General features: G+C 53.7%; 59 protein-coding genes and 1 tRNA gene (2 of these 60 cut by a window edge). 33 read left to right on the top strand and 27 right to left on the bottom strand.

The features are described from left to right. The 19 genes from AC2IBB_RS31265 to AC2IBB_RS31175 all read left to right on the top strand — a co-directional run. A protein-coding gene (locus AC2IBB_RS31265) for a DUF2586 domain-containing protein (RefSeq protein ID WP_486330544.1) crosses the window boundary here: on the top strand, positions 1–550 show its end. 554 nt of this gene lie to the left of the window's left edge; 550 of the gene's 1104 nt are visible here — the last part of the coding sequence; its start codon lies beyond the left edge, outside the window; the stop codon is at positions 548–550. Between the two features lie 18 nt (positions 551–568). Next, positions 569–1024, top strand: coding sequence for a DUF2597 family protein (locus AC2IBB_RS31260; RefSeq protein ID WP_486330543.1), 456 nt, complete (start codon positions 569–571; stop codon positions 1022–1024). Between the two features lie 3 nt (positions 1025–1027). After that, positions 1028–1264: a TraR/DksA C4-type zinc finger protein gene (locus AC2IBB_RS31255; protein ID WP_486330542.1), complete on the top strand. Its 237-nt coding sequence runs from the start codon at positions 1028–1030 to the stop codon at positions 1262–1264. Then, on the top strand, positions 1261–1848 hold the full coding sequence (locus tag AC2IBB_RS31250) for a hypothetical protein (protein WP_486330541.1): 588 nt from the start codon (positions 1261–1263) through the stop codon (positions 1846–1848). The genes AC2IBB_RS31255 and AC2IBB_RS31250 overlap by 4 nt, the downstream gene beginning before the upstream one ends. Beyond that, entirely contained in the window at positions 1845–2324 is a 480-nt protein-coding gene (locus tag AC2IBB_RS31245; protein ID WP_486330540.1) for a hypothetical protein, read from the top strand. Before AC2IBB_RS31250 ends, AC2IBB_RS31245 begins: the two co-directional genes overlap by 4 nt. 1 nt (position 2325) lies before the next feature. Continuing rightward, a complete protein-coding gene (locus tag AC2IBB_RS31240; RefSeq protein WP_486330539.1) occupies positions 2326–2532 on the top strand; it encodes a phage holin in 207 nt (68 codons plus the stop codon). Further along, positions 2522–2800 (top strand): putative phage tail assembly chaperone, encoded by a 279-nt coding sequence (locus tag AC2IBB_RS31235; RefSeq protein WP_486330538.1) that lies wholly within the window; start codon positions 2522–2524, stop codon positions 2798–2800. Before AC2IBB_RS31240 ends, AC2IBB_RS31235 begins: the two co-directional genes overlap by 11 nt. Before the next feature lie 83 nt (positions 2801–2883). Next, the gene (locus AC2IBB_RS31230) at positions 2884–2976 is read left to right on the top strand and encodes a DUF6890 family protein (RefSeq protein WP_486330537.1); all 93 of its coding nucleotides are present in this window, start codon (positions 2884–2886) and stop codon (positions 2974–2976) included. Between the two features lie 7 nt (positions 2977–2983). Continuing rightward, a complete protein-coding gene (locus AC2IBB_RS31225; protein ID WP_486330536.1) occupies positions 2984–5008 on the top strand; it encodes a phage tail tape measure protein in 2025 nt (674 codons plus the stop codon). A 3-nt stretch (positions 5009–5011) separates the two neighbouring features. Continuing rightward, positions 5012–5329 carry a DUF2590 family protein gene (locus AC2IBB_RS31220; protein ID WP_486330535.1) on the top strand — a complete coding sequence of 106 codons (318 nt, stop codon included), beginning with the start codon at positions 5012–5014 and terminating at the stop codon, positions 5327–5329. Beyond that, positions 5326–6495: a baseplate J/gp47 family protein gene (locus AC2IBB_RS31215; RefSeq protein WP_486330534.1), complete on the top strand. Its 1170-nt coding sequence runs from the start codon at positions 5326–5328 to the stop codon at positions 6493–6495. Before AC2IBB_RS31220 ends, AC2IBB_RS31215 begins: the two co-directional genes overlap by 4 nt. Then, positions 6492–7016, top strand: a complete 525-nt coding sequence (locus tag AC2IBB_RS31210; RefSeq protein WP_486330533.1) for a phage tail protein — start codon at positions 6492–6494, stop codon at positions 7014–7016. The genes AC2IBB_RS31215 and AC2IBB_RS31210 overlap by 4 nt, the downstream gene beginning before the upstream one ends. A 9-nt stretch (positions 7017–7025) precedes the next feature. Further along, positions 7026–8723 (top strand): phage tail-collar fiber domain-containing protein, encoded by a 1698-nt coding sequence (locus tag AC2IBB_RS31205; RefSeq protein WP_486330532.1) that lies wholly within the window; start codon positions 7026–7028, stop codon positions 8721–8723. Between the two features lie 14 nt (positions 8724–8737). After that, positions 8738–9334: a hypothetical protein gene (locus AC2IBB_RS31200; RefSeq protein WP_486330531.1), complete on the top strand. Its 597-nt coding sequence runs from the start codon at positions 8738–8740 to the stop codon at positions 9332–9334. After that, positions 9331–10230: a hypothetical protein gene (locus AC2IBB_RS31195; RefSeq protein WP_486330530.1), complete on the top strand. Its 900-nt coding sequence runs from the start codon at positions 9331–9333 to the stop codon at positions 10228–10230. The genes AC2IBB_RS31200 and AC2IBB_RS31195 overlap by 4 nt, the downstream gene beginning before the upstream one ends. Continuing rightward, positions 10227–10748, top strand: coding sequence for a baseplate complex protein (locus AC2IBB_RS31190; protein ID WP_486330529.1), 522 nt, complete (start codon positions 10227–10229; stop codon positions 10746–10748). The genes AC2IBB_RS31195 and AC2IBB_RS31190 overlap by 4 nt, the downstream gene beginning before the upstream one ends. Further along, the gene (locus tag AC2IBB_RS31185; RefSeq protein ID WP_486330528.1) at positions 10745–11458 is read left to right on the top strand and encodes a hypothetical protein; all 714 of its coding nucleotides are present in this window, start codon (positions 10745–10747) and stop codon (positions 11456–11458) included. Before AC2IBB_RS31190 ends, AC2IBB_RS31185 begins: the two co-directional genes overlap by 4 nt. Then, positions 11434–12525, top strand: a complete 1092-nt coding sequence (locus AC2IBB_RS31180; protein WP_486330527.1) for a hypothetical protein — start codon at positions 11434–11436, stop codon at positions 12523–12525. The genes AC2IBB_RS31185 and AC2IBB_RS31180 overlap by 25 nt, the downstream gene beginning before the upstream one ends. A gap of 242 nt (positions 12526–12767) precedes the next feature. Further along, complete coding sequence (locus AC2IBB_RS31175) at positions 12768–13613, top strand: hypothetical protein (RefSeq protein ID WP_486330526.1); 846 nt, start codon at positions 12768–12770, stop codon at positions 13611–13613. Between the two features lie 101 nt (positions 13614–13714). On the opposite strand, the gene AC2IBB_RS31170 is transcribed toward AC2IBB_RS31175, so the two are convergent. Both AC2IBB_RS31170 and AC2IBB_RS31165 read right to left on the bottom strand, forming a co-directional pair. Then, entirely contained in the window at positions 13715–14548 is an 834-nt protein-coding gene (locus AC2IBB_RS31170; protein ID WP_486330525.1) for a reverse transcriptase family protein, read from the bottom strand. An 85-nt stretch (positions 14549–14633) separates the two neighbouring features. After that, positions 14634–14945: a helix-turn-helix domain-containing protein gene (locus tag AC2IBB_RS31165; protein WP_486330524.1), complete on the bottom strand. Its 312-nt coding sequence runs from the start codon at positions 14943–14945 to the stop codon at positions 14634–14636. Between the two features lie 905 nt (positions 14946–15850). Here AC2IBB_RS31165 and AC2IBB_RS31160 point away from each other — a divergent pair. Together AC2IBB_RS31160 and AC2IBB_RS31155 are read left to right on the top strand one after the other, a co-directional pair. Beyond that, positions 15851–16138 carry a hypothetical protein gene (locus AC2IBB_RS31160; RefSeq protein ID WP_486330523.1) on the top strand — a complete coding sequence of 96 codons (288 nt, stop codon included), beginning with the start codon at positions 15851–15853 and terminating at the stop codon, positions 16136–16138. A gap of 61 nt (positions 16139–16199) precedes the next feature. After that, the gene (locus AC2IBB_RS31155) at positions 16200–16622 is read left to right on the top strand and encodes a hypothetical protein (protein ID WP_486330522.1); all 423 of its coding nucleotides are present in this window, start codon (positions 16200–16202) and stop codon (positions 16620–16622) included. Positions 16623–17008: 386 nt separating this feature from the next. On the opposite strand, the gene AC2IBB_RS31150 is transcribed toward AC2IBB_RS31155, so the two are convergent. From AC2IBB_RS31150 to rpsU, 5 genes are all read right to left on the bottom strand, one after another. Continuing rightward, positions 17009–17085: transfer RNA gene (locus AC2IBB_RS31150), tRNA-Ile, on the bottom strand. 110 nt (positions 17086–17195) lie between these two features. Continuing rightward, complete coding sequence (gene rpoD / locus AC2IBB_RS31145) at positions 17196–19127, bottom strand: RNA polymerase sigma factor RpoD (protein ID WP_486330521.1); 1932 nt, start codon at positions 19125–19127, stop codon at positions 17196–17198. Positions 19128–19250: 123 nt separating this feature from the next. Continuing rightward, entirely contained in the window at positions 19251–21053 is a 1803-nt protein-coding gene (gene dnaG, locus AC2IBB_RS31140) for a DNA primase (RefSeq protein ID WP_486330520.1), read from the bottom strand. 132 nt (positions 21054–21185) lie between these two features. Next, positions 21186–21629 (bottom strand): GatB/YqeY domain-containing protein, encoded by a 444-nt coding sequence (locus AC2IBB_RS31135; RefSeq protein WP_486330519.1) that lies wholly within the window; start codon positions 21627–21629, stop codon positions 21186–21188. 136 nt (positions 21630–21765) lie between these two features. Next, complete coding sequence (gene rpsU, locus AC2IBB_RS31130) at positions 21766–21981, bottom strand: 30S ribosomal protein S21 (RefSeq protein WP_011399974.1); 216 nt, start codon at positions 21979–21981, stop codon at positions 21766–21768. A gap of 291 nt (positions 21982–22272) precedes the next feature. Here rpsU and tsaD point away from each other — a divergent pair, with 291 nt between their 5' ends. Next, positions 22273–23310: a tRNA (adenosine(37)-N6)-threonylcarbamoyltransferase complex transferase subunit TsaD gene (gene tsaD, locus AC2IBB_RS31125; RefSeq protein WP_486330518.1), complete on the top strand. Its 1038-nt coding sequence runs from the start codon at positions 22273–22275 to the stop codon at positions 23308–23310. A 5-nt stretch (positions 23311–23315) separates the two neighbouring features. Here tsaD and plsY read toward each other — a convergent pair whose 3' ends face one another. Next, a complete protein-coding gene (gene plsY / locus AC2IBB_RS31120; RefSeq protein ID WP_486330517.1) occupies positions 23316–23900 on the bottom strand; it encodes a glycerol-3-phosphate 1-O-acyltransferase PlsY in 585 nt (194 codons plus the stop codon). Positions 23901–24031: 131 nt separating this feature from the next. Between plsY and folB the strand changes: the two genes are divergently transcribed. Both folB and folK (AC2IBB_RS31110) read left to right on the top strand, forming a co-directional pair. Next, positions 24032–24394: a dihydroneopterin aldolase gene (folB, locus tag AC2IBB_RS31115; RefSeq protein ID WP_486330516.1), complete on the top strand. Its 363-nt coding sequence runs from the start codon at positions 24032–24034 to the stop codon at positions 24392–24394. Further along, positions 24387–24887 carry a 2-amino-4-hydroxy-6-hydroxymethyldihydropteridine diphosphokinase gene (gene folK / locus AC2IBB_RS31110; RefSeq protein WP_486330515.1) on the top strand — a complete coding sequence of 167 codons (501 nt, stop codon included), beginning with the start codon at positions 24387–24389 and terminating at the stop codon, positions 24885–24887. Before folB ends, folK (AC2IBB_RS31110) begins: the two co-directional genes overlap by 8 nt. A gap of 15 nt (positions 24888–24902) precedes the next feature. Here folK (AC2IBB_RS31110) and pgi read toward each other — a convergent pair whose 3' ends face one another. The 10 genes from pgi to dksA all read right to left on the bottom strand — a co-directional run bounded on the left by pgi (position 24903) and on the right by dksA (position 37229). Continuing rightward, positions 24903–26576 (bottom strand): glucose-6-phosphate isomerase, encoded by a 1674-nt coding sequence (pgi, locus tag AC2IBB_RS31105; RefSeq protein WP_486330514.1) that lies wholly within the window; start codon positions 26574–26576, stop codon positions 24903–24905. 33 nt (positions 26577–26609) lie between these two features. Further along, positions 26610–27461 carry a pantoate--beta-alanine ligase gene (panC, locus tag AC2IBB_RS31100; protein WP_486330513.1) on the bottom strand — a complete coding sequence of 284 codons (852 nt, stop codon included), beginning with the start codon at positions 27459–27461 and terminating at the stop codon, positions 26610–26612. After that, entirely contained in the window at positions 27458–28252 is a 795-nt protein-coding gene (gene panB, locus AC2IBB_RS31095) for a 3-methyl-2-oxobutanoate hydroxymethyltransferase (protein ID WP_486330512.1), read from the bottom strand. Before panB ends, panC begins: the two co-directional genes overlap by 4 nt. A gap of 87 nt (positions 28253–28339) precedes the next feature. Then, positions 28340–28822, bottom strand: coding sequence for a 2-amino-4-hydroxy-6-hydroxymethyldihydropteridine diphosphokinase (gene folK, locus AC2IBB_RS31090; RefSeq protein ID WP_486330511.1), 483 nt, complete (start codon positions 28820–28822; stop codon positions 28340–28342). After that, positions 28819–30192 (bottom strand): polynucleotide adenylyltransferase PcnB, encoded by a 1374-nt coding sequence (pcnB, locus tag AC2IBB_RS31085; RefSeq protein ID WP_486330510.1) that lies wholly within the window; start codon positions 30190–30192, stop codon positions 28819–28821. Before pcnB ends, folK (AC2IBB_RS31090) begins: the two co-directional genes overlap by 4 nt. Positions 30193–31180: 988 nt before the next feature. Beyond that, entirely contained in the window at positions 31181–32569 is a 1389-nt protein-coding gene (locus tag AC2IBB_RS31080) for a sigma-54-dependent transcriptional regulator (protein WP_486330509.1), read from the bottom strand. Between the two features lie 3 nt (positions 32570–32572). Further along, entirely contained in the window at positions 32573–35539 is a 2967-nt protein-coding gene (locus tag AC2IBB_RS31075) for an ATP-binding protein (protein WP_486330508.1), read from the bottom strand. After that, positions 35529–35705 (bottom strand): hypothetical protein, encoded by a 177-nt coding sequence (locus AC2IBB_RS31070; RefSeq protein WP_486330507.1) that lies wholly within the window; start codon positions 35703–35705, stop codon positions 35529–35531. Before AC2IBB_RS31070 ends, AC2IBB_RS31075 begins: the two co-directional genes overlap by 11 nt. Before the next feature lie 155 nt (positions 35706–35860). Next, the gene (gene gluQRS, locus AC2IBB_RS31065) at positions 35861–36766 is read right to left on the bottom strand and encodes a tRNA glutamyl-Q(34) synthetase GluQRS (protein WP_486330506.1); all 906 of its coding nucleotides are present in this window, start codon (positions 36764–36766) and stop codon (positions 35861–35863) included. Between the two features lie 22 nt (positions 36767–36788). Then, positions 36789–37229 carry an RNA polymerase-binding protein DksA gene (gene dksA, locus AC2IBB_RS31060; protein ID WP_486330505.1) on the bottom strand — a complete coding sequence of 147 codons (441 nt, stop codon included), beginning with the start codon at positions 37227–37229 and terminating at the stop codon, positions 36789–36791. 217 nt (positions 37230–37446) lie between these two features. Between dksA and sfsA the strand changes: the two genes are divergently transcribed. Further along, positions 37447–38172, top strand: a complete 726-nt coding sequence (sfsA, locus tag AC2IBB_RS31055) for a DNA/RNA nuclease SfsA (RefSeq protein ID WP_486330504.1) — start codon at positions 37447–37449, stop codon at positions 38170–38172. 8 nt (positions 38173–38180) lie between these two features. Here sfsA and AC2IBB_RS31050 read toward each other — a convergent pair whose 3' ends face one another. From AC2IBB_RS31050 to AC2IBB_RS31035, 4 genes are all read right to left on the bottom strand, one after another. Beyond that, positions 38181–38528, bottom strand: coding sequence for a Rieske (2Fe-2S) protein (locus tag AC2IBB_RS31050; protein WP_486330503.1), 348 nt, complete (start codon positions 38526–38528; stop codon positions 38181–38183). A gap of 8 nt (positions 38529–38536) precedes the next feature. Continuing rightward, positions 38537–39151, bottom strand: a complete 615-nt coding sequence (locus AC2IBB_RS31045; protein ID WP_486330502.1) for a Crp/Fnr family transcriptional regulator — start codon at positions 39149–39151, stop codon at positions 38537–38539. 192 nt (positions 39152–39343) lie between these two features. Then, on the bottom strand, positions 39344–39685 hold the full coding sequence (locus AC2IBB_RS31040; protein ID WP_486330501.1) for a pentapeptide repeat-containing protein: 342 nt from the start codon (positions 39683–39685) through the stop codon (positions 39344–39346). A 198-nt stretch (positions 39686–39883) separates the two neighbouring features. Continuing rightward, positions 39884–41458, bottom strand: a complete 1575-nt coding sequence (locus tag AC2IBB_RS31035) for a bifunctional aminoglycoside phosphotransferase/ATP-binding protein (RefSeq protein WP_486330500.1) — start codon at positions 41456–41458, stop codon at positions 39884–39886. 312 nt (positions 41459–41770) lie between these two features. On the opposite strand from AC2IBB_RS31035, the gene mrcB reads away from it, so the two are divergent. Beyond that, positions 41771–43975, top strand: a complete 2205-nt coding sequence (mrcB, locus tag AC2IBB_RS31030) for a penicillin-binding protein 1B (protein ID WP_486330499.1) — start codon at positions 41771–41773, stop codon at positions 43973–43975. Between the two features lie 18 nt (positions 43976–43993). Next, entirely contained in the window at positions 43994–44479 is a 486-nt protein-coding gene (locus AC2IBB_RS31025) for a tetratricopeptide repeat protein (protein WP_486330498.1), read from the top strand. 103 nt (positions 44480–44582) lie between these two features. Here AC2IBB_RS31025 and hemL read toward each other — a convergent pair whose 3' ends face one another. The 3 genes from hemL to AC2IBB_RS31010 all read right to left on the bottom strand — a co-directional run bounded on the left by hemL (position 44583) and on the right by AC2IBB_RS31010 (position 48224). Then, entirely contained in the window at positions 44583–45863 is a 1281-nt protein-coding gene (gene hemL, locus AC2IBB_RS31020) for a glutamate-1-semialdehyde 2,1-aminomutase (RefSeq protein WP_486330497.1), read from the bottom strand. 93 nt (positions 45864–45956) lie between these two features. Next, a complete protein-coding gene (hemJ, locus tag AC2IBB_RS31015; protein WP_486330496.1) occupies positions 45957–46379 on the bottom strand; it encodes a protoporphyrinogen oxidase HemJ in 423 nt (140 codons plus the stop codon). A 39-nt stretch (positions 46380–46418) separates the two neighbouring features. Next, positions 46419–48224, bottom strand: a complete 1806-nt coding sequence (locus tag AC2IBB_RS31010) for a chloride channel protein (RefSeq protein WP_486330495.1) — start codon at positions 48222–48224, stop codon at positions 46419–46421. Between the two features lie 225 nt (positions 48225–48449). Between AC2IBB_RS31010 and argC the strand changes: the two genes are divergently transcribed. The 5 genes from argC to AC2IBB_RS30985 all read left to right on the top strand — a co-directional run bounded on the left by argC (position 48450) and on the right by AC2IBB_RS30985 (position 51809). Then, on the top strand, positions 48450–49481 hold the full coding sequence (gene argC / locus AC2IBB_RS31005) for an N-acetyl-gamma-glutamyl-phosphate reductase (RefSeq protein WP_486330494.1): 1032 nt from the start codon (positions 48450–48452) through the stop codon (positions 49479–49481). Between the two features lie 157 nt (positions 49482–49638). Next, positions 49639–50364 carry a DUF6776 family protein gene (locus tag AC2IBB_RS31000; protein ID WP_486330493.1) on the top strand — a complete coding sequence of 242 codons (726 nt, stop codon included), beginning with the start codon at positions 49639–49641 and terminating at the stop codon, positions 50362–50364. A 2-nt stretch (positions 50365–50366) separates the two neighbouring features. Continuing rightward, positions 50367–50876, top strand: coding sequence for a bactofilin family protein (locus tag AC2IBB_RS30995; protein WP_486330492.1), 510 nt, complete (start codon positions 50367–50369; stop codon positions 50874–50876). 106 nt (positions 50877–50982) lie between these two features. Next, positions 50983–51336 (top strand): iron-sulfur cluster insertion protein ErpA, encoded by a 354-nt coding sequence (erpA, locus tag AC2IBB_RS30990; protein WP_486330491.1) that lies wholly within the window; start codon positions 50983–50985, stop codon positions 51334–51336. Positions 51337–51347: 11 nt separating this feature from the next. Beyond that, positions 51348–51809: a DsrE family protein gene (locus tag AC2IBB_RS30985; RefSeq protein ID WP_486330490.1), complete on the top strand. Its 462-nt coding sequence runs from the start codon at positions 51348–51350 to the stop codon at positions 51807–51809. A 23-nt stretch (positions 51810–51832) separates the two neighbouring features. Here the strand turns inward: AC2IBB_RS30985 and AC2IBB_RS30980 are convergent, their stop codons facing one another. Continuing rightward, positions 51833–52909 (bottom strand): anhydro-N-acetylmuramic acid kinase, encoded by a 1077-nt coding sequence (locus tag AC2IBB_RS30980; protein WP_486330489.1) that lies wholly within the window; start codon positions 52907–52909, stop codon positions 51833–51835. A gap of 29 nt (positions 52910–52938) precedes the next feature. Further along, entirely contained in the window at positions 52939–54360 is a 1422-nt protein-coding gene (locus AC2IBB_RS30975; protein WP_486330488.1) for an OapA family protein, read from the bottom strand. Positions 54361–54584: 224 nt separating this feature from the next. Here AC2IBB_RS30975 and tyrS point away from each other — a divergent pair, with 224 nt between their 5' ends. Next, a protein-coding gene (tyrS, locus tag AC2IBB_RS30970; RefSeq protein WP_486330487.1) for a tyrosine--tRNA ligase crosses the window boundary here: on the top strand, positions 54585–55483 show its 5' portion. It continues 304 nt past the right edge of the window; 899 of the gene's 1203 nt are visible here — the first part of the coding sequence; it begins with the start codon at positions 54585–54587; its stop codon lies off the right edge, out of view.

Raw genomic sequence — 55483 nt, 5'->3', positions numbered from 1 at the left:
GTGTAATCGGGCGGTGAGTATCGCCGATAGCCCGATGCGCGTCGCCACCGGCTCCGTGTTGGGGCTGGGGGACGCCCCCGTGGATCGCGACGGCGTGGAGCTGCCGGACGCCACCCTGGCGACCCTGGACGCCAACCGTCTGTCCTGCGTGCAGCGTTACCCGGATTACCCGGGGACCTACTGGGGCGACTGCAACCTGTTAGACGTGCCGGCGGGCGATTACCAGGTAATTGAAAACCTGCGTGTCGTGGATAAGGCCGCGCGCGCCATTCGCATTCTGGCCATTGCGCGGGTGGCGAACCGCTCGCTGAATTCCACGCCCGTGAGCATCGCCGCCAATAAAACCTATTTCATGCGTCCGCTGCGCGAGATGAGCAAAAGCGTCGTTTTTGCGGGCGAACATTTTCCCGGGGAAATCAAAAGCCCCAAGGACGACAGCATCGAAATCCTGTGGCCGACCAAAACCCGGGTGGAGGTGTACTTAAAAGTACAGCCGTACAACTGCCCCAAGGACATTACCGCCAACATCATTTTGGATCTGTCCCACTAAGGACACGGAGGAACACCCATGAGTCAAAAGCGCCTCTCCGGCAAAGACATAGACGTGATGATCGGCGACATGCTGGTGCATGTGGAGGAAGTCACCCTAAGCATTGAAGACGCCACGGCGGTCACCAAAACGCGCGGTATTCCTAACGGATACGTAGACGGCGAAGTCAGCGCGTCCGGCGATATCACGGTGGACACCACCAACCTGCAAACCATTTTAGACGCGGCCAAGGCCGCCGGCAGCTTCCGCGCCCTGGAGCCCTTCGACCAGGTGTTTAACGGCGCCACCAGCGGCGGCGAACTGCGCATTGAAGCGTTTGGGTGCAAGTTAAGAATTTCGGATCTCCTCAACGCCAAAGCCAGCGGCGGCGAGCAGCTGACCCACAAACTGGCCTACGACGTGACGGACCCGGATTTTGTGCGCATTAACGGCGTGCCCTACGTGGACGCCACGGAAACGGAAAAGCTGGTGTAAGTCATGGCGCGAGACATCTTAGACCAGGCCGCCGAGCTGCAAGAAAAGCTAAACGTCTCGGCGCTGGCCCGGCAGCTGGCCGGCTCCACCCTGGGCCAACCCAGCCGCGCCGCCTGCATCGACTGCGAGGACGCCATTCCGCCGCTACGGCAGCAGCTCGGCGGGGTCTCCCGCTGCGTGGAATGCGAAGACTACTACCAACATGCGCAACGGCAACGACGCCAAAGGGGGCGCGGATGATCGCTATCAACTATGAACAACTGCGCGCGACGGTGCGCAACCAGGGCCACCGTTTTTTTGAAAGCGGCGACTACAACCTGAACCTGGTGGGCGTGCGTTCCCAGGATCGCCACGCCAACACCTTTAATGACCTGCTGTGTGTGGCGTTTCAGATCCAGGGGCAAACCCACTGCTTTAGTTTCCCCGCGACCACGGACCCGGGCGTTTACTGGCGCGAACACTTGGCCAACGAAAAAGGGACCGCCATTGTCGCGCCGGGCCAATACGCGGGCGTCTGGGCGCTGGGCAAACACCAAGGGAAATATGAAGCCCTGGTGCAGCGCGCACCGATTACGGTCTATCGCGACGCGAACCGGGACGCGTATTTGCAGACCGGCGACAAGATGGAAACCGGCCTGTTTGGCATTAATTGCCACCGCGCCACGGAAGCAGGCCAAAGCCTGCGCGTAGATCGCTGGTCAGCGGGTTGTCAGGTCATTGCGGACAGCGCCGACTTTGATGTGCTGATGGCCTTATGTCGCAAGGCGGCGGGGCTGTATGGACCCCGTTTCACCTACACCCTGTTGGATGAGGTGGATCTATGAGCCTGTTAAGCAAAGTCGTGGACGTGGTGACCGGCGGCCTGGCGGACAGAGCTTACCAGGTGGTGAAAGATTACTTTCCGCCAGACATGAGCGAGGCGCAGCGGGCCAATGTGCAGCTGGCGCTGCAAAACCTCGAACTGGAGAAAAAGCGTCAGGCGGAGCAAGCGCGCCAGGCGGCGGAAAAGCAGTTAACCGAGCGTATCAAGGAACTGGAAGGCAGCGCCAAAGACTTGCTGCGCCTGCCCGTCCTGGGGCCGCTCATGTTGTTTCTGCGAGGCTGTCAGCGCCCGGTGTGGGGCTTCGTCACCCTGTACCTAGATTGGATGTGGTTTAGCGCCTGGACCTTGAACGAGCAGCAGCAAACCGCGCTGATCACCATCAACGTGCTGGTGTTGGGCTTTTTATTTGGCGAGCGGGCGGTGAAGAACGTCACCCCTCTGATCGTCAAAGCGGTTAAGGCTAAGCGAGGTGGTTAAGGTGCCGGAAAAGTCAGCCGTCGTAACCAACTATGCGGCCTCGGCGATCACCACCGTGGCCGGCCTGACGTTCAATCAATGGGTGGCGCTCGGTGGTCTGCTGATCGGCGTGGCCACCTTCGTGATGAACTGGTGTTACAAGCAAAAGCATTTAGAACTCGCCCGCAAACGGGCATTAGAAAACCAAGGGGAAAACCATGACCGCTAAACAGATGATCGACCTTACCGTGTTGGACCAGGACTTCAGTTTTAACGTGACCCGCGAAGCGTACAACAAGTACGTCAACGCGGTGACGCCTAACAACAAGATCGCCCCCAGCCATAACTTTTTGGTCGGGACCGTGGCCCAGGAGCAGCGCGACGCCCTGGTGAAACTGATTCGCGACACGCCAGGCGCGGAGGTGCAGCTGGCCGGCGCGGTGCTGGAGGAGTACACCCCGGACCTGGGCATCGTGGCAAAAAAGCGCAGCGCATAGCGGACCAGGTCGCCGCCAACGGCTACGACCAGTTACGCGCCTACGCCGCCAAGTGGCTGCCGGGACAGGACCAGGACGAACAGGTGTTAGGGTTCGCCCTGTTTCTGGAAACCGACTTTTGGAAACGCCAGGAAATCGCCGTGGCGAACGGCATCGCCAAAGCCTTAAAAGGGTAACGACTCAATGAGCAACAAACTCGAAAAGCTGATGTTCAGCGTGTCGCTGATCGACCGGGCGAGCGGCGTCGCCGGCAAGATCCAGCACAGCCTGGACAAGCTCACGCAGCACGCCACCCGGGGCTTTGTGCAGATGGCCGCCGGCGCGACGGGTTTGCTGGGCGCGGGCGTCGCTCTGGAGAGCATGCTGGGGCCGGCCATTGAAATGGATCGCGCCTTGGGGGAAGTCAAAAGTCTGGGCGTGGCCAATGAAGCCTTGCGCACCCTGGAGGAAACCGCGCTGCGCTTTTCCATCCGTTACGGCGAAGCCGCCGACGACTTTGTCCGCTCCAGTTACGACATTCAAAGCGCCATCGCCGGGCTAAGCGGTCGCGAGCTGGCCGCGTTCACCGAGGCCGGCGGCGTGCTGGCCAAGGCCACCAAATCCGACAGCGCCACGATCACCAATTACATGGGCACCATGTACGGGGTGTTTCAGCGCACGGCGGAGCAGATGGGCAAAGCGCAATGGGTGCAACGCCTGGCTGGCCAGACCGCCAGCGCGGTGCAGATGTTCAAAACCACCGGCGCGGAGATGGCGGCGGCCTTTGGCAACCTGGGCGCGGAAGCGCAAAGCCAGGGCGTGACCATGGCGGAGCAAATGGCGGTGTTGGGATCGCTGCAAGCGACCATGAGCGGGACCGAAGCCGGCACCAAATACAAGGCGTTCTTAGCCGGCGTCGGCAACGCCCAGAAAGCGCTGGGCCTGGCGTTCACCGACAGCCAAGGCCGTCTGCTGCCCATGGTGGATATTCTGACCCGCATTCAGGGGAAGTTTGGCGACATCGACACGGTGGCCAAGGCGGACCTGTTGAAAAAGGCTTTTGGCTCCACGGAAGCGGTCGGCCTGGTCAAGCTGCTGATGCAGAACACACAAGGCCTGGCGGGCGCCATTGACCAGCTGGGCGCGCAGACCGGCATGGATAAAGCGCGGAGCATGGCCGAGGCCATGATAGATCCCTGGCAACGCTGGGCGGCGGGCGTCAACGCGGTCAAGGTCAGCCTGGGGCGGGCGTTCCTGCCCCTGCTGCAACCGCTATTAGATCGGATGACCGCCGGCGCGGACACCCTGACGCGCTGGACCCGATTGTTTCCGAACCTGACCCGTTTGGTGGCGATCGCCACCTTAACTGTGATCGGTTTAGTGGCGGCGGCCTCCGCCTTCGCCCTGGCCGCCGGCGTCGCCCAGTTGGTCCTGGCGGGCTGGCATGCGGTGCTTTTGCTGGGAGCGGGTGCCATGCGCGCCTGGTCGCTGGCGGTCAGCGCCGGACGCGCGGCGCTGTTTCTGTTGCAGATCGGAACCTACCTGGCGGCGGGCGCCTTTACCGCCATGCGCGCGGCCCTGCTGACCGGCGCGGCGGCGACCTGGGCGTTTTCCACGGCGCTGCTGGCCAACCCCATTACCTGGATCGTGTTGGGCGTGGTGGCGCTGATCGCGGCCCTGGCCGCCCTGGTGATCTACTGGGACGAGGTCAGCGCGGCGGCCTCCGCCGCCCTGGGCTGGATCGTGGAAAAGTGGACCGGCTTACGCAGCCTGATCGAGGACAACGCCTTTTTAAGCGCCATGTTTGCGCCGCTGTTGGCGGCGGCGGATCTGGCGGGATGGGTGATTGATTCCTTTGCAACGATTCCCGACTGGTGGGCGCAGTTCGCGCAATGGCTTAACGACCTGGACCCCTTCGCCGTGATCGGCGCGGGCGTGGATTGGCTGATAGACAAAATCAACGCCATCCCCGGCATTGAAATTGGCGACGGCGGCGAGATCCAGCTATCGGAAAAAGTGCGCCAGGAGCGCGAAAGCATCCAGGGCTTTGCGCCGGCCCTGGACGAAGGCCGAGTGAACCAGACGCCGCCCGGGGGCTTTCTGCAGCAAGTCAGCAACGCCAACACCACCACTCACCGGGGCGTCACGGTGGAGAAACTGGAGGTCAACGCCAACGGGCCGGTAAACGGCTTCATGCTGGCGGATGAACTGAGCATGGCGGCGGGGTAAATCGTGGCGGACTTTATCGACCTGTTTATCGTTAACAACGATATCAGCCTGGACGGGATCGGCGTGCCCATAGAAATCAGCGGGCGCGCGTCCATCGCCCAGGACCTGAAACACATGATCCGCGACAGCGGCCTGCTGGTGGAGCTGATCGGCGAGCGCAACCCGGAAAAAGTGGCGTTAAACCTGAGCCGCATAGAAACCCGCATCGAGAACGACGCGCGGATTACGCCAGGCACGGCCAAGGTCACGCGCACGGACCCGGAAACGTTTTATATCACCGCCAAAACCCTGAAATACGGCCACTTAGAGTTTTACCTATGAACGACCATACAGACGACTTTAGACGCCAGGTCAAAGACGCCGGCATTCCCACCACCGAGGCGGAGTTAAACCGCGCCTGGCGGGAGGAAGTCGCCGTCCAGGGCGTGGCGTTCAGCAACGACAGCGAATACTCGCCCTGGTGGCGCATGGTGTCGGTGTTGGTGACCAAACCCGTGCTGTGGCTGGTGGACCTGCTGATTAGCGGCGTCCTGCCGCAAATGTTCGTGAAGACGGCCAGCGGCTCCGCCCTGGATCTGCTGGCCTGGGGCGTGGCGGTGGAGCGCAAGCAGGCGGCGAAGGCGCGCGGGCGCGTGCAGTTCAACCGGGCCGACTTGTCCGGCGAGCTGGAAATCGCAACGGGAACCGGGATTCAAAGCGCGAGCATTAACGGCAAGATTTACAGCTTACGCACTATCGCCACGCAACGCTTTCACGACGGCGAGGCCACTTTGTTGGCGGAGGTGGAGGCGGCGGACGCGGGCAGCGGCTACAACCTGGCGGCGGGCTATTACGCGGTGCTGCAAAGCCCCATTCCCGGGGTGACCGTCACCAACCTGGACAACTGGCTGTTGCAGCCCGGCGCGGATCGCGAGAGCGACGACGCGCTACGTCTGCGGGTGCGCAACCAGTTCAGCGCGGTGAACCAATGGCACACGGACGCGGTGTATACGGCGATTATCGCCCGCTTTGACGGCGTCAGCGTGGACAACGTGTTTTTTGAGCATGAGGCGCCGCGCGGACCTGGCACGGCCAACGCCTTTATTTTGTTTGAAACCGGAACGCCCGACGCGGCTTTTTTAGCACGCATCCAGGCGACCATTTCCGACGACGGCAACCACGGCCACGGCGATGACCTGCAGGTGTTCGCCATGCCGGAAACCCAGCACGCCGTCAGCGCCGACCTATGGGCGGACGACCGCCTGGACGCGCCCGCGCGGGAGCAGTTAAGGCAGTCGGTCATGCAGTTTATTCGGGCGGCGTTTCGGGAGAACCAGGACTATCAACCGACGCGGACCTTTCCGTTTAGCCGGTTTTCCTTCAGCCGCCTGGCGCAGGAGTTACACGGGGAATTTCCGGCGCTGGCGTCCATTGATTTTAAAACCAGCGATATCACCAGCCAGATGGCTATTCCCCGGCTGAAGTCGCTGACGGTGACCTTGCAATGATCGAGATTAAATTGCCGTTCTGGTTAAGCGGGGAACAGCTGACCAAGCTGACCCGCGCCGCGCGGCGCTACTGGGAGCGGGTGGAGCATTGGCTTAGCTGGCCACTGCGTCAGATTGACGCGGAGACCTGCGCCCTGGGCGTGCTGGACCTGCTGGCCTGGCAGCGCAATATCACGCGCTTTAGCGGCGAGCCGGAACGCCTGTACCGGCTGCGGGTGAAATACGCCTACGCCAACGCGGTGGACGCCGGCAGCGTGGCGGGCGTGAAGCGGATTTTTCAGCGGCTCGGCGTGGGTTACCTGGAGGTGGAGGAGCGCACCCCGGGCCGCGACTGGGACGTGATCACGCTGCGGGTGACGGACGGCCAGCTGGCGCAGAACGCCAAGCTGCTGTCCATCATCATCGGCAAATACGGCCGGACCTGCCGGCGCTATCAGTTCGAAGTGATCACCCCGCTGACGGCGGGCGTGGCGCTGACGGAATTCAACAACACCTGGGCCACGGACGTGGCCACGCTTTAAGGGGATGACATGCCGGCGATACTCAATAGCGGGCGCGATCTGATCGCACAAAAACAAGCGGTGGGACAACCGCTGATCATTAACCAGTTTATCCTGGCGGACCTCGACGGGCTGGACCCCAGCCAGCCGGTGAACCCCAACGAGGCGACGCCGCCGGCGTCCGCCATCGTGTGGCGCGGCCCCGTCACTAAAAGCGGCTATGTGAGCCCGGATCAGGTGGTTTACAGCCTGCTGCTGGGCGTGAACCTGGGCGACTTTTATTACAATTGGGTGGGTTTGCAGGCGGAGGACGGAACCCTGGTGGCCGCCGCCTACACGGAGCGGCAACCCAAGCGCAAAACCCAGGGTGTGAACCTGGGCAACACGATCACCCGCAATTTTATGATGGCCTTCACCGACGCCCAGGCCGCCACCCAAATCACCGTCAACGCGCAGACCTGGCAGATTGATTTCACCGCGCGCCTGGACGGGATCGACGAGCGCGAGCGCCTGAGCAATTTTGACATATACGGCGCGCAGGCTTTTTTAGGCGACGGTTTTCTGCTGCGCAAAGAATCGAATCAGTACAAATTAAAAGCCGGCCAGGGTTATGTGGGCGGCATCCGCGTAGCGCAGGCAACAGACCAGGCGATTAACCCCGGCTCGCTGCCGAAAAACGTGTGGCTGGACGTGTCCCTGCAGGGGAACGCCACCGACGTGGCGCCGGTGATCAAGGTGGTGTGCAGCAATGCTAATCAAGCGTCCTTCGTGGACGGCGCCAACCGATTGCACCACCTGGTCAAGGTGGCCAGCATCGCCGGCGACGGTGCGGTGAGCGATCACCGCAACCGCCTGGGCGACCCTAAGCCGCTGTATCAGCTGTTTTTGCAGGTGGCGGACGTGGTGGACAACCTGACTACCTCCGCCAGTGATAAACCGCTGAGCGCGGCTCAGGGCAAGACGTTAAAGCAATTGGCGGACGCCAAGCTGGGGGCGACGCAAACCGCCGTGAATGCGGACAAATTGGGCGGGCTGACGCCAGCCCATTACAGCAAAGTGGCGGACATCGTTAACAACCTGACCACGGAGGTGAGTAATAAGCCGCTGAGCGCGGCCCAGGGCAAGGCGTTAAAGCAACTGGCGGACGCCAAACTGGGGGCGACGCAAACCGCCGTGAACGCGGACAAGCTGGGCGGGCTGACGCCGTCGCACTATCAGAAAACCTCGGACCAGATCGACGCGGCGCGCCTCGTCAACGTGCCGTCGCGGTGGAGCGCGCAAGTGGATTTGTCCAACTCCGTGAGCAGCACGAACCAGTCGGTGGCGGCGTCCAGCTACGCGGTAAAAATCGCCTACGACCTGGCCAATGCGGCATTGCCTCGCAACGGCAAGGCGGCGGACGCGTCGAAGCTGGACGGCCTGCCCGCGTCTACCTTCGTGCGTTACTCGGATCAGACCAGCCATAACGCGAACAACGGCTACGTGCGAACGTCCACGGGCATCATTATCCAGTGGGGCACGGTGGCGGTGATCAATGACGGCAGCGTGCCGTTCTCGTTTCCGATTGCGTTCCCGTCGGTCTGTTATGTGGTGGTGGGCAACCGCATGGACCCGGGGTCCACCAAGATTGTTCCCATTCACACCTGGAACCGCACGGCGTTCTATACGGACCGCTCGAACTCCATTGAGAACGTCACAAAGGTGGCGTATGTCGCCATTGGCAGATAAAGAGGTAAGCCGCGATGTATTACTTATACAGCCCCAGCACCCGGGGCTTTTACCTGGAATCCTTACACGCCGCCGGCGGCTTGCCCCTGGATGGGGTGAAAGTCACCGAAGAGGAACGCCAAGCGTTGCTGGAGGGTCAGGCGCAAGGCTTCGCCATTGAGATCAACGACCAGGGCCGGCCCGTTGCGCAGCGTCCCGCCCGGGAATCGATCTTCCAACGCCGGGAGCGCGCGCGGCGCGCCATTGACGCCGCCGCCGGCGACGCCCGGGCCGCCTTCGTCAGCGCTGGCCAGCTGGTGGAGGAGGAATACCGCCTGGCGCTGCGTCAGGTGCAGCAATGGCGCGACGCCGGCCAACCTGCCGACGTCGTGCCGGAAGCCATCCAGCATTGGGCGGACGCGGCGGAATTGTCAGCCTTGGATGCGGCGGACGACATCGAACGCACGGCGGCGCGTTGGCAAGCCGCCTTGCTGCGGATTCGCGGCATTCGCTTACAGGGCAAGGCGGCCATCAATCAAGCTGACCCCGACGCCGACTTAATGGCGCTGGCGCAGCCCTTTATTGATCAGCTGGCGGCGCTGCCCGCCTTTGAGGAGCTGGCGGGATCATGAGTTGGCGACTGACGGCGTTTAAAGCGTCCGCAAAAGAAGCGCAAGCCGTCGCCCTGGCGGCGCCGATCCTGGCCGGCGCGGACGCGTCCCTGGCCGAGGCCAGCGCGCGGATGCAAGGTGTGTCTTTATCCTATGCGCGCAATCCTTTGGCGGCGCAGGCGAGCGAGGCGGCAGCGGCGCGGGACGCCTACCAGGCGTTAATGCAATACGAGGGACGCGTGTTGTGTGTGCATCCGTTTCAGGAAGGCGTGGGCGACGGGAGCGGCTTATATCGCTACTTGTCCGCGCCCAATGCGGCGGCGCGCCTGGCGGCCAAACTGACTGACGCCCAGGACGCGGGCCGGCCCCGTGGACTGCTGGACGCGGTCGCCCTGTTGATCGTGGCGCGGGATCTGGCGGGCTTCGCCGAACGCCTGGCGTCCTTCAACGCGGTATTCCCTGCGCCGGAGCTGCAACTGGCGCAGCGGCGGGCGGCGCAGCTAGCCACCCTGGAGCAGGAAAAATTCATCCTGCCGGATGCGCCCCTGACGCCGCCTTGGGTGGCGCGCGACGGCGTGCAGATCCCGCGCCTGGCGCAGCACGGGCGCGCGGTCGGGGCGCAACTGGCCACAGCGCAGGGTTACGCGGCGGAAACGCCAAGCCCGATAGAGGAGTTACAAGCGGTGATCGCCCGTAAGCGTCAGCGATTAGAACAACTGCAAAGTCACTACGAGCTGTTAAAAGGCCAGCTGACTGGACAGGCGGGTTACGCGCTTTACGCCCAGGGCGATGCGTCAGCTGTAGCGGCGCAGTTACAGGCAGGCGCGCCCGGGCATGAATACGTGCTGACGGCGGGGGCGCTGCTCATCGCTGGCGCGGGCCGGCTGGCCTTTTTAAAAGAGACTTTCGGATTATGAGACTCAACGACTTTACCGTCCCCGGGACCGAATTAACGGTGACGGGCAATCTGCGCATCGAGACGGAAGATTTAGGCGGCCAGACCAGCGGCACGGAGCGCGCTAACAAGGGGATTAAACCGAAAACGCTGACCGTGTCCCTGTTGATCTTGAAGAAACACGCCAGGGATTTAACCGATCTAGTGAAAGTGGCGGAAGCGGAGGACCGCGCCGGCAAGCTGCGCGTTTACGACATTGTCGAAGACACGGCCCGCGCCATGAACGTGCGCCAGGTGCAATTTACCGGGGCGTTCGTGTGCAAGGATCTGTCCCCCAGCCAGGCCTGGCGCGTCAGCTTCACCTTGGCGGAATACCTGAGCGTGGCCGAGAAAACCGAACAGCGCCGCGACCTGAGCCAGGCGGAGGCGCAACAGGCCACCGGGGAAACCATCGCCGCCCAGGAGGAGACGCCCGCCGAAGGGGAAACCCTGACCGGCTTTGAAACCTTCCTGAGCCGGGTGGACAAGGCGCTGGCATGAAGCTTCACAAATCCCTGAGCGTCGGCGGAACGCCGCTTAAATTGGTCTCTGAAGACGTGCGCCTGGCGTTGTTCAGTCCTGGGCGGGCCGTGTTTACCGTGCAGGCGGACGCGCCCTTATCGGGCGTGGTCCAGTTCGCGCTGGGCTATGACCCCAGCGCCTTACAGCGCTTTTTTATCGGTTACGTGGAAAGCTGCACGCCCCTGGATAACCAACAACAGCGGCTTTTCTGTCGGGAACTGACCGCCACGTTAAACCGGCGCTTACCGCTCAATCTGCGCCACGTCTCGCTAAATGAAACCCTGGCGGCGATCAGTCAGGACAGCGGGCTAACCTTCGTCACGCCGCCGGAGCCTTACGCCAACACCAAAGCGCCGGCGTTTTATTCCTGGGGCGGCGGTTACCACTGCATGGACGCCTTGGCGGAGGTGTACGCCATCCCGCACATGATCTGGCAACAGCAAGGCGACGGCGCGGTCTACGTGGGCAGTTGGGCGCATAGCTACTGGGCGACCCGGCCCGTGGAGATCCCGACCCACTTACTAAACGGCTTCGGCGTGGCCAACCGCGCCCGCCTGCCGGCGACGCCAAAGCTACGCCCAGGCGTCTGGCTTAACCAAACCCATTACGTCACCCAGGTAAGCCTGGCCGACAATCATATGAACCTGACCTGGAGCGCTGCGCCGTGGACGAAGAGATTAAAAAGATAGTATTGCGGATGTTCCCGGAGCTGAGCGGCAATTTGCACTTGCCGCGCCTAGCTAAGGTGGTGGCGATCAGTGACCCTCTGGAGAAACCGGAACTCTGCGACCGCTTCCGCCCCCGCTACGCCGTAGACGTGCGCGTACTGACGCCCCAGGGCGAGGAAGATCTGGAACTTCCCCTTTATCGCTGCGTGCCGTTGCCGGTGTCCTATGGCGGCATTGAGCGCGGCCAGTTTGGGTTCCCGGAACCTGGGACCATCGTAGAGGTGGCGTTCGCCTACGGCCTGCCGGACCAGCCCTTTATTCGCACCGTACTGGGACAGGGTTTAGGCGCGCCTGGCGTCCAGCCGGGTGACCTGGTGTGGCAGCAATCCGAAGCGGTACGCCAGCGTGTGAGCGCCAAAGGCGACTGGCTGCGGGAGACGCACGGAGACATAACCGACAAAAGCGCCCGCCGCTGTGTGGACGCCCTGGAGAACCAGGAGCGTTACCAGGACCGCCTGACCGAAGTCAGCGAACACAGCGTGGAACATGTCGGCGGCGTAAAGACGGTAGAAGCCTTGGGCGCGTTAAAACTGCTGAGCGGCGGCCATGCAAACCTATCGGCGGCGGATAACCTGAACCTGACTACCGCCGCCGATCTTAACCAAGCCATCGCACGGAACCGGCACGCGTCGATCCAGGGCGACGACAACGCCACCGTGGGCGGCTCGCGCTCCGCAACAATCAGCGGCAGCGACACGCAAACCAGCGCCAACAAAACCATAAACGTTCAGGGAAGCCATACCGACATCGCCAGCGCAACACGACAGATCCAAGCGCAAATCATCCAGCTAAAAGCCAGCGCCGCCGTGACCATCCAAGCGCCAGCCATCGCCATGGGAAGCGGGGGCGTGGATGTGTTGCAGGTGATTGCGGATCTGATCGGGGTGGTTCAGGAGTTGGCGGCTACGACAGCGAGTCACACCCACGGAGGCGGAGGCAGCGGGACGCCATCAAGCAGTGGGAGCCATAACGGCCAGGCGAGCCGCGCAGGCGCTTTGAAAAACCTGATTACCAGGCTGACTCTGTAACCTCCTCCGCACCAACTGGGACACTTATAGAGCACATCTATTTCATATGCGGCAGATACCGATGCAGGTGCTATATTTGTTATTTGAGTTGAGAGAAAAGACTACTTTGTAACAGTGAAAAAATGTTGGCAACCCTCGATAATAATAATCACTTTAAGCTCTATTCAGTGGAGTAAACGTGTTAGAAGAGCGACTGTATGTAAGATAAAAATATTAATTTAGTAAAGGGTTCATATAACAGGATGAATGATGGAATTACTGGTAGCGCAGAGTTCGAATGTACAAATTGTGGGGCTCGCTACGAATTAAAAGACGAAGACTTTTGTTTTCAGGCAGAGTCTGCAACAGAGCGTGGAATGGGACAAGAAACGCAATATGTATCTGTGGTTGAAATATCATGCCAAAACTGCAATCAAAACATCCGCCTTACTTTTGATGTTTGGGAGTATCCAGTTGGTGCTATCAGTAATGAAAGCGAAGAGTCAGAAGGGGCGGAAATAATATCAAGTGAGTTCGATATTCTTCATGAAGAGAAGGAAGAATATATAAAAGCAACAATAGATCTAACAAAGCAATTATTAACATTTAGATTTGATCGATTCTCCGAAATTTTGGTGGATTTGTGGTTTAAATTTTACAAGATAAGCCCTGGAATTACAGCTTTGGCAAGCATTGTAGTTTCAACTGGGTTTCTTGTTGTGGTTATTTATACCATATATAGCACGGAGCAATTAAGATCACTTGAAATTGCGGCTAATCAAGATTACAGAAGCCAGTATTCTCTTTTAAAGGAAACAGAGAAAAACCTCAACAGCTTATCTTTATTTATTTCAAGCAAAAAAAATGAAATTGAGAAAACTCAAGCCTTGATTGAGAGTCTTGAGAGAAAAAGATCAGCGATTGAACCTATTGTAAATGCAAACCAAGAAACGATTAATGCAATATTTGATGAGCAGGAAAGGCAAATGAGGAAAACATTATGGTATGAAAATCTTATCAGCTTCGGTCTGGGGGTTCTTGCCTCATTACTTGCTTCCGTGGTCTGGCACTTTGTGTTAAAAGTTAGATCTAGAAATAACAGTGTATAGAAAAATGTCACGCAGTTTGAAAAAACAAGCAACGCAAGAAACTTAGCCAAGCTAAAAAAGACTCATACAAATCAGTTTTTTATTGAAAGTTGCATCTCGCCTTATAATTTACTTAAAACAGTATTTCTAAATGATCTTGCTTTGTCTTTGTATCGAGGGTTTATACAGCCAATGAACGTCATTCTACCCAATATTCGCATTGCTAACACCTTGTCTTCCTCTGGAGAGTCTAACCATTTTGATATGTCATTAGTCAAAGCAAGTAAATGCTTGTTTCTAGGCTTCAGCTCATTCCCAACTATAGCAGCACCAGTCACCAGTTTGACCGAACCAGCTTCATAGAATCTAGACTTGGATGGATGGATTTTTTTATTATATTTTTTTGCGGTTTTCTCAATTTCACAAATGAAGCTTCTTTTTAAAATTTCTCCAGAAAAAGTTAAGTCGTCGACATAAATAGTCATTTTCGCACTAACTTTACCCGCCAAGATCTCAAACTCATCAAACATCTTCTTATTAGAAAAGTAAGCTAATGGCATGCTAACGCGACTTCCTGTAGGTATATGCTCATTATATGTGAGTAACTGAGAAAGTAAGTCTGCTACGTCTGGTGTACACTTCATCGTATTGTAAAAAAAGTCAAAAACTTGCAATCGAGATGTTGCAGAAAAGAAGCTTCTTATATCTAACGTTATGACATTTTTTCTTGCACCAAGATGTATCTTTGCATTAGTTATGTTAGAGCGACCTTTTCGACCTGAATGTAATGTTTCGCTTGGCTCCATTCGGCACAGAAAACTCGCAATCCTTGAGTGAATTCTGTCTAGCTTTGGTAATGGTTCTTGTATATGTCTTTTTTTATGATTTTTGATCTGAAAGAAACAGCGGTAGTTGTCAATCCCACAAAGAGACTTTAGCTCTTGTGGGGTCGACATTAAAATATTTGCTAAGCGCTTTTTGCTAGATAACTTATAGAGAGGTGAGTCGTGTATAGGATATATTTTGTTTTTTGTTATTATCCTAGGCTTTTTCCGATTTTTTTTCATTTCGAAGAGCCACCCATTCCATAATCCCTAAGATTTTATTAGCAGCTATACTTCTGAACTTTCCGGGGAAAGTATCTATATCGTCATAGTTTTCAGAAAAGAAAACAAGAGAGGAAACAGGAATTTCAAATATCTTTGAGTATTTATCTAAAAGCTCGTAGCTAACAGATTTTTTGCCAGACTCAATCTCGCAAAGATAAGACTTTGAAATTTCTAATTGTAATGCCAGTTCCACCTGGGTAAGGCCATGGAATTGGCGAATTGTTTTTAATGCCCTGTATATCATATTTACTCCTTAAAAAAGAGGGGACCGCTTAAGAAGCGTCGTCCTCATTAAAGAAAAACCTCAGAGCTTTCCAGACAATAATACAAAATTTTATTAAAAATTTGATTATTTTCCACTGCTTAGAGTGTTTTCTCTCTTTAGGCTTCTGCCGTTTAAGCGTTTGCCAGACTACGTTAGAAAAATCCTCAATCTTCATATCAGATAATCTCCTCTGATTGCCAACACTCGGAATTGAGTGTTGGGTCACCATTACCAGAAGAGCATTGGGAGTGACTGGCAATAAACCCCAATTTTCACGTCGTGGTGTCACCACACGACGTGGTCGCACGCTTGGCCTGCGAGGCAATGCTTCACGCTTGACCCTGCAGCATGAGCGGCGTAAAAGTCAGAGACTAAGTCTCCACGAGTGAGTAACCTCACTCAATTAACCGGTGACTGGCTCCCTTTTCTAACGTAGTTGAATGTTATCTCATCGGTTCGCTATTTGCAAACAATATTCGCTATATGCGAACTTTGTTGGTGATCTAGAAGGCTAACTCATGCACTTTCATGAATATTCACTCCTCCCCACGCCTGCGCGTTTTGCAAAAAACTTTATGTAGGGAAAGTTGGCAAACGGGTAAAACCTCATGCTGGAAGGACTGACGCCTAAGTGCTGAAATTCATTTATTGAAAATATTTGAGGTGTTTTGAATTGTAAGTGAGAGAATAAGTCGCCTCTCATAGGGAGGGCGGCACACAGGCTGCTCGTTAACGAATCTGTAAAGGCACTCGCACAGTTTTTCGTATGTTTGGTGGCTTGCCTTTCCGAGATTTTTACACTGGAACCCGTGGCTGGAGGAACTATATTCAAAGTGTTGGAGTGGAAAAACGCACATTCGTGATACACAAATGTTAACTATCCTATGAGCTTCAGAGAATTAGAAAAAAAGTGGAAGGTTACTATAGCCCTGTTGAGCGAGGCCCGCGCAGTTCTCTGTGATTACGCAGGGGGCAGCAAGTATATCGCCGAGTATGATGAATACCTTGATCACAACGAGCTAGAGCTAGCACTTGATATGCTAGAAGAAGCAGCACTTGAGGCAACGAGCAAGCCGCCAAAAGAGATTTGGCTAAAGCTGAAGGAGGCTGCAAAATCTATGGGCCTAGAGGATCGGTGTGAGTTCTATAACCAACAAATACAAAACAGTTAACAAGGCCGTGCATTACGTGCGCTGGACCTAGCTGTGCTCGGCCGTTGTTAGGAGAGCCCACATGAATAAAAAGGTCATGAAAACGGCAGCGACTGACCGGTTGATTTTGGCTAATGCCGAGAAGTTAATAAGCTTCACTGACCGAGCTGACTTACTGTGCCGTTATTCCCAACGAATTGACGATGCATATCATAAAGATTGGTTCTTTGAATTTAATGGCGAGAGTTACTTCACTCCGCCAGCCGTATACATTCAAGAAGGCGTTATTAAATTTATTAACGGTCGTCACCGAACGATACTATTGGCACGTTATCTCACATTATTTCCGGTGCTTGTAGGTCATCTCGACTTGGATCATCACGGAGGAGTCCCACGCCAGGAAAGTATTGATGCTCTAAATGAAATTATGGCGAGTGAATTTGAAGAACATGCAACCTTTAGTAATTTGCCTGAGTTGGAGTGTGGAAATTTTCCTCAGCCATAACAAATCACTCATGTGGGACTGCCGCCCCTCCCCATAGCTCAGACGTTATGCTCTCAAGGAAGGAGTCAACAAATAGTTTCAATCCACGCTCCCCGCATGGGAGGCAACCTGGAAACAACAGTTAAGTAGACGCTGAAGAAGTTCTCGACGATAGAGTAGGGAAGAGGTGCTCTGGATAAGTCGCAGGGGGCCGCGCTTCCAAAAAGCCTGCTCGGGAAAACAGGCTTTTAAGAAAATCACCAATTTCAACGCCGTTTTTGGTTGCTAGTGAGAACTCAGACTTTTCCGCGTTGACACTTTGTTGACACTTTGGCGAAAACAGCACGAAATTACGCCATAACCAGAAAGGGGTTGCTTTGTAACTTGCTGTTTTTAAAGGAAAAAGTTGGTGGGCCCACCAGGACTTGAACCTGGGACCAACGGATTATGAGTCCGCTGCTCTAACCAACTGAGCTATAGGCCCTTATAGTGTTTCTGATTTCTCAGAAGTCCCGAATTAAGAGGTCGGGGGAAGAGAGGGCGCCAATTATACCTATCAGATATAGTTGGCGCCAGTATTTTGCTAGCTTTCGATTAATCGTCGATGAAGCTGCGTAGGTGGTCTGAGCGGCTGGGGTGTCTCAGCTTGCGCAGGGCTTTGGCTTCGATCTGACGGATACGCTCACGGGTGACGTCGAACTGCTTGCCGACTTCTTCCAGAGTGTGGTCCGTATTCATCTCAATACCGAACCGCATACGCAGTACTTTGGCTTCTCTTGCGGTCAAACCAGCCAGTACGCGGCGAGTAGACTCTTTCAGGCCTTCAGTGGTCGCTGAATCAATTGGAGATTCTGCGTGAGAGTCCTCGATGAAGTCGCCCAAATGCGAATCTTCGTCGTCACCGATTGGCGTCTCCATGGAGATGGGCTCTTTGGCGATTTTCAGTACCTTACGCACTTTGTCTTCTGGCATGTCCATCTTTTTCGCCAGTTCTTCCGGCGTCGCTTCACGGCCCATTTCCTGCAGCATATGGCGGGAAATGCGGTTCAGCTTATTGATGGTCTCAATCATATGCACCGGGATACGAATAGTGCGAGCCTGATCGGCGATAGAGCGTGTGATAGCCTGACGAATCCACCAAGTCGCATAAGTGGAGAACTTGTATCCGCGACGATACTCGAACTTGTCTACCGCTTTCATCAGACCGATGTTGCCTTCCTGAATCAGGTCCAGGAACTGCAAACCGCGGTTGGTGTACTTCTTGGCGATGGAGATAACCAAGCGCAAATTGGCTTCCACCATTTCTTTCTTGGCGCGACGGGCTTTTGCCTCGCCAATGGAGATCCTGCGGTGGATTTCCTTGATGTCTCCAACAGGCAGATCAACTTCGTTCTGAATGCTGATGATGCGGCGCTGTAGACGAGTGATTTCCTCTTCTTTGGTTTGCGCCGTTTTTGCCCAATCCTCACTTCTAGCGCCCAGACCTTTAACCCACTCAAGATTGGTTTCGTTGCCGGGGAACATCTTGATGAAGTTCTTGCGCGGCATTTTGCAGTCACGGGTGCAGATGTTCAGGATCTCGCGCTCATATTTACGGACGCTGTCGTTAGTGATGCGGATCGTGGTGATAATTTCGTCGAATTGTTTCTGTGCTAATTTGAAGGGCGCAAAAATACGGCTGACTTCGTCAAAACAGGACTGTGCTTCACGACTGTCACGGCCATGTTTCTCAATGGCGACGTTCAGCGTGTTGAAGGCTTCGCGCAACTCAGCGAAACGGCCGCGAGCGATTTCAGGGTCAGGGCCACTGTCGTTATCATCGTCGCTATCGCTGTTGTCATCGCCATCGCTTTCTTCGTCCTCTTCATCATCGAGGTCCTTGTTCTGGCCTTTGGCTTTTTCGCCGTCTTTACCTGAGCTCTCTTCTGCTTCTTCATCCTCGTCCTCCTCATCTTCATCGATGTCTTCGGACTCTGGCTCTTCGGCAGCTACAGGAATGACGCCGTCTTCTACTGGGTCAAGGAACCCTGTGATGACGTCGCTGACGCGACCGCCATCTTCGCCTTGTGTAGCGTCAAAAGCGGCAAGAATGTTGGAAACCGTGCCAGGATAGTAAACCAGCGTGGCCATAACATCGCGCAAACCTTCTTCGATGCGCTTAGCGATCTGGATCTCACCCTCACGAGTCAGCAGCTCAACCGTACCCATCTCACGCATGTACATACGCACCGGGTCAGTAGTGCGACCTACATCGTTTTCGACAGAGGCAAGCGCCGCCGCAGCTTCCGCTGCTACAGACTCATCAGTGGAATCACCATCGGTGATCAACAAGGTATCCGCATCTGGAGCTTCTTCGCAGACCATGATACCCATGTCGTTAATCATGCGTATAATGTCTTCCACCTGATCCGGATCTGCTATATCCTCTGGCAGATGGTCATTAACTTCTGCGTATGTTAGGTAACCTTGTTCTTTGCCGCGGGCGATGAGTTCTTTCAATCGAGATTTTCGGGAATTGCCTGACATAGTCACCCTACGAATTCGGTGGCTTAATGGGAGAAAAACAAACAGCTATTATAGCCTGTATACTGTTTGCGCGCTAGAAACCCTATGTGGAGACGACTTAAAAATTTTCAAGTCCACACAAGATTAAGATTTCGGTGTGGCGATCATCGCCATTTTTTCGCTCGACATTGTTCTGAATTTTTCGTGTAACTCCTTGTTTTTAGGGTCTCTTGAAAGATCCTGATGAATTTTGTCAAAAGACCTGTCGAAATATTTTCTTTTGAGCACTAATAAACTTTCTTGCGCTCCCGCCTCAATTTCTTCCTCACTGAGAATGAATTCTAAAGAGTTGAACACATTGTTGAACCGGCGCTGCTGGTGTGGATCTATAGACAATTGATAGAGTAGGTCTTCCGTGGACTCGACTTTTTCTTTAAGCAGCCATTCCAGAAAATAAGTCAAGGCCTTTTCATCGTTCTGAGTAATCTCGTAATTCAAAGTATTGGAGATTTCTTTAGCCCAAGTCGGATTAATGTATAGGCCAAGGCATGCTCTGGCTGTGTTCCGGTTTGGCACGGGGATACGATCTTCACGGGCTTCCTCCCGGTTCTGAAATGAAAATCCTTTTTTGCCTTTCCAATCGCCTTTTTTCCACTCCCCGCCATTTTTGCCTTGGCGGTCTCCCCAGCGAGAAGAGCGTGTCAGTTCATTCAGGCGCTGGTAAAGAGCATCCTTTAGTACCGGCGCATTAATGACTTTTAGTGCTGTGCGGGCCTGAGTGGACAGTATGCCTTTGTTTTCCGCAATGGACAGGTCCAGACCTCGACTCATGGCCTGGAAAAAATACTCTGAAAGAGGTGTGGCGTTGGCGATGCGCTCGCGGAATGCATCCGCGCCTTCGTTCCTGACAAATGTGTCAGGGTCCTCGCCCTCCGGGAGAATCAAGAAGCTGACCTTATAGCCATCCTGAAACATGGGGAGCAAGTTATTAAGCGCCTTATCGGCAGCCGCCAAGCCGGCTTTGTCGCCATCGAAGCAGAAGACGATGTCCTGGCTGGTGTTCAATAGGTGGCTTAAATTATCCTCATTGGTGGCGGTCCCCATCGCCGCAACGGCGTTAACCACGCCAAACTGAGCGAGAGAAATGACATCAAGGTAACCTTCCACCACTATCAACTGATCCAGTTTGCGAGACTGCTTGCGTGCTTCCCACAATCCATATAACACATTGCTTTTGTGAAAGATGGGGGATTCCGGGCTGTTGATATATTTGCTGCGGTCGTTACCAAGCGTTCGGCCGCCGAAGGCGATAGTCCTGCCTCGGGTATCCCGGATGGGAAACATCAGGCGATTTTGGAACATATCGAAGCGATCTTGCTCTTTCTCTATCACCAGGCGGAGCGTGCTGAGCGCTTTGACCAGATTGCGGTCGCTGGAGCCGCTAAGGAATTGGCGCTGTGCAGGCGCATACCCTATCCCATAAAGTTCAGCCATTTCGGAAGAAATACCGCGTCGCTTTAAGTAATCCTGAGCGATGGCGCGTTGCGGGTGACTTCCAAGTGCTTTGCGGAATGCTGTATCTGCGTGTGACGATGCGTCGTACAGCGATCGGTTCTGGCTGATCTTTTGCTCTGCTGCTTTATCTCTAGGCACCTCTACGCCACAACGTCTCGCTAATTGCTCTACTGCTTCGTTAAAGGAAAGGTGTTCTGTTTCCTTGATAAAGTTGATGGCGTCGCCATGAGCGCCGCAACCATAGCAGTGGTAGTGGGCGGGGTGATTTTCGTTGTAAACGTGAAACGAGGGAGACTTTTCGTCGTGAAAAGGGCAGCGACCTAGATAAGTTGCGCCTGTTTTCTTTAGATTTACCCGTTCAGCTACAAGGCTTGCGAGATCAACCCGAGAGAGTAAGTCGTCGACGAATGCTTGAGGAATTAGACCGGCCATGACTTTAATCTATTAAGTAAGAAAGTCTAGTTGCAGGGAGCGCCTGCAACCACTCTGACCTAACGAAGGCCTGATACAGGCCGACGTGATATAGAGAAACGAACTGGGTGATTAAGGTAATTGCAGTAGCAATCAGGACAAAGCTTTTTTAACTTTCTGCCCAATGACCGCCATATCTGCGCGGCCCTGAACTTGCGGTTTCAGGATCGCCATCACCTTGCCCATGTCACGTATCAACTCCGCGCCTGATTCGCTTACCGCAGTTTGGATAAGCTGATCAAGTTCTTCTTCGCTGAGCGCTTCAGGTAAAAACTCCTGAATGACGTCCAACTCAAGCTGCTCTTTGGCGACCAGGTCGTCCCGGCCAGCGGCTGAGAACTGGGTAATGGAGTCTTTGCGTTGCTTCGCCATCTTATCCAGAACTTCGAGAATGCGAGCATCATCAATTTCAATGCGCTCGTCCACTTCGATACGCTTAATGTCAGCCAAAATCAAGCGAATAGCTCCAAGGCGGTCTTTCTCCTTGTTGCGCATGGCTGATTTCATAGCGTCAGTTAAGTTGTCTTTCAATGACATGATCGATTCGTCTCTGTCCGTATTGGATAGTATGAGCGTTTAGAACTGGGAAATATAAAGGCTTGTAAAAATCTTAATAACGCCGATAACCCAGTCTCAATAATATTAAGACTAGGTCAATGCGGGCGTAATTCGATTAATACAGGCGCTCGAAACGTCTCTGTTCGCGCTGAACTTTCTTCGCGTGACGTTTTACAGCAGCAGCCAACTTGCGCTTTCTTTCGGAGGTTGGCTTTTCGTAGAACTCGCGACGACGCACTTCTGAAAGGATTCCTGCCTTTTCGCATGAACGCTTAAAGCGGCGAAGGGCAACGTCAAATGGCTCGTTCTCTTTAATTTTTACGGAAGGCATATCCCCTCTCTATGATCTGTAAAAACCGAATCGGTTAAAATTGTGTCAACACAAATAGGGCGCGCATTGTAATCCCGATAGGTTGCCCTTGTAAAGGTGTTGGGTTGTATAAATTCTAACAAACCTGCTCGAGCGGCGCCTGATTTAACGGCGATTTGGATTGGAATAGTTGTCACGATGGCTATAAGATGCCCGGCTCGGGCGGGAGCGCCTTTGTGGCCGGCGCTTAAGAGCGTCTTGGAAAATGTTGCGAAGGTCATTTACGGTGATTTGATGAAGGTGAAACAGAAAATGTTGGTACTGGGCATTGAAACATCCTGTGATGAAACCGGAATTGCGTTGTATGACGGCGAGCGAGGGTTACTGGCTCATACGCTGTATAGCCAGATCAAACTGCATGCTGATTATGGCGGTGTGGTGCCGGAGCTAGCCTCTCGCGATCACGTACGTAAAGTGATTCCCTTGATCGAAGATGTACTGGCTCAGGCGGGAGTCGCTAAAAGCGACGTTGACGCCATTGCTTATACGGCTGGTCCAGGTTTGGTCGGTGCGTTGATGGTAGGAGGCGCTATTGCGTCGGCGCTGGCGTATGCTTTGGATATTCCCACTATTGGCGTTCACCACATGGAAGGTCATTTGCTGGCTCCGATGCTGGAGGAAAATCCGCCGGAGTTTCCTTTCGTTGCGCTCTTAGTCTCTGGAGGGCACACGCAGTTAGTGCGTGTTGATGGGGTTGGCGAATACGAGCTTCTGGGAGAATCTGTGGACGATGCTGCAGGTGAGGCCTTTGATAAAGTAGCCAAGATGCTTGGCCTGGATTATCCAGGAGGGCCACAAGTCGCCAAGTTAGCGGAGCAAGGAAATCTGAAGCGATTTAAGTTTCCCCGTCCGATGACGGATCGTCCAGGGTTGGACTTCAGCTTTAGTGGTCTCAAGACTTTTACGTTGAATACACTGCAAGAATCTGCAGTCGACGGTGGGGTTGATGATACGTTAAGGGCGGATGTCGCCGCCTGTTTTCAGGAGGCGGTAGTGGAGACAATGGTGATCAAGTGTCGCCGGGCGCTCAAGCAAACCGGGCTCAAGCGCTTGATTATGGCCGGGGGAGTCAGCGCCAACCGTCGCTTGCGGGAGAAGTTGCAGCAGATGGTCAAAGGAGAGAGGGCCCAAGTGTATTACGCGAGGCCGGAGTTCTGTACGGATAACGGAGCCATGATCGCCTACGCCGGTTATCAACGTTTAGCGGCCGGGCAGCGGGGAAGCCTTAGCGTTACGGCTACGCCGCGTTGGCCACTGGTGGAGTTGCCGTCAATAAAAGCTCAAAGTTGAAAAGGCTAAAGCGAGCGCTCTTTTCCCTTGGCTAGATTGATGATGTTTTCTCGGTGACGGATCAAAATAAACAGCGCAAGGATGAGGAACAATGCGAGATGCTCTGGATTAAGTCGCCACGCTACCCAGGGCGCAATGAGCGCTGCGGATAGTGATGCCAGGGAGGAGATGCGTTTCCAGTATGCGATAGCCGTCCACACCAGCGCCAGCGCGAGGGTTGTTTGCCAAGCCAGGGCTAATCCCGCTCCCAGTACCGTGGCGACGCCTTTACCTCCCTTAAAATGATGGAGTGCTGGCAGCATATGGCCGACAATCGCCGCGATGGCAGTGACGCCTTGTTCATATGGTGAGAGTCCCAACATCGCGGCGAGGGTGACGGCCGCGGCTCCTTTGGTTGCATCCCAGAGCAGAGTGAGCAGAGCGGGAAGGGGGCCGCCGAGGCGGTAAATATTGGTTGCGCCGGGGTTGCCTGAGCCCGCTTCAGTAGGGTCGGGCAGTTGGAAGTAACGGCATACCCAATAGGCGCCCATGACGGAGCCGAGCAGGTAGGCGATGGAAGTCGCCATAAGAAGTTGAAAAGGATGCTCCATTAGATCCCTGCGGCTTAAAATAGATTTGATTGCGTAGATTATGAGCCATAATAGAGGCTGCTTGTCTACACCCCTTTGGTCGCTGAGAGTGTTTATCCTCTGGCGTAAAAGATGGCGCGTGTGCTTGAGTCATGGATACAGTACTAATCGAAGGTTTACAGGTGGACGCCATAATTGGCGTTTACGAATTTGAGAAAGGCTATCAGCAGCGGCTGTTTGTTGATTTGGAATTGGGGTGCGATATTTCCGGCGCTGCACGTGAGGATAATCTTAGCCTCACCCTGAATTATGCGGCGGTCAGCGAGCGTTTGCGTGAGTATGCCGCAGCCAGCCGCTTTCAGTTAATTGAAACTCTGGCGGAGCGGTTTGCGGAATTATTGCAGAGAGAGTTTGGCACGCCATGGTTGCGTTTGACGATCCGAAAGCCTGGCGCTGTCGCGGAAGCGCGTAGCGTAGGGGTGAGAATAGAAAGAGGAGCCCGCAAGAGTGGTTAAAGTGGTTGTTGGTATTGGCAGCAATATCGACCCAGAAAAGAATGTTGCCCTGGCGCTGGATGCGCTGGACGCGCACTTTCAGAATTTGCGCTTATCGCCAGTTTATGAGTCGGAAGCTATTGGGTTTGCAGGCGATGCTTTTATTAATTTGGTGGCTGAGTTTTACACCGAGGAGCCGGTTGGAGCAGTTCAGCGCACCCTGAAGCAGATTGAAGCAAGCAGTGGGCGTACGGGGATGGAGTCCAAGCACTCTGGGCGAACGCTCGATATCGATATTCTGACCTACGGGGATGTAGTGGGAGAAGTGGAAGGCATTTTGCTGCCTCGCGGTGAAATTACCGAGAATGCATATGTCTTACTACCCTTGGCCGAGCTAGCGCCGCATGAGAGCCATCCCGTTTTGAAAATCACCTATGCAGAGTTATGGAAACAGTATGATCGCGCCCAGCAACTTCACAGAGTTGCCTTCAGCTGGCGCGATCAGACCTTCTAGCTGGGACCGGGAGAACTAGCTCCCGGAACCGTTGGCTTTGCGAAACTTGTCAACCAGCGCTGCGCTGGACGGATCAAGCGCATCTGTCGACGCCCCTGTGTCCAGAAGCATCGGCAATATGCTGTCGCTGAGTTGTTTGCCCAGCTCTACGCCCCACTGATCAAATGAGTTCAAATTCCAGATGACTCCCTGCACAAAAACTTTTTGCTCATACAGAGCGATTAGCGCACCGAGAGTTTGAGGATTGATCTCATCCATTACCAGCGTATTACTGGGACGGTTGCCAGGGATGACTTTATGAGGGGCCAGTTCATCAGCTCGCTCTGCAGACATGCCTGCATCGAGTAATTCCCGACGCGCCTTTTCCAATGATTTACCGCACATCAGCGCCTGACTTTGCGCGAAGCAGTTGGATGCCAGCATAGCGTGGTGGCGCCCTGCAGGCTTGTGAGTTTTCAGAGGCAATATAAAGTCAGCAGGCGTCCAGCGCGTGCCTTGATGGAGCAATTGATGGTATGCATGCTGGCCGTTTGTGCCTGCGCCGCCCCAGATAATGGGGCCGGTAGCGTAGTCGACGCCGACTCCGGCGCGATTGACGCCTTTGCCATTGCTTTCCATATCTACTTGCTGCAGGTGGGCTGGCAGATTTTCCAGAGTCTGGTCGTAAGGCAATATGACGTAGCTGTCCGCTCCCAGGAAATTGTGATACCAGACCCCGAGCATGCCCATCAATACTGGCATATTTTGCTCAAGCGGCGCCGTTCTGAAATGCTTGTCCATCGATTCTGCGCCAGCGAGAAGTTCTCTAAAGGCCTTCATGCCCACCTGTAACGCAATGGGCAAACCGATGGCGGACCATAGAGAATAGCGTCCGCCCACCCAATCCCACATAGGGAAGACGTTTTCTGCATCGATGCCGAAGTCGCGGGCCTTTTGCACATTGCTGGAAACGGCGACAAAGTGCTTGCTCAAGCCTGATTCAGAGCCGCCCTCGCGCAAATACCATTCGCGAGCGGTCATAGAGTTCGCCAGCGTTTCCTGTGTGGTGAAAGACTTGGATTGAATGATGAACAGCGTGGTCTCGGGATTCAGGTTTTCCAGCGTGTAAGCGACGTCTGATCCGTCGACATTAGAGACAAAATGGCAGCGAATGTTTTCCTGCCAGTAAGGGCGTAGCGCTTCTACCGCGACGCGAGGTCCCAAATAAGAGCCGCCGATGCCGATACTGACGATATCATTGATCGGCTTTCCGCTATAACCTAGCCATTCACCGCGGTGGACTTTGCTGACGAACTGCTCCATTTGCGCCAATGCGCTGCGGATTTCCGGCTTGATGTCTTGGCCGCCCACCAGCACAGGCGCATCAGTACTGTCACGCAGTGCGGTATGGAGGACCGCGCGTCCTTCCGTATGGTTGATAGGTTCGCCAGCGAACATGGCGTCGATGGCCTTTTTCATTCCAGCGGCGTCCGCCAGCGCCATCAGTTTTTCCAGAGTGGCGGCGTTTGCTCTGTTTTTTGAGTAGTCCAGAGTAAGCTCCGCTGCACTGAGGGAGTAGCGCTGGACTCTGGAAGAGTCATTATGAAAGTAATCCAGGATATGATCGTTGGAGGTATCCACAGCATGTTGCTGCAACGCCTGCCAACATTCTTTGGCTTTATCGTTAAGCGTTTGAGGCGTGTCTTGCATTGTTTTGAATTTCCTTGGGATTGATGAAGGATATCAACCTAGGTGAACGCTGATGTTGTCGATAAGCCTTGTCGCTCCGAGATAGGCCGCCGCAAGTATCGTGATGGCGTTGTCGCTGGCCGCCGCCGGAGACAGGGTGTCGCTGTTCACAATATTGAAGTAGTCAGGAACGAAACCGGCTTTTGTCAGTTTATTGTTGGCTTCTGCGCTTATCGTGGGGAAATCCTTGTCGCCCTTTTCAATCTGCTCCGCAGTTTCCTGCAGGAGCTTGTACAGCAATGGCGCCGTTTGACGTTGTTCGGCGGAAAGATAGCCATTGCGTGAACTCATCGCCAGACCGTCCGTTTCCCTAAGGGTAGGACCGCTCTCGATGATAATGGGGAGGTACAGGTCGCGGGTCATTTTGCGGATAACCGCCAATTGCTGAAAATCTTTTTCACCGAATACCGCGACATCCGGCTGCACCATATTGAATAGCATGGAGACAACGGTCGTCACACCGGTAAAGTGGCCTGGGCGACTGGCTCCGCAATGAAGTTCGCTCAGCGCCGGCGCGATGACTTTGGTATGGCGTTCCAGGCCCTCCGGGTACAGTTGATTCACTTCTGGAATAAATAAAAGGTGGTTGCCGGCGGCGACCAGTTTTTCTTTGTCCGCATCCAGCGTCCGAGGGTATTTGTCCAGGTCTTCATTGGCCCCGAATTGAAGCGGGTTGACAAAAATGGACGTCACCACGTAATCGCACATCTCTTTGGCTTGTTTGACAAGGCTGACGTGCCCTGCGTGCAAATTACCCATGGTGGGCACAAGTCCGATGCGTTTCCCTTGCGTACGCTGCTGCCGGATTGCGGCGCGCAGGTCTTTAACCCTGTGAATGGTGATCATATGTTGAAGCTGTGCTCCTCCGCCGGAAATGCGCCGCTTTTAACGGCCTCCACATAACTTTTAAATGCTGCCTGTATCGAGTCGGAGTGGGCCAGGAAGTTTTTGACGAACTTGGGTTTTCTGCCTGAACCAACCCCCAGCAGGTCGTGCATGACCAGTACCTGCCCGTCAGTGTAAGGGCCTGCCCCGATGCCCACGACTGGCGCGCTGACTGCTTCGGTCAGCTTTTTGGCGAGCTTTGTGGGCACGCATTCAAGCAACAATATATCAGCGCCCGCCTGCTCCAGAGCTTTGGCGTCATCCAGCATTGCTTGCGCCTGACTTTCTTCTTTGCCTTGCACTTTATAGCCGCCGAATTTGTTGACGGACTGAGGGGTGAGACCTAAATGGGCGCATACCGGGACGCCTTGACGGGAGAGGTGAGTGATGGCGTCACAGAGCCAGGCTCCGCCTTCCAGTTTCACCATGTGCGCGCCAGCTTGCATGAGCTGTTTGGCGTTGGTCATAGCCTGTTCAGGGTCGCCATATGTCATAAAAGGCATATCAGCGATAATGAACGCTTTGCGTGCGCCCCGTTTTACTGCCGCTGTGTGATAAACCATGTCTTCCAGGCGAACTGGGACCGTGCTGTCATGACCCTGCAAAACCATACCGAGGGAATCGCCGACTAGTATCACCTCAACGCCGGCCTGGTCCATTTCATAGGCGAAGGTGGCGTCATAGGCGGTCATTACCGCGAATTTTTCGGAGTTCTTTTTGAGGTCCAGGAGGGTGCTCAGAGTGATGGACATGCAATCATCCTGTACTGTTGGAGGCAATAGACTAAATGGAAACCTGGTGTGAATAAAGTCCCGGATGCGTTGAGGCGATGTTTCGCCTTACTCAATACGCTCAATGCCGTCTTGCGGCAATGTCTTTAGCAGAACGGATACCGGCCCTACGCCCGGGATAGTGCAGTGTGGCGCAATTTCAGCCAGGGGGAATATAACGAAGTTGCGTTCGTGCATTGCGTAGTGAGGCACGGTCAGCACGTCGCTGCCGATGCTCTGTTCGCCAAATAACAGCAAATCTAGATCCAGAGTTCTGGGGCTCCAGCGTTCGCCTTGGCGTACGCGGCCTTGATTGTTCTCGATCGCCTGTAGCTCTCGCAGCAGGGCAAGAGGTTCCAGACTGGTTTCCAGTTGCGTGACGGCGTTGACATACCAGGGCTGGTCAGGCGCGCCGAGCGGCGCGCTGCGATACAGGCTGGACGTCTGCAGCAACCGGACGCCGGATATATCTTCTAATGCACTTAGGGCGTGGCGCAGCTGTTGCTCAGGTTGGCTTAGGTTGCTACCCAAACCGACGTAGCAGATTGTCATTGCGAGGGCGCACTGTTGTTGGTGCGACGCGGGCGTCTGCGTGGACGTCTGCGTCCGCCTGAGCCATCCCGTTTTGGGCCTTGCTGTTGCAATTTGCTGCGACCCTGGTCATCGGCTTCCTGATAGCGCGTCCACCACTCGCCAAGTCCTTGCAGGTCTTCGCCGCTTTGTTCGCGTAAGACCAGGAAGTCGTAGGCGGCGCGAAAGCGAGGGTGTTCCACCAGGCCCTGTAGGCGCTTGCTTTGTTTACGTGGAAGGCGTAGCTGCAACTCCCAGATTTCACGCATAGGCTGACTGAAACGCTTAGGCAGCGCAGTGTGCTTGACCTGCTGCGCCAGCACTTTGTCAATTGCCTTGTGCATCGCCTGCATGGGAGGCAGGCCGTCGTCTTGATAGCGCTGCTGCAGTTTTTGCATTGGCGACCACAACATGGCTGCGTATAAAAATGCTGGAGTTACCGGTTTGTCCTGGGCGATTCGCTTATCCGTGTTGCGCAGCGCCTGCAGAATTAGTTTTTCCGCATGGGGGTGTTCATCCTCCAATAGGCGGTCAGTTTCTGGGAACAGAAACTTGAATAAGTCGAACTGGCGCAATATTTCGAATGTGCGTACGGCTTTGCCGGATAAGAAAAGCTTCAACACTTCTTCAAACAAGCGAGCAGAGGGAATATTGAGCAACAAGGGGCCCAGTTCCAGGATGGGGCTGGCGGTGCGCTCTTCAATTGAAAAATCCAGCTTTGCGGCGAATCGGGCGGCGCGCAGCATGCGCACTGGATCTTCTCGGTAACGTGTTTCCGGATCGCCGATCAGGCGCAGAACCCGATGTTCGATATCTTCGATGCCGCCTGCGTAATCATAAATACTGAAATCTCTGACGCAGTAATAAAGCGCATTCACGGTGAAGTCGCGACGCAACGCATCTTCTTCCTGGTTGCCATAGACATTGTCGCGCAGTATCTGGCCTGAGTCGCTGGTGACGGCGTCGCCGTCGTCTTCTCCCGCATTTTGATGGCCAGCGCGGAATGTGGCGACTTCTATAATCTCGCGGCCGAAGCGCACATGTGCGAGACGGAAACGGCGCCCTATCAGGCGACAGTTATTGAATTGCTCGCGGACCTGTTCAGGCGTTGCGCTTGTGGCGACGTCAAAGTCTTTGGGCTGGCCGCCCAATAACAGGTCGCGGACGCCTCCTCCGACCAAAAATGCGTCATAGTTGGCGCTATTTAGGCGATAAAGGACTTTCAACGCCGCAGGGCTGATCTGCTTGCGTGAGACTATATGGCTGTCGCGGGGGATGATTCGCAGTTTCAAAGGTTTTGCGCCGGCTTCTTTGCGTCCCGGTTTTATCAGGCCCATTAACTTTTTCAGCATGACGATCTTGTATCTATCAATACCAATGATTTCGAGGGCCGGAGTGTACTCTTTTGTAACGGATATTGCGACAGCAAAAGCCGTGCCTCATAAGCTGAGGAATGTTGGCGAAAGGCGCTCAGACCCTATATGCATTAAGCATAGCGTTGATAGAGCATTAGTCGACAAAAGACGGAAATTTAAGGAGAAATTACGTGGGAGAGGAGAATAACTAAGGGGAAAGCAATGTTGCTTTCCCCCACTGAGAAGAAGGTTAGACGATTTTTTGTTTTTATTTTTGTCTTGGTCCCAAACGATTTGTCGCTCCACAATTAGAGCCTAGAGGATTAGTTACAAACGGAACGCTTTGAATACTTCGAGTGATAATAGGGATTAGGATAGTGTTGTTTACGTCTAGAATGTCCACTGTCGTGGTTCTTCTTAATGCTAGACACCCTACCCATACCTTGAAATACCACTAAAAAGCTCGGCATCCAAAACAATCAGTTCGCCACCCATATTTTTATTTTTGTTCTGGGTTGTTCTTTTTGTTCACTCTGCTTTTTTATTTTTATTTGTGCAGTTCGGTGCATTTTTATTTTTATTTTGCACTGTAAGAGAGCATGGGGCGTGCCAGAAAATTAAAAAAACATTATAAAACAGCAATATAGATGGTGGTGATCAAAAGTAATACGTGTTTTTGCTTACCTGAGTGTTACCAATGCCCACTGAAAGGGCATGACGGTGTTCCCCAAAGTAACGCCTGGTAACAACTCAACCTCGGTTGGTGTTACAAAGCAGGGCGCGAAGCGCATTTAGGATGTTTTTTAATCAAAATTATGGTCCACATTAGTGAATATGCAAGTCAACTTCGCGTAACAGTTTAAGGTTGTGAGCAATAAGTGCGCGTGATCGTCTGAAAATCGATCAGTAAGAAGCGAATTGGGGCGTGAAAAAGGAGTGTGGGGGGAGTTGCAGCCCGGATGAACCGGGCTGGCTGGGAAAAGTGTTACTTTGCGCTTTTTTTGGTGCGTGGAATGCCCAAACGTTGACGGCGCTCCCACAAACTTTTTCGGCTTATGCCTAATTTGCGGGCCAGTTCGGTTTCGCTCATGGTGTCCTGATTTTCCAGTACAAAATGCTGGAAATAGTCTTCCAATGACAAGTCCGTACCTTTATCCGCGCCTTTGGAGTTGGCGGGGTTGTCCATGTTTAGCATGCCCTCCGGGATATCGAGCTCGCCTTCGAGATCAATCGCCAGCAGATCTTTACCGATGTGGTCGCTGTCGGAGAGGATGACGGCGCGCTCTACGGCGTTTTCCATTTCTCGCACGTTACCTGGCCACTGATAGCGGCGGATGAGCGTGAGCGCCTCTTTGTCGAACTTAAGATTAGGCTTATCCATGCGCTCACCCATTTTGATGAGTAACATTTTGGCCAGTCCTATGACATCGTCTTCCCGGTCGCGCAGCGGCGGGATGCGAAGCTGCATGACGTTGAGTCGATAGAACAAGTCTTCCCGAAATTCGCCCACTTTGGTCATTGCTTTGAGATTACGGTGAGTCGCAGCGATAAGGCGCACGTCCACCCTTTTGGATTGTGTAGAGCCGACTCGACGAATTTCGCCTTCCTGCAACACCCTTAACAGGCGCGCCTGAGCTTCCAGAGGCAGCTCGCCGATTTCGTCGAGAAACAGCGTTCCGCCATCCGCAGCTTCAATAAGTCCGCTACGCGCCCCCACTGCGCCGGTAAAAGCGCCTTTCTCATGGCCGAACAGTTCAGATTCTATAAGAGTCTCTGGAATCGCTGCGCAGTTTACACAGATAAGGGCGCCTTCCCTTCGCCGGCTTAATAAGTGTAGCGCGCGCGCCGCCAGTTCTTTGCCGGTTCCTGATTCTCCCTGGATCAGTACGGTAGTGTCTGTGGGGGCGACTTTGCCTATCAAGTCAAACAGCTTCAGCATTTCTGTGCATTCGCCGAACATCAGGTCATTGATGTCCGTGCGCGCCGCGGCGGCTTCTGCTTCGAGCTTGGGTGGAGAAGGTTTGGCGGGCCGCCGATCAAGAATGGACTTGATCGACGCCAGCATCTCGTCGTGGTCAAAAGGTTTGGCGATGTAGTCCACCGCGCCAAGTTTCATGGAGTCCACGGCGGAGCGCAGACTGGCGTAGCTGGTCATGATCAGGACGGGAGCTTCAGTCGCCTGAATCAAATCGGTGCCGGGACGACCTGGCAGTCGTAGATCGGAAATAATTAAATCCGGCTTGCTTTGCTCCGCCACTTCCAGGGCGCGATCAACGGAATCAGCTTCGGCGACGGCGTAACCGTTATGCTGTAAGAGTCGCGTCAGGGCGGAGCGGATAATGCTCTCGTCTTCTACAATCAAGATTAAAGCCATAGCTTAAGTTTCCGTTAACTCTGCTGAGGTACTTTCTGTGTCGGACTGGTAAGCCGGTAGCTCGATAGTGACCCGGGTTCCTTTGCCGGATTCTTTATCCGCCGGACTTTCTATCCGAATGTGGCCGTAGTGCTCTTCTATAATGCTGTACACCAGAGACAGCCCCAGTCCAGTGCCCTTGTCGGGGCCTTTGGTGGTATAGAAGGGCTCGAACAGGTGATCGATCTGGTCGCCGCTGATGCCGCTGCCTTCGTCCACCACTTCGACGTGAATGGAGTATTGATGCTGCGTGGCTCTCACCCAGATTCTGCTGGAAGCCTCCGATGCGTCGCGGGCGTTGCTGAGCAAGTTGACGAACACTTGCACAAGACGTTGCCCGTCGCCCATTACCTTTAACGTTTCGTCAACTTCATCAACATAGAGCACCTGTGGCTCTTTAGTGGATAAGGAGAGTAAGTGTATCGCTTCGTTGACGCAACGTTTTAACTCTGTCGGCCCATGTTGGGCGGATTGGGTGTAGTTGCCGGAGCGGGCGAAATTCATCAGGGTCTGCAAAATGCGAGAAACACGCTGAGTCTGGACGATAATATGGCCGGCCGCTTCCAGCACTTCTTCGTTGCTGGTCATTAGTTTGAGGTTCTGGGCGAGGCAGGCGATGCCCGTCACCGGGTTGCCAATTTCGTGAGCAACTCCTGCAGCGAGACGTCCTACAGATGCAAGGCGCTCGCTGTGGACCAACTCATCCTCCAATAATTGGGTCTCCGTATAATCTTCCAGCAGCAGTACTTGCCCGGCGCCGGAGGCCCCATCGCTATCAATCGCGGCTTTGTGCAGGTTGAACCAGTGCGGAGAGCCATTAATGTCCAGGCGCTTTTTGGAGACATGACGTTCTTCCGCGTTGGCGAAACTGAACATCAGCGTGGACCAGGGCTTCGCGATGGCGCTGATATGCGAACCGATGACTTGCGGAGCGGGTATGCCGGTCAGTTGCTCCATGGCGTGATTCCACATCAGCACCTCAAGGTCCGCGCCTAAAGAGCAGGTGGCGATCGGCAGGTTCTGCAGCGTCTGACGGTGGTATCGGCGTAAAGTGTCCAGTTCGCCAGCGAGCCCGCTAAGGCGGTTGTGATACTCCTCAAGCTTACTTTCAACGAAGTAGATGTCCTGGGCTGGCGCGATACTGGTCGCGGGTTTGAAGCTCAGGCTCTGCTTGACGATGTCCTGTGCGAGGGCCGGGCCCAGCAGTCCTGACAGGTTCGCTTCAATCTGATCGCGCAGCCTGCGTAGCGCATAGGGACGGTACTCGACCTCGTGCAACTGCAACTGCGCGAGGGCGTGATTAACTTCCCTTTCAGCAGCTTGACGGCCGAGAGACTCAGTCAGGAAATCCTTAAACTGCTCGGAACTGGTGGCGACCAATTCGCGCCGGGATGGACGCATCAACGTATCGACGGAGCAGGCCTGGGCGGAGCGCGCCTCAGCCTGGGACGCTTCAGTAAAGAGGCTGACCATCACGAAAACAAAGATATTCAGCGTTAGTGACGCCATCACATAATAGTGCCAATCGTCAGGATTGAAGCTATAGCTGTCGCGCCAGGGATTGACGGCGAATACGTCTACGCCAAAAAGTATTGGTAATGGCATGGTGACGAACCAGAGGCTGACGCCAGCGCACAAACCGCTGATGAAGCCATTACGATTGCCCAGTGGCCAATAAATGACCGCCATCACGCCGGGCAGCAGCTGCAGACCGGCGGAAAAAGCCAGAATGCCCAGCTCGGAGAGGGAGAATCTGTTGTCTAAAAACAGAGAGAACAGATAGCCGGAGCCGAGGATAAACAGGATTAACCCCCGCCTCACCCAAGTCAGCCAAGAATAAATGTTGCCGCGGGACAGAGGTTGATACACAGGTAAGATGACGTGGTTTAGCATCATCGAAGCCAGCGCCAGGCAGGTCACGATCAACAGGCCGCTGGCGGCGGTCAGACCGCCGAGGAAGGCGACAATGCTGATCCAGGGAGCATTAAGCACTTGCCCGAGGCCAAGAATGAAAAACTCTGGCGTGGTTGGGACAGAGAGTTTGATGCCCGCCCACATGAAAATGGGAATCGGCAGACTCATCAGGAGCAGGTAAACCGGCAATCCCCAGCTCGCCTTGTAGAGCGCTGTGGGATTCAGGTTTTCGGTAAAGGTGACATGAAACATGTGCGGCATCACCAATGCGGACGCGAAGAAAATCAGCAGCATCGCCCGCCATGGGCCCTCTTCCAGATGACGCTCCATGGCGCTGATGCGTTGCGCGTTCTCTTGCAGCCAGTTATTAACTTCGCTAAAGCCGCCAAATACCTGATAGGCGATCAATATGGCCAGAGCCAAGATAATCACCAGCTTGAGACCGCCTTCCAGAGCGATAGCCACGATCAGGCTGGGATGTCTTTCCGCGCGAGTTTGCCCCCGGGCGCCGAAAAAGATAGCGAAGAAAATAATCATGGCGCAGAACAGCAGGCTCACGATCCGCGTATCATCAGAGGGCGCGAGCACATGCAGAGAATTGTCGAGCGCCTGAAACTGCAGCGCCAATAACGCCAACGAAGCAAAGCTGATGAAGAGCGTGCTTATGGTGCCGGCCGCCTGACTGCGGTAACGGAAGGTGAACAGGTCCGCCACTGAGGATAGCTGATAGGACTTGGTGACTCTCAGAACTGGAATCAAGAGCACCGGCGCAAGGAGAAAAGCGCCGCAAACGCCCAGGTAGAAAGCCAGGAACCCGTAACCAAATTCGTAAGCCAGTCCGACAGAGCCGTAAAACGCCCATGCGCTGGCGTAGACGCCGAGAGATAACACATAAGTCGCGGGATGACGGACCCAGCGTAAAGGAATCCAGCCGCGCTCGGTGATGTAGGCCAGCCCAAACAATGCGCCCAAATATAAAGCGCCGTAGGCGAGGAGGCTCCAGGCGCTAAAATTCATTCGGGCCCCGCTTACGCTCCAGCCAGTACGCGACGATGATTAGCAAAAACCAGATGATGTAAGGCCTGTACCAGGCGCTGCCCGGAGCTATCCACCAGTCCATGATCACTGGTGAAAAAATATAGACGCCTAAAATCAGCAGAAACACCAAGCGATAAATATACATAGACCGCGTTACCAAAATACCCGGAAGACTAGGTTTGTCCATGTTACTGGAGGAAACGGGCGCATGCAAAATACCTTTTTAGCTTGCCAATTAGTTGTTTTCGCGCACTTATTAACTAATAGCAAGCAAAAACAGGGTAACAGCATTTTAGTGCTTTATACGCCTAAGATGTCTGGCATGGGCACATCTCGTAATCCACGAATTTCATCGCGCGACCAGTTCAGCGTTAGGAATTTCAGAAGGTCCTGAGGGGTCTCCACCTGCTTTAGCTCGGTTGTATCGAGTCGCAGAGCCGCGGCGGCTGAGCGGAGGTTGGTCATAATCTGCCGGTGATTAAGCCCTGGCGCCAGGTTTTGTTTGCTGAGCTTGGCGCCGGAAGCGTCGACGACGACCGGGAAATGCCCGACTAGCGGTTGCTGTCTTCCCAAGGCGCTATAAATCTGGTTTTGCAAAGGGGTGGAGTCGAGCAGGTCGGAGCCGCGAATGATATGGCTGATATTCTGAGCTAAATCGTCACACACGACCGCCAGCTGGTAGGAAAAAAAGCCTTCTTTTCGTTGAATGACAAAGTCATCGATTTCCCCATGCAGACGATAGGGGACGACACCCTGAATCAAGTCAGTAAAGCTGCATTCAGCGTCTACTACGACAAAACGGTGGGCATGCTCGACGTCAGTATTCGTCTGGCGCAGGCGACAAGCGTCCAGATGGTGGCCATTGCGCTCTGACAATTCTTTGCGGCTGCAAGGGCATGGGTAGGCTCGCCCGCTTGAGAGCAGTTTCATCAATAGATCTTTGTATAAAGGCGTTCGACGGGACTGGTAGATAACCTGTTCGTCCCACTGCAGGCCATGGGCTTCGAGTGTTCGCAGGATGTTGTCAGCGGCGCCGGGGATTTCCCGTAATGGGTCGATGTCTTCAATACGCACAAGCCAGACGCCTTGGTTGCTGCGTGCGTCAAGATAACTGGCCAGCGCGCCAACCAGTGAGCCGAAGTGAAGAGGGCCGGTAGGAGAGGGCGCGAAACGCCCTCGATAGATATCCGAAGAGACTGCCAGCATTGAGTGCGCGGGCGAGGCCGGGTTAGATGCCGGTTTGCTTTTCCCTGATTTCCGCCAGCGTTTTGCAATCAATGCACAGAGTCGCTGTCGGGCGGGCTTCAAGACGGCGAATGCCGATTTCTACGCCGCAGGATTCACAGAAACCGTAATCTTCCCGATCAATCTGATCGATAGTCTGGTCAATCTTTTTGATCAGCTTACGCTCTCTGTCACGAGTACGTAGTTCCAAGCTGAATTCTTCTTCCTGAGTGGCTCTATCGCTGGGGTCTGCGTAGTTGGCCGCATCTTCCTGCATATGGTGCATAGTGCGGTCTACTTCTTCCATGAGCTCTTGTTTCCAGTCCAGCAGGATTTTTTTGAAATGCTCCAGCTGAGGAGGGCTCATGTATTCTTCGTTTTCACCAATTTCATAAGGAGTGAAATTAGTGAACTTACCAGCGCTACCCGCTTTTTCATTTGGCATATCTTCTGCCTCGTCTAGTCACTTCTCAATACCAAGTAGTGTAGGCTTAAGCCCGCACTGGACTCATATTTGCTAATATTCGCGATTTGTCAGGATTTAAGCGAGCGAAACATAGCAGATTACTGATCTGATCGCCAACCCTTATTTATTTCAAAGTAGTCCAATTTAAAGCGATTGCTATTTTCGTGATTTATCCGTGCAGATAAGGAGTCATATTTTGAAAATCGATATTGTTCCAACTCCGGGGCGACTGCTGAAACGTTACAAACGGTTTCTGGCGGATATTCAGCTTCCTGATGGTAACGAGTTGACGATTCACTGCCCCAATACTGGTGCGATGACCGGGTGCGCCGAGCCGGGAAGCCTGGTTTATTTCAGTGACTCAGGCAATCCCGCCCGTAAGTACCGCCACACTTGGGAGTTGGTGGAGACCTCCGCCGGGGAGTTTGCCTGCGTGAATACGGCGCGTCCGAATCAACTGGTGGGGGAGGCGATTGATGTTGGCGTGATCAAGGAGTTGCAGGGATATCCCAATAAAAAAGCGGAAGTAAAGTTTGGCGATCAGAACAGTCGGGCTGACTGGATGCTATTTGGCTCCACTGAACTGCCTGATTGTTATGTGGAAGTGAAAAACGTCACGCTTTGTCTGAACGGGAGAGGATATTTTCCCGATGCGGTTAGCGTGAGGGGACAAAAACATTTAGAGGAGCTGATGTCTGTCGTGCGAAACGGAAAGCGGGCGGCATTGGTGTTTTGCGTTAACCATAGCGGTATCACTGCGGTGAGCCCTGCGGCTCATATCGACGTCCGCTACGGCTCCTTGCTGGAAGAGGCTATGGAATATGGCGTGGAAGTGTTGGCGTATAAGTCGAAGATTACGCCAGGAGAGATGAGTGTGACTCAAAAACTGGATGTGATCCCATTTGATCCAGAGGCTCTGTAAAAACAGCGTCAGTCAGGCAGATAAAAGCGCCATTCATTGCCGTCATACTCTATTTCCAGCCTCTGCAAGGACTGACCCAGGCAGGGGCCGCTGATGCATTCGCCTGAGTGAACCAGGAATAAGGCCCCATGGGTTGCGCAGTGAATAAATTGTCGAGCGTGATCAAGAAACTGGTCTGGCATCCATTCCAGTTCAATGCCCAGATGGGGGCATTGGTTCAGGTAGGCGTAAAGGTTGCTGCGTTGCTTGACCACAAACAGGCTGCGCCCGTCTAACTGGAAGCCGCGGCTTTCGTTATCCGCCAGCTGCTCCAGTTCCTGCGCAGGGACAGCGCCAAGTAGACTCCGCAACGCCATGAACTCGGCTAGAGTGCGGCGGAATCGCCAGTCAGGCGGCGGTTCAGGTCGTTGATAGTCCGAGCCATAGTTTCCAGTAAGTGGAAGCAGGTTTCCGGGTGGGCGTGAATCAGACTGACAAACTGAGTTTTTGGCACCGCCATGACCGTGCATGTATTGCCCGCCACAACGGTGGCGTTGCGAGGGGCGTTGGTCAATGCGGCGATGGCTCCGAAAATTTCCCCTTCATGCACTTCTCCAACTTCCTGTTCGTCGATAAAGACTTTCGCGTCGCCCTTCATCATGGTGTAGACGTTATCCGCTTCTTCTCCTTGACGTATAATCACGTCGCCCGGTTTGTAGCGAGTAAAACCAGCTTGAGGGCGGTGTTGTTCCTTGCTGATATCGCCATAAGAGTGACTGAAAAGCGTCATCAGGCCGACGACATAGCTTTGCCATGTATTGGCGATTTGCTGATTTTCTTTTAGCAACTCTTGAAAGGCCACGGGAGAGAAGCAGTCCAATTGCACTGGATCTTCGCATACATAGCTGACGGTCGCGGCCTTTATGCCGCCCTCAATTCCGGCGACGTCTCCCGGTTGCAGAATGTAAGCGACGCGATTGTCCATGACGGCGGAAAGCATCCCGCGTCTCACCAGGCATAAATGACCGCGCGGAATGCGCCTGAAAAGCTCTGTGCCGGGATATAGCTCAATATTATTCGGGCTCGGGGGAAGTAATCTTTGCAAGCTGCGCGCGGAGCTGTTTACGTATTCGAGTAAGCCTTCAACGGAGGCTACATGTTCGCCAAGTAAAAACATAGGTCCGATTCCGGTTTAACGACGGTAGCGTAGGCGCGTGCCATGGGTGACAGACATAACAATTTCATCAGGAGAGAGGTCTTCTGGAAAGTAGCAGCCCGATATTTTGGTGCTGGCGATGCTGGCCCCCTCCAAATCAGCCTTGCGGAAATCGATGCCGCGCAAGTCTGCTCCACGAAAGTATGCGCCCTTGAGGTCCAGGCCCGACGCGTCAAGGCCGCGCAAATCCAGGCCGCGAAAGTCGCATAGTTCAAAGCTAGGAACAGGGGATGACTGTTTCTGCTTATTGAACTCGTCGACTTTCTCAGAACGAAGCAGTTTATATAGAGGGTGATCTATTATCTTGACCCGTTCCATTGAGCTGCACCTCCGGAAACAATTCTGCGGCTAGGCGGATAAGGCCGGCCTGAGTAAATGCTAATCGGGAAGCCGTTATTATAACGGCGCATAATCGCAGTATAGACAGAGGTTTAAGTCAAGTCATGTAGTGTTCCGTAACAAAACGGAACGTGAAAACGACGTAATTGCAATAGACGTGGAGTGAGAAGGCGCAGCTTAAGCTGCGCCGAGGCGTTGCACCAGTTTTTCGGTCAGAGTATGGATGTCCTCGGAGCTGTCTGTCGCGACGACCAAAACGTGAGGCAGTTCATCTTCCTGGAATGGCTCATCCCGGGTCAGTTGTTTGTGCATGACCTCTACATCGGCTTCAGCGGGATCGTCATTCTTTTCCTTGCGACGGTTCAGGCGGCGCTCGATCTCATCCAATGGAACGCGGCAGTCCACCACAGCGAATGGAACGCCTTCTTCTTCCGCCACTTTTTCCATCTGCAGTCGCTGATCGTAGCGAAGGAATGTCGCGTCGATGATAACCGCCGCTCCGCAGTGCAGAAGGGCGCGAGCGGTGTCGGATAGATGGGCGTAGGTCTTAATGGATGCGTCTTTGTTATAGATGCCCTGATCGCTGCCGGATGCGCCTGTGTTGTCGAGATGGGAGAAGCCGAACAGGCGCTTGCGCTCCACATCCGAGCGCAGGCGAATAGCGCTCAAACGTTCCAGCAGGCGTGATGTGATGGTGGATTTGCCTGTGCCTGACACCCCGTGGGTAATGAGTAGAAATCGTGCTGGCACGTCCATATAGCTTTCTGCTAAATCCAGGTATTTGCGATATTTACGCACCTGCTCCGCTTTGGCTTCTTCACTTAGTCCTGGCGCGCCAAGCGTAAACAGAGCCACTTTGCATCGCACCATTGCGCGATATGACTTATAGAATGGCAGCAGCTCAGCGCCAGCGTAATCACCAGTGATTTCCAAGTACTTATTGAGAAAACGATAGGACAGATCTTTCATGCCCCGGTCTTCCAGATCCATCATCAGGAAAGCGAGGTCGTTGTATACGTCCGTCCAGCGAAAGTCCTCGTTAAACTCAATGCAGTCAAAAAGGGTGACTTTGTTCTCGAACAGGGTCACGTTGCCAAGGTGCACATCGCCATGACATTCGCGTACGAAACCGTTGTCTTTGCGTGACTGCAGAAACGCGCGCAGGCGCTCATAAGTGCTTTGCGCCCAGCCTTCTATATATTCCAGCTGCCGTAGCTCTGCTGTGTCTGTCAGCATCGGACGGACCTGGTCGAAATTCTGCTGTACGGGGGCGAAGACTTGCTCTGGGTCGCCGAATTCACTGCTGTTGTCAGCGACAGCGGATTGTTGCATGTGGAAATCCGCCAACTGCTGGCTTAGCGCGTCCAAATAGCGCGGCAGCTTTTCTGAATCATTGGGGAGCATGCTGAGCAGGTCATTAGGGTTGAACTGCTTCATTTTGACTGCGTATTCGATTACCTCTCCTTCGCCATCAATGGATGGCTCCGCCTCAGCGCCGGTGATTGCGACCAGCCCTTGATAAATGTCCGGGGCGAGACGGCGGTTGAGTCTCAGTTCTTCCTCGCAATAGAAACGGCGTCGCTCCAAATTAGTGAAGTTTAGGAAACCGAAGTCCATGGGTTTCTTGATTTTATAGGCGTAGGGGCCGGTCAGAATGACCCAGGAAATGTGTGTTTCGACCAGTTGAATCTCTGTGACGGGGTGTCCATAGACTGCAGGATTCCGCAGCGCCTTGATTAAGCTCTCGCTCACGCGTCGCTCCTTCTTATTTAATATTGCGAGGGTTTCATGCCACTGACTGCTGAAATTGGTTATGATAACCGCCGCGACCGCCCGAAAAACAATCATCTGGCGCACATAAAACGTCCTGAAACAACGCGTTTCAACGAGAATAAAAGGCAGCCGCGCCAGCAGACTAGAGCTTAAACCATCTACATTCCCATGTCGAAACCTAAAACAGCCCGCAAGCCTGCCAATAAGCGGCCCGGCAAGAAAAAGACAGCACCAAAAAGACGCATCCTTTCAATCCTTTTCAAAGTGACTTTGGTCCTCTCCGTATTACTGGTGATTTGGACAATTTATCTGGATGCGACGGTAAGAGAAAAGTTCGAAGGCAAACGCTGGCAGTTACCCGCCCAGGTGTTCGCACGGCCCATGGAGTTCTTCCCAGGCCAGAACTACACCCGGGGACAGGTAGAGGAGGAACTGAAGACTCTGGGGTATCGGCGTACGGACCGTCCCGGACAACCAGGGACCTACTCCATGTCATCGAGCGCGCTGGAAGTGTACAGTCGTTCGTTCAAGTATCCTGACGGGGACCAGAAAGCGCAGAAATTCCGCCTGGATTTCGATGGGCAAGGCGTCAGCCGCGTTAGCGCGGGTGGAACGGATACAAACTGGGCCAGATTAGAGCCGGTGCTTATTGGCGGCATTTATCCCGCACAGCATGAAGACCGTTTGCTGGTAAACCTTAAAGAAGTACCGGAGAGCCTGAAAAAAGCGCTGGTGACGGTGGAGGATAAGAACTTCTACTCCCACTATGGCGTATCGCCTCTATCGATAATGCGGGCGACCTGGGTGAATATTCGCGCTGGGCGTGTCGTGCAAGGCGGCAGCACGCTGACGCAGCAGTTGGTTAAGAATTTTTACCTGTCCAGCGATCAGACCATTTGGCGCAAGTTCAACGAGGCCATCATGGCCTTGTTGCTGGAATGGCATTACGAGAAAGATGAGATTCTGGAGGCCTACTGCAATGAAATTTTCCTGGGCCAGGCTGGCGCACGCGCTATTCACGGCTTTGGAATGGCCAGCCAGTTCTACTTTGGCGTGCCGGTGCAGGATTTGACGCCGGAAAAATCCGCGTTATTGGTTGCGATTGTCAAAGGCGCTTCCTATTACAACCCGCGTAAACATCCTGAGCGCGCGCAGAAACGCCGTGATTTGGTGTTGCAGATGATGGCGGATGGCGGGGTGATATCAAATGAACAAAGCATCGGCTTTAAAAATCGCCCGTTGGGTGTGGTGGCGCAACCGCGATACTCCGACAGCCTGTATCCTGCTTTTATGGACCTGGTTCGTCAGCAGCTGGATAAAGACTATCGCGAAGAGGACCTGCAATCTGAGGGACTGCGCATTTTTACGACTCTTGATCCGCTGGTTCAAACTCAGGCTGAGTCTGCGCTCAGTAAAACGGTCAAGGGATTGGAGCGCAATAAGGCTAATCAAGGGCTGCAAGGCGCTGTAGTGACTACAGCTTTGGATAGTGGCGAGGTGGTGGCTTTAGTCGGCGGAAAGGATGCGCAGTTTGCAGGTTTTAATCGGGCGTTAGAGGCAAAACGGCAAATTGGCTCTTTGATTAAGCCGGTCATTGCGTTGACGGCTTTGCAGGATAAAGATAAGTACACGCTGGCGACGCCGATCAAAGATGAAGCGTTTTCTATCAAGTTTGAGAACGGCGATGTCTGGGCTCCACAGAACTATGACAAACAAACGCACGGGGAAGTGAGCCTGCAGCATGCGCTGGCGCACTCCTTGAACTTGGCCAATGTGCGGCTCGGTCTGGAACTCGGTGTGCCAGCGGTGTTGGATCAAGTGCGTAAGTTGGGAGTGGAGACGAGCGCCGCGCCTTATCCATCTGTGCTGCTGGGGGCGTTAAACCTGACGCCGCTTCAGGTCGCTCACCTGTACCAAAACCTTGCTTCTACTGGGTTTGATACGCCTCTGCGCGCCATTCGCGCGGTGACCAAACCCGATGGTGAATTGCTGACAAGATATCCCTTTGATACTCATCAGGTTGTTGATCCCGCCGCAACTTATTTGCTCCAATACGCGATGTTCGACGTCATGCGTGAGGGAACAGGGCGACGCGTGTATCAGCGTTTTCCTGAAGACTATTCGGTGGCGGGAAAGACGGGCACGACGGACGACTATCGCGACAGCTGGTTTGTCGGCTTTAATGGGCAATACCAGACCACTGTGTGGCTGGGTAAGGATGACAACAGCGTGACCCGACTGACAGGGGCTTCCGGCGCGTTGGAAGTCTGGATGAATCTGTATCAGCGTCTGCCTCAGGTATCCTTTGTGCCCACCACGCCGGAAACGGTCGAGTGGGTGTGGGTCGACGGCTCTACAGGCAAGAAGTCGGCGGAAGGTTGCGATGGCGCTGTCGCTATGCCTTTCCAACGTGGCAGCGCGCCTGTTGAGGAAGTCGTGTGCGTCGGACGCGATAACGCACTGCAGCGTTGGCTGCGTAGCTGGTGGGATGGTTAATACCGGGGAATAATAAATATGCGACTGCTGAATAAAATTTTTGTGTTGGGAATGCTGGCGGCTATGGCTGGGTGTGGGGTTAATCCCTATCGCAGCAATACGACAACGGAGGTTGGTCAGGGAACGGCGCAACCATCAACGCCTGCAACAGAAACGGCTGCGCCGCAGCAGCCGGATCGTACCGGTCGTCCCGTGTCGCCTCCAGTGCGCATTTCTCGGGTGGAGCCTACACCGGCGGCGCGTCAAATGTTGGCCAATGCGGAAGCGGCTGCCCGCGAAGGGCGTTATGATCAGGCGATGCTGATGGTGGAGAGAGCGCAACGAATGTCGCCAAAGGCGGGGGATGTCTACCTGATGATGGCGCGTTTGCACTACGATCAGCAGCGCTACGCCAAATCCGAACAGCTATGTCTGAAAGCGTTGTCCCTGGCGGGAGATGACAAAGCCTTCAAGGAGTCGGCAATGTACTCGCTGGATAAGGCGCGTCAGGCGCAAGGCAAGTAAGCGAACGCTTATTTACTTATAAAAGATAATAAAGAAGGGGGGCTTCTAAGGCTCCCCCTGATGTGAATTTGTTTGAATATGGCGGCGACAGCTCAACCGCCTGCTACATTGAAGCGAACAGGCTGGAGGCCGCCTCCAGTGTGGCTTCAATATCCTCGTCGGAGTGCGCCGCGCTGACAAAACCAGCTTCATAGGCGGATGGGGCCAGATATACGCCTTTATCCAGCATGCCGTGGTAGAACTTGCGGAAACGCTCCAGGTCGCAACGGGTGACTTGCTCAAAGCGAGAAACCTTCTTCTCTTCACTGAAAAAGAAGCCAAACATGCCGCCAACCTGATTGACGGTCAGAGGGACGCCTGCTGCTTGCGCACGCTCCTGAAGCCCCTTCGCCAGTATTTCAGTCTTGGCTCCCAGCGTTTCGTAGAAGCCCGGTTCGCTGATTTTGTTCAGCATGGTTAAGCCACAGGCCATCGCCAGAGGGTTGCCGGACAGCGTACCCGCCTGATAAACAGGGCCGAGTGGGGCTATGTGCGACATAACGTCGCGCCGACCGCCAAACGCGCCGACCGGAAGGCCTGCGCCAATGACTTTGCCTAGTGTTGTCAGATCCGGTTTGACGCCATAAACCTGTTGGGCTCCGCCTAATGCAACGCGGAAGCCGGTCATAACTTCATCGAAAATCAGCAGAGAACCATGTTCGTCGCAAACGGCGCGTAATGTTTCCAGGAAGCCGGGCTCAGGCGGGATGCAGTTCATATTGCCAGCGACGGGCTCAACGATGATTGCGGCAATTTCGTCGCCGTGGCGAGCAAAGACCTCCCTGATCATCACTGCATCGTTGTAAGTCAGAGTCAGGGTGTGCTCCGCTACGCTGGCGGGAACGCCTGGAGAGTCGGGAATGCCCAGGGTGAGCGCGCCAGAGCCGGCTTTCACTAGAAGTGAATCGGCGTGGCCATGATAACAGCCTTCGAATTTGACGATTTTGTCTCTTCCGGTAAATCCTCGCGCCAGACGTATGGCGCTCATAGTGGCCTCTGTGCCGGAATTCACCATTCGCACCATTTCAATGGAGGGAACCAGCTCGCACACCTTTTCCGCCATATCGATTTCGATGCGGGTGGGAGCGCCAAACCCCAGGCCATTGGCGAGTTGTCGCTCCAGCGCCTGACGCACGTCAGGGTGAGCGTGACCCAGAATCATAGGTCCCCAGGAGCCGACATAGTCGATATAGCGCTTATCGTCCTCATCGTACAGATACGCCCCTTCGCCCTTGCTGAAGAAAACTGGAGCTCCGCCGACGCCGCGAAACGCCCGTACCGGCGAATTAACGCCGCCGGGAATGTGTTGCTGGGCGCGGCTGAAAAGTTCTTCTGAGATAGTCATGCCTGTTCCTGTACCTGTGACTTAAAAAGGACAAATTATGCTGCGCATTGTGGGAACTCCGGATAGGGAATGCAAATACTCAGATCCTTATGCCTAAAACGGACGCACCACCACCATAATGATGATGCCGACCAGCACTAGGACGGGGGCTTCGTTCAGCCAGCGATAGAAAACGTGGCTGCGTTGATTACGATCTTCCCTGAAGGCTTTTAACAGGTGTCCGCAGTAAAAGTGATAACCAATCAGAGCTACGACCATTGTCAGTTTGGCGTGCATCCAGCCTTGCGCCAGATAGCCCGCGAAATTATAAGACAATAACCACAGGCCCAGGCCAACGGTGATGACCATTGATGGCGTTGCGATACCGCGGTACAGCTTACGCTCCATAACCTTAAAGCGTTCCTTGCTGATTTCATCATCGCTCATGGCGTGGTAGACGAATAATCGCGGCAGGTAAAAAATGCCGGCGAACCAGCATACCATGGCAATGATATGAAAGGCTTTTATCCAAAGCATGCTGTGCTCCTTGTTCTGCTTGCTTGCATATTTAGAGATTTATTTGCTTTTGTATTGATAGTAAGACTCCAGGTCCGCTCGAGTGATCACGCCGATAATAGGCTTGATCAGAGGGGCCGTGGTGCGTTCAACATATAAGGCTTCTACACCGGTGGCGTTGAGCCTGTCCAAAGCCTCCTCTAGTGTGGCCTGGACATGTAGTGACGCGGCGTCCCGTCGCTGAGCGGGAAAGCTGAGCAGGTCTATGGTCGCCTCTTCTGCGTTAAAGTCCGCTTTCCCCTCCTCCTCGGAAAGGTATCGGGCCAAGTCTGCAGCAGGCAGTATGGCGCGCGGGCCGCCTTCGCTCTCAATAATGATCCAGCGCGGCTCTGTGCGCAGTAGCTCTTTCGCCTCGCTAAACGCCACCTTCTGCTGTGATCGTTTAATGCTTCTTTCCATGATCGCGCCCACCGCCACCCGGCGCAGAGCCAGGGTCAGCGGCTCCGCGCGATAGTCCAGTCCCTGCAGTTGCAACATGGTAAGGAACACTGACCGCTGCCGAAAGTAATGGGAGGCGATCAAGCTGGACACAATAATGATCAACATCGCAGGAAGGATGACGTTAGGGTTCCGGGTCAGCTCAATTACCGCCATGATCGCCGCCAATGGCGCCTGTAGCACAGACCCCATCATGGCGCCCATACCCAGCACGGCATAGAAACCAGGCTCTGACGCCAAGGTTGGCATCAATATTTGCGCCAGGACGCCGAGTGCGCCACCGAGGGTGGCGCCTATGAACAGGGTAGGGCCTATGATTCCGCTTGGCATGCCCAGGCCGATAGCTGTTGCGGTGACCAGCAGCTTCGCCAGCGCGATGGTCAGCAGTAGCAGGAAGCCAATGTTGCCGGCGATTGCATCGTTAACCGTGTCATAACCAATCCCCATGATCTGGGGCAAAGCCAGCGCGGCCAGTCCGGTCAGCAAGCCTGCCGCCAACAAGCGCCAAAGAATGGGCGCCTTCACCCGCTCCGTGGTTTGGCTGATGATTTTGACGAACATGGCGGAGCACATGCCGATCAGTATGGCGACGGCGACAATGTAAGGCAGCTCCACAAGCGAGTTCAGGCTGAAGTTCGGTACGATGAACGCCGGGTCGTCACCGTAAACAGGCTGAGATACAACTGCGGCGGTCACCGCCGCCAGGATAATTGGAGTAAAGCCGTTGATAGTGTATTCCAGCATGACCACCTCCATCGCGAAAATCACTCCTGCAATGGGGGTGTTGAATGATGCGGACACGGCGGCGGCGGTACCGCAGCCCACCAGCATACGAATACTGTTGTTGGGGAGTCTCATCCACTGACCCAGCAAGCTGGAGCTGGTGGCGCCAAGGTGTACGGCGGGCCCTTCCCGGCCTGCGCTTTGGCCGGTCGCCAAAGTGGCGACGCCGCAGAAAAACTGAAGTAATCCGCTACGCAGGGAAATATACCCCTGATGGTAACCCAGTCTCTCCATAACGTGGGTCACGCCGACTTTGCGTTGTTGAAGGCCTAGACGCATCAGCCACAGGGCGAGAATTAGCGCTCCGACAATTGGCAGACAGAAATGCATAAGCGGCGTCAATTGCTCAAAATTCTCGGCACTGTCTCCAGGCAGAAGGTAACCCAGTGGAAGTTCGATCGCGGCGCGAAACAACAGAATGACGACGCCGGTGATTAAGCCGGCAAGAAACCCCAACAGGGCCAACTGCGGCAGCGCCTCATAGCTGGCTACCCGGCGGCGGAAAGACTGAAATAGCAAGTCCAGCTTGAGAGTAAGCGCGGAGACTTGTTTTTTTTGTGTTTTCTTTCCGTTTGGTTTGAGCACAAACCTCTCCTATTCAAACTTGTTGCTGAGTTTGTTCGACAGGTATTGCTGCCATGGCGTAAAGCCAGAGGGTGGAATGTAAGAGCGCCGCCCGCCATTCAGGAAAGCTGACTCTGCGCGGGTGTCGGAAAGCTGCTAGTATAGCGAATTTATTAGGGTATTGTTCGGCGCAGCTGCGGTTGTGCGGGGAAATTGGTTTGGCATCTAGCGGAGGTCAGTAAGCTCGTGGTTAAAATTGGCATTGTCGGCGGCACTGGATATACCGGCGTTGAGTTGATCAGGTTACTGTTGGCTCACCCTGAAGCGGAGGTGACTGTCGTAACATCGCGAGGAGATGCTGGCGTTCCTGTTGCGGAGATGTTTCCCAATTTGCGAGGTTTCACTGACCTGTGTTTTAGCACTCCTGATGTAGACGAATTATCTGGATGTGACTTGGTATTTTTTGCTACGCCTCATGGCGTCGCGATGGAGATGGTTCCCCAACTGCTGGCCAAAGGAACCCGCGTGGTGGATCTGGGTGCAGATTTTCGTATCAGTGACGCGGAGCTGTGGAGTCGCTGGTATGGGCAACCGCATACTGCACCAGAAGCGTTGACTGAAGCTGTCTATGGTTTGCCTGAGGTGAATCGTGCGCAGATCAGGGCTGCTCGCCTTGTCGCCAATCCGGGATGTTACCCCACGGCTGTCCAGTTAGGCTTTTTGCCTTTGGTGAGCAAAGGCTTGGTGGATACGCAACGCCTGATTGCTGACGCTAAATCTGGCGTGAGCGGCGCTGGACGTCAAGGTAAAGTGGCTAATCTTCTGTGCGAAGTCAGTGAAAGCTTTAAAGCTTATGGCGCTTCGGGACATCGTCATCTGCCGGAAATTAAGCAAGGGCTGGCTCAGGCCGCTGGTGTGCCGGTTGGGCTGACTTTTGTGCCTCATCTTGTCCCTATGATTCGCGGTATTGAGGCGACTCTGTATGCGGAACTGAAGCAGGAACGTGAGGACCTGCAGGCGCTTTATGAGTCGTTTTACGCTAACGAGCCCTTTGTTGACGTGATGCCGTTTGGAAGTCTTCCTGAGACGCGCTCGGTAAAAGGTTCCAACTTATGTCGTATTTCGCTGCACCGGCAACCTGAATCTAACGTGGTGATTGTGCTCTCTGTGATCGACAATCTAGTGAAAGGCGCAGCGGGCCAGGCCGTGCAAAACATGAATATTATGCTGGGGTTGCCGGAAACTGCGGGCCTGAGCCTCATCGCCGCGTTGCCCTGACATAGTCCTAAGCAGCGCGTATTTCAAGCCAAATGCGTGACGGTGTTTGGCTTGCTACCTAAATTCACAAAAAATAACTTTGCCGACAATAAGTTAGTAGAGAATACTAAGATGGTGGGTAAGGTTATGGACACTTCAGAATCGGTACTAGTCGTCAATGTCTACCAATGCAAACGAAAAGCTGGTCGTCGTACCTTATCGTCCAGGGGAAACACTCAAGAAACGGGCTCTGGCCTGGCTGGCCATAATCATAAGCATTACTGGCGGCATCGCCATGGGATGGTATTTCTCTGATTTTAGGAAGGAAAAACTGGGTTCTAAGAACCAAGAGCTTAACCGCATGTTGGTCATAGCGGAAAGGCGCGCCACTGAGCTGGCGCAACAGGTGGCTAACCTGGAGCGCGGGAAAGCGATTGATCAAGCCGCCAGTACGGATGTGTTGAAGACCATTCGCGATTTGGAGAGCGCAAACCTTCAGTTGAGAGAGGACATCGCTTTCTACAAGAACATCATGGCTCCTTCGGATGAAGACACCGGCTTGCAGGTTCAACGCATGGAAATTCGTCCTACGCGGGAAAATCGAAGGTTTCAGTATAAACTTGTACTAACGCAAGTGGCTGACAACCAAACCTACATCCAAGGCGTTGTGGCTGTGAACCTGATTGGAGCGAAGGAGGGTGAAAAGGAGATTTTGCCATTGAGGGATGTCGCTGGAGCCGAGGAGTTGGGGGTTAAGTTCAGATTTCGTTATTTCCAGGATATTGCTGGAGAAATGGAATTGCCGGAAGGTTTTGTGCCTGAGCAAATTCAGGTAGTGGCGCAATCGACCGGGAAAAAAGCAACGAAAATAGAAAGAACCTTCGATTGGAAGGTCGGGGAGTAACAATGTTTGGGAAAAAGAAAACTAAATCAAAAAATGTCAATGGTGGGCACTTCGACACTCTGATTTCGCGTAGCACTGAAATCAAGGGAGACCTGCAATTTACAGGTGGTTTGCACATTGATGGCAAGATACTGGGGAAAATCAAGGCTGACACGACTGATGAAGACGCGATTGTGCGTGTAAGCGACGTTGGAGAGGTAAATGGCGACGTTATCGCGCCACACATTATTATCAATGGCAAAGTGAATGGCGACGTTTACTCTTCCGAGCACATCGAGCTGGCGCCGAAAGCCTCTATTACTGGTAATGTCTACTACAACCTGATCGAAATGGCGATGGGCGCTGAAGTGAACGGCAACTTGGTGCATAGTAAAGAGAGCGTTTCTACTGCGACGGTGGCGACTACGGATAAACCCGAACAGAAGAAAGCGACGAAAGAGGATAAAAAAGCTGGTAAAACTCAGGATGGCGCCAGCGATCAGCCTGAACTGATTAACTTGGCCAGTCATTGATATAGTTGACCGATTAAGTAGGATAAATAGATAATTCACGCTGTATCCTACTTTTTCATTTGCCGAGTATTGAGCGCTTGCAACCAGAGTTGCGGCGGGAGGAGCTATGAACGTCGCTGAGACATACGAACCGACCCCTATTATTTTCACTGACAACGCCGCAGCGAAAGTGAAGTCATTGATTGAAGACGAGGGAAATGATGAGCTGAGCCTGCGTGTGTTTGTGACAGGTGGCGGCTGCTCCGGGTTTCAGTATGGCTTCTCTTTTGATGAAGCTGTAAACGAAGACGATACAGTCGTCGAAAAGGGCGGCGTCCGTTTGGTAGTGGACTCGCTCAGCTATCAATACCTTGTCGGAGCGGAAGTGGACTTTCGCGAAGGTTTGGAAGGCGCGCAGTTCGTCATTAAAAATCCGAATGCCTCAACCACTTGTGGTTGCGGTAGCTCCTTTTCTATTTAAGGAACCGATATATGCAGTTCAGCCGCTATTTTACCTTTCTGTGGCTGACTGTCTTTTCTCTCTCGCCCTATGCGGCGGATCGACCGGAAACAAGCCCTGCCATTGCAACTAGTTCCTTGAATTATTTGGCTAAAATTGAGCTTCACACACCGGAGGAAATTGCCGAGCTGTTCGAAAGAGCTTCTAAATTGCTGGAAGGAGAGAATGGATATTCTCTTGGCAGTCCCATTGCTTTTGTGCTGCACGGGCCGGAAGTCGAATATTTCGCCAAAATGAACTACCCCGAATTCAAGTCCATTGTGGATAAGGCTGCACAATTGGATGCTTTCCGAGTCATTGACGTGAGAGTGTGTAACTCTTATCTGCGTCTACATAATATTGACCGCAGCGCTCTGCCGCCTTTTGTTGAAATTGTGCCGTATGGACCGGCGGAAGAGAAAAAGCTGAAAGAGAAAGGGTATGTGGATTTTTAGTTCACACTCATCAAGGTCTGGCGTCAGGCAGGATAAATAGCTCCCAATATTCTCTCGCCGCGAGCGCGGGTTACCGCCGGGATGTTGCCAGGCAATCCAGCTAAAGTTCGTTGCGCCAGCCACGCGAAAGCGATTGCTTCCATAAAGTCAGGATCAATGCCTGCGCTGTCTGTTCCAGACACCTTAACCTGTGGCAGGTGATGACGTAGCCTTTCCATCAGAAAGAGGTTGTGTACGCCTCCGCCGCAGACAAATAAGTGTGTGATGGCCTGAGCGTTTAAGGCATCGCAGATGGTCTGGGCGGTCAATTCAGTTAGTGTCGCCAAAATGTCTTGGTTATCGATGGATGTAACGCTCTGCAAACTCGTCGTCAGCCACGTTTCATTGAAAAGCTCTCTTCCCGTGCTTTTTGGAGGAGCTAAAGAGAAGAACGTATCCTTCTTCATTTCCTGCAGCAATCTACTGTTGATCGCGCCTTTTCTTGCTATCTCCCCGCCTATGTCGCACTCCTGCTGGAAGGTCTGCGCGCACCATGCGTCGATAAGGATATTTCCTGGTCCGCAATCAAAGCCAATAACTGAGTTTGCCTTTTCCGACCATTGGGTGATGTTGGCGATTCCGCCAATGTTGACGACAGCGCAATTGGGGAAGCGGTGCTGTAAAGCGTGCAAATGAAAGGCGGGCGCCAGAGGGGCTCCTTCACCGCCCGCTGCAATGTCTCTGCGCCGAAAGTCGGCAATAACCGTAATTCCGGTTTTCTCTGCCAGTAGGCTGGGGTTGCCGAGTTGGTGCGTATATGGCCAGCTGATTGCTGGGCGGTGCCGGATGGTTTGACCGTGGCATCCTATTGCGCAAATGCGGCTGCCTTTGAGGTCGGCATTTTGTATAAGACCATTAATAGCTTCGGCATAGAGCAAGGTTAGCTGGCTTTCGGTAGCGAAGAGCTCGTCAGGTCGCCAACTGTCAGCGGTAGCTAGGCTATGCAGGGCGGATTTCAGTTCAGAAGAGAACGGGGTAAAGGAGGTTGCAAGAGTCTCTGGAAGCTCGCCCTGGAAACTGACCAGGGCTGCATCCACGCCGTCCAAGCTGGTGCCGGACATTAGTCCAGCGAATAGTTGCCCCCGTTCGTTCATAGATCCGCGTTGTCGGAACTTAAACTATCGCGCTTTGCGATTTGGTAGCTATCCGAATAAGCCTGCAGCTGGGCGAGAGCTGTTTGCGCTTGCTCCTTGAAACGCGCCATTTCTTTGTTGGCGACGGGTTGTGCGTGAGGAAACTTCACGGTCACTGGGTTCTTGTGTACGCCATTGACGCGGAATTCGTAATGCAAGTGCGGTCCGGTCGCTAGCCCTGAGCTGCCTACATAACCTATGACCTGCCCTTGGTTGATGCGTTTGCCGTTCTTAATACCTCGTGCAAAGCCTTTCATGTGTGCGTACAGCGTAGTGATGGATTGCCCGTGTTGTAAAATCACCACGTTTCCGTAGCCCCCTTTGCGACCGGCGAATATAACTTTACCATCTCCGCTGGCTTTGATTGGCGTACCACGACCAGCTGCGTAGTCAGTACCTTTGTGGGCGCGGAACTTATGCAGAACAGGATGTTTGCGTTGCAGATTGAAATGAGAGGATATACGCGCGAAATCTATTGGTGTGCGCAAAAAAGCCTTTTTCAGGCTTTTTCCTTCTGGAGTGAAGTAGCCGGTTTTACCTTCCTGATCCTCATAGCGTATGGCAGTGAAGGTTTCACCTTGGTTTGTGAACTCTGCGGCGAGAATGTTTCCGTTGGAAATCTTTTCGCCATCCAGATAGAGCTCTTCATAAACCAGTTTGAAGGAGTCGCCGCTACGAATATCCAGTACAAAGTCCACATCCCAACCGAAAATATTCGCCAGATCCATAATCAGGCTGTCCGCCAGGCCGGCATTTTTGGCGTCTATAAATAATGCTGACTTAATAACGCCTTCTGCATAAGCAGTCTGCACATCAGGCTTGAGCACTACTTTCTCAAGCTCAAATTTGTTCTCGGCGTTTGCGTTGATCAACCAGTTTTCCAGCTGACTACGATGAATTCGCAACGCGCTGAGTTTGTTTTCCTGGTTAAATGCAAAGTCTAGCTTTTCTCCTGGAAAAATTTGGGTCCACTCTTTGCCTGGGATATCTTCCAGCATTTGCGCTAGCTCGGCACTGGATGCGCCGGCTCTCTTAAATAGTGCGGAAAGGCTGTCTCCATTTTTAACTTCAAACGCATTCCAGGCGACTTCTGGTTCAGTTGCGGCAGGGACTGGCCCCATTTCAGCATCCTCTGCTGCAGAAGGGACTAGCGGTTTGGCTTGTAAGGCGGCGCTATCTTCTGGCGGATCTGCGAGTGGACTGTTGGAGTCGACTTGGCTGGGTGGTTGATTTTCTAAAGGAAGATTTAATGTAATGCGGCCTTCTGCTGCTTGCTCGGATGGGCTAAGAATGAGCGCTGATCCGAGCATAGATCCTGCGGCTGCAACCGCCAGGAAATGTATCCGTGAAAACTTGGGTAATATTTTCTTAATTAACATCGAAGGTTAAGTCCAGATGTTTGTAAAAAGCTTTAACTAGTGAGTATAAGCGTTTTTGGAAACTGTGCATATATCAAACAGTTTGGTTGGCGAAAAATGCTGCTATACTATCGCGCCCCCGGGTCATATTAAAGCCGTTGCTTGGTGCTACGTTCGTGACAAGGGTCATGATTATCGATTACTAAGTGTTAATAGCGTAACAAGTTGCAAATAGGGCGTCTGTAATGCCATCTGTAGAAGAGTCTTTAGCGCTGATAAAGCGCGGTGCGGAAGAAATTATTCAAGAAGAAGGGCTGATCGAGAAACTAAAAAGGGGGGAGCCGCTCAGGATAAAAGCTGGCTTCGATCCGACGGCGCCTGATTTACATTTGGGGCATACAGTTCTTATTAATAAGCTACGCCAGTTTCAGGATTTAGGGCATCAAGTTATTTTTCTGATTGGCGATTTCACAGGGATGATAGGCGACCCAACTGGTAAGAGCGCGACACGCCCTCCTTTAACGAAGGAAGATGTGGCGCGAAACGCTCAGACATATAAAGAGCAGGTGTTCAAAATTCTTGACCCTGAAAAAACGGAAGTTCGTTTTAACAGTGAGTGGATGGATCAGCTCTCTGCTGCGGATATGATTCGCTTGGCGGGGCAGTATACAGTCGCGCGCATGCTTGAACGTGACGACTTCCATAAGCGGTACCATGGTGAGCAGTCGATTTCGATTCACGAGTTTCTTTACCCGTTAGTGCAGGGCTACGACTCGGTTGCTTTGCGCGCAGACGTGGAGTTGGGAGGGACTGACCAGAAGTTTAATTTATTGATGGGCCGCATGCTGCAGAAGCACTATGATCAAGAGCCTCAAGTGATCATAACCATGCCAATATTGGAAGGTTTGGATGGTGTGCAAAAGATGTCGAAATCTTTAGGTAACTATATAGGCGTTAATGATCTCCCTGGGGAGATGTTCAGCAAGCTGCTTTCTACTCCTGACGAGTTAATGTGGCGCTATTTCGAGCTCTTGAGCTTTCGGGATATGGCGGAGATCGAGGACTTTAAAGGACAGGTCAACGCTGGAGGAAATCCTCAGAACATCAAGCGACTGCTTGCTGAAGAGATTGTTGCTCGTTTTCA

It is taken from the genome of Hahella sp. NS-SX17 (assembly GCF_057367735.1).
This window is presented reverse-complemented; position numbering and strand designations above follow the sequence as displayed.

What these genes read in the sequence shown, in the direction of transcription:
- AC2IBB_RS31260 (WP_486330543.1), top strand. Translation starts at nt 569, where the DNA reads ATGAGTCAAAAGCGCCTCTCCGGCAAAGACATAGACGTGATGATCGGC.
- AC2IBB_RS31255 (WP_486330542.1), top strand. Translation starts at nt 1,028, where the DNA reads ATGGCGCGAGACATCTTAGACCAGGCCGCCGAGCTGCAAGAAAAGCTA.
- AC2IBB_RS31250 (WP_486330541.1), top strand. Translation starts at nt 1,261, where the DNA reads ATGATCGCTATCAACTATGAACAACTGCGCGCGACGGTGCGCAACCAG.
- AC2IBB_RS31245 (WP_486330540.1), top strand. Translation starts at nt 1,845, where the DNA reads ATGAGCCTGTTAAGCAAAGTCGTGGACGTGGTGACCGGCGGCCTGGCG.
- AC2IBB_RS31235 (WP_486330538.1), top strand. Translation starts at nt 2,522, where the DNA reads ATGACCGCTAAACAGATGATCGACCTTACCGTGTTGGACCAGGACTTC.
- AC2IBB_RS31225 (WP_486330536.1), top strand. Translation starts at nt 2,984, where the DNA reads ATGAGCAACAAACTCGAAAAGCTGATGTTCAGCGTGTCGCTGATCGAC.
- AC2IBB_RS31215 (WP_486330534.1), top strand. Translation starts at nt 5,326, where the DNA reads ATGAACGACCATACAGACGACTTTAGACGCCAGGTCAAAGACGCCGGC.
- AC2IBB_RS31210 (WP_486330533.1), top strand. Translation starts at nt 6,492, where the DNA reads ATGATCGAGATTAAATTGCCGTTCTGGTTAAGCGGGGAACAGCTGACC.
- AC2IBB_RS31205 (WP_486330532.1), top strand. Translation starts at nt 7,026, where the DNA reads ATGCCGGCGATACTCAATAGCGGGCGCGATCTGATCGCACAAAAACAA.
- AC2IBB_RS31200 (WP_486330531.1), top strand. Translation starts at nt 8,738, where the DNA reads ATGTATTACTTATACAGCCCCAGCACCCGGGGCTTTTACCTGGAATCC.
- AC2IBB_RS31195 (WP_486330530.1), top strand. Translation starts at nt 9,331, where the DNA reads ATGAGTTGGCGACTGACGGCGTTTAAAGCGTCCGCAAAAGAAGCGCAA.
- AC2IBB_RS31190 (WP_486330529.1), top strand. Translation starts at nt 10,227, where the DNA reads ATGAGACTCAACGACTTTACCGTCCCCGGGACCGAATTAACGGTGACG.
- AC2IBB_RS31185 (WP_486330528.1), top strand. Translation starts at nt 10,745, where the DNA reads ATGAAGCTTCACAAATCCCTGAGCGTCGGCGGAACGCCGCTTAAATTG.
- AC2IBB_RS31175 (WP_486330526.1), top strand. Translation starts at nt 12,768, where the DNA reads ATGAATGATGGAATTACTGGTAGCGCAGAGTTCGAATGTACAAATTGT.
- AC2IBB_RS31170 (WP_486330525.1), bottom strand. Translation starts at nt 14,548, where the DNA reads ATGTCGACCCCACAAGAGCTAAAGTCTCTTTGTGGGATTGACAACTAC.
- AC2IBB_RS31165 (WP_486330524.1), bottom strand. Translation starts at nt 14,945, where the DNA reads ATGATATACAGGGCATTAAAAACAATTCGCCAATTCCATGGCCTTACC.
- AC2IBB_RS31160 (WP_486330523.1), top strand. Translation starts at nt 15,851, where the DNA reads ATGAGCTTCAGAGAATTAGAAAAAAAGTGGAAGGTTACTATAGCCCTG.
- AC2IBB_RS31155 (WP_486330522.1), top strand. Translation starts at nt 16,200, where the DNA reads ATGAATAAAAAGGTCATGAAAACGGCAGCGACTGACCGGTTGATTTTG.
- rpoD (WP_486330521.1), bottom strand. Translation starts at nt 19,127, where the DNA reads ATGTCAGGCAATTCCCGAAAATCTCGATTGAAAGAACTCATCGCCCGC.
- dnaG (WP_486330520.1), bottom strand. Translation starts at nt 21,053, where the DNA reads ATGGCCGGTCTAATTCCTCAAGCATTCGTCGACGACTTACTCTCTCGG.
- AC2IBB_RS31135 (WP_486330519.1), bottom strand. Translation starts at nt 21,629, where the DNA reads ATGTCATTGAAAGACAACTTAACTGACGCTATGAAATCAGCCATGCGC.
- rpsU (WP_011399974.1), bottom strand. Translation starts at nt 21,981, where the DNA reads ATGCCTTCCGTAAAAATTAAAGAGAACGAGCCATTTGACGTTGCCCTT.
- tsaD (WP_486330518.1), top strand. Translation starts at nt 22,273, where the DNA reads ATGTTGGTACTGGGCATTGAAACATCCTGTGATGAAACCGGAATTGCG.
- plsY (WP_486330517.1), bottom strand. Translation starts at nt 23,900, where the DNA reads ATGGAGCATCCTTTTCAACTTCTTATGGCGACTTCCATCGCCTACCTG.
- folB (WP_486330516.1), top strand. Translation starts at nt 24,032, where the DNA reads ATGGATACAGTACTAATCGAAGGTTTACAGGTGGACGCCATAATTGGC.
- pgi (WP_486330514.1), bottom strand. Translation starts at nt 26,576, where the DNA reads ATGCAAGACACGCCTCAAACGCTTAACGATAAAGCCAAAGAATGTTGG.
- panC (WP_486330513.1), bottom strand. Translation starts at nt 27,461, where the DNA reads ATGATCACCATTCACAGGGTTAAAGACCTGCGCGCCGCAATCCGGCAG.
- panB (WP_486330512.1), bottom strand. Translation starts at nt 28,252, where the DNA reads ATGTCCATCACTCTGAGCACCCTCCTGGACCTCAAAAAGAACTCCGAA.
- folK (WP_486330511.1), bottom strand. Translation starts at nt 28,822, where the DNA reads ATGACAATCTGCTACGTCGGTTTGGGTAGCAACCTAAGCCAACCTGAG.
- pcnB (WP_486330510.1), bottom strand. Translation starts at nt 30,192, where the DNA reads ATGCTGAAAAAGTTAATGGGCCTGATAAAACCGGGACGCAAAGAAGCC.
- AC2IBB_RS31080 (WP_486330509.1), bottom strand. Translation starts at nt 32,569, where the DNA reads ATGGCTTTAATCTTGATTGTAGAAGACGAGAGCATTATCCGCTCCGCC.
- AC2IBB_RS31075 (WP_486330508.1), bottom strand. Translation starts at nt 35,539, where the DNA reads ATGAATTTTAGCGCCTGGAGCCTCCTCGCCTACGGCGCTTTATATTTG.
- AC2IBB_RS31070 (WP_486330507.1), bottom strand. Translation starts at nt 35,705, where the DNA reads ATGTATATTTATCGCTTGGTGTTTCTGCTGATTTTAGGCGTCTATATT.
- gluQRS (WP_486330506.1), bottom strand. Translation starts at nt 36,766, where the DNA reads ATGCTGGCAGTCTCTTCGGATATCTATCGAGGGCGTTTCGCGCCCTCT.
- dksA (WP_486330505.1), bottom strand. Translation starts at nt 37,229, where the DNA reads ATGCCAAATGAAAAAGCGGGTAGCGCTGGTAAGTTCACTAATTTCACT.
- AC2IBB_RS31050 (WP_486330503.1), bottom strand. Translation starts at nt 38,528, where the DNA reads ATGGCGTTGCGGAGTCTACTTGGCGCTGTCCCTGCGCAGGAACTGGAG.
- AC2IBB_RS31045 (WP_486330502.1), bottom strand. Translation starts at nt 39,151, where the DNA reads ATGCTTTCCGCCGTCATGGACAATCGCGTCGCTTACATTCTGCAACCG.
- AC2IBB_RS31040 (WP_486330501.1), bottom strand. Translation starts at nt 39,685, where the DNA reads ATGGAACGGGTCAAGATAATAGATCACCCTCTATATAAACTGCTTCGT.
- AC2IBB_RS31025 (WP_486330498.1), top strand. Translation starts at nt 43,994, where the DNA reads ATGCGACTGCTGAATAAAATTTTTGTGTTGGGAATGCTGGCGGCTATG.
- hemL (WP_486330497.1), bottom strand. Translation starts at nt 45,863, where the DNA reads ATGACTATCTCAGAAGAACTTTTCAGCCGCGCCCAGCAACACATTCCC.
- hemJ (WP_486330496.1), bottom strand. Translation starts at nt 46,379, where the DNA reads ATGCTTTGGATAAAAGCCTTTCATATCATTGCCATGGTATGCTGGTTC.
- AC2IBB_RS31000 (WP_486330493.1), top strand. Translation starts at nt 49,639, where the DNA reads ATGTCTACCAATGCAAACGAAAAGCTGGTCGTCGTACCTTATCGTCCA.
- AC2IBB_RS30995 (WP_486330492.1), top strand. Translation starts at nt 50,367, where the DNA reads ATGTTTGGGAAAAAGAAAACTAAATCAAAAAATGTCAATGGTGGGCAC.
- erpA (WP_486330491.1), top strand. Translation starts at nt 50,983, where the DNA reads ATGAACGTCGCTGAGACATACGAACCGACCCCTATTATTTTCACTGAC.
- AC2IBB_RS30985 (WP_486330490.1), top strand. Translation starts at nt 51,348, where the DNA reads ATGCAGTTCAGCCGCTATTTTACCTTTCTGTGGCTGACTGTCTTTTCT.
- AC2IBB_RS30980 (WP_486330489.1), bottom strand. Translation starts at nt 52,909, where the DNA reads ATGTCCGGCACCAGCTTGGACGGCGTGGATGCAGCCCTGGTCAGTTTC.
- AC2IBB_RS30975 (WP_486330488.1), bottom strand. Translation starts at nt 54,360, where the DNA reads ATGTTAATTAAGAAAATATTACCCAAGTTTTCACGGATACATTTCCTG.